Origin of the sequence: Microbacterium sp. NPDC058062, from assembly GCF_042885375.1 — a bacterium.
GTDB lineage: Bacteria > Actinomycetota > Actinomycetes > Actinomycetales > Microbacteriaceae > Microbacterium > Microbacterium trichothecenolyticum_C.
In genome coordinates, this window is the sequence record NZ_JBHVSC010000005.1 from 1 (window position 1) to 57,671 (window position 57,671).

The window sequence follows — 57,671 nt, forward strand, 5'->3', positions numbered from 1 at the left end:
CGAATCCCGTCCAAGACACCACGGTCAGTCAATCGGAGAGTCAGGACGACCGCTGCGGGGCTCCCAGCACCAATCATCACTGTCAACCGGGCTTCCGCAGGGCGCGGTCACCACCTCGGCTCATGCAGAACCCCGGTTGACCTGTCGAAATGCTTCGCAGCGGGGGAGGGGAGCGGACGGATGCTGCTGCCCCAGGCCGTGCGGCGGGCGCCGGGCCGGCAGGCCTCGGCGTCGGGAGCAGAGGATAGGCTGTCCTCAGCCCCTTGAGACACCTGAGGACACCGCGATGACCGATCTGATCGACACCACTGAGATGTACCTGCGCACGATCCTCGAACTCGAGGAGGAGAACATCGTGCCGCTGCGGGCGCGCATCTCGGAGCGCCTCGGGCACTCGGGCCCGACGGTGTCGCAGACGATCGGCCGCATGGAGCGCGATGGACTCGTCGTCGTCTCCGAGGACCGCACCCTCGAGCTCACCGACGCGGGGCGGCAGAAGGCCGTCGACGTCATGCGCAAGCACCGCCTCGCCGAGCGTCTGCTGTCCGATGTCATCGGCCTGGACTGGGCGTACGTGCACGAAGAGGCCTGCCGCTGGGAGCACGTCATGAGCGAGCAGGTCGAGCGTCGCCTCGTCGAGCTGCTGGGCCACCCCACCGAGTCCCCGTACGGCAATCCGATCCCCGGTCTCGACCAGCTCGGCGATGTGCCGACGAACGGGTTCGAGCAGGGCGTCGTGGGTCTCGTGCGCCGCCTCAACGACGCGGGCGAGCCCATCACCGGCACCGTCCGCCGGCTCGCCGAGCCCGCACAGGTCGACCCCGAGCTGCTGCAGCAGCTGAAGGGCGCCGGCGTCGTGCCGGGTGCCGTCGGCGACTACCGCTACAACGAGGGCTACGTGCTCGTGCAGATGCAGGGCAGTGACGAGGGGCTGGAGCTCCCGGTCGAGATCGCGTCGCACATCTTCCTCGTCGACGACGTCCGCTGAGGTCGGCGCGTTCCACTGAATGGGACGATCCTGACCGTGTTCACGCGCCTCGAGGGCTGCTCAGCCACGCCGGATGCCGCATTCCGCGGGCGTCGATGACGCACTGTGCGGAGATTGCCAGGCGTGGAGCGTGACATAAACGTGACCTTCGGGTAGCCTCGAACAGTCCACCAGGCGAGAAGCCCGCCGACAGGACCCCGCGTGGATTGCCTCACCGGCTCGTCGTCCACATGTGGTGAAGCCCGCACGTCGTGCCCCGACATCGAGTGCTGACGAGCCAGGCGCCCCGGCGCAGAGGCGCCGGAGGACCAGTTTGGCTGAAGAGATCGAGTCGCACGCGAACGTGCCCGAGCATGCCGCGGCGGACCAGAACCGTCGTGCGCGCAATCGGAAGACCCCCGTGCGACGCTCACGCTCTGTCGCGCCCGCGAAGCCGACCGCGGCCCGGGCGGATGCCCGTCCCGCCGCGTCGTCGTCCAAGAAGGGTCGCGTGGTCAAGCCGCTGCGAAGCCTCGTGGTCCTGACGATGGTGGGCGGTCTCGTCGCCACGGTCGCGATCCCGGCGTTCGCAGCCGGCGCCACCGCGGTGGCCGAGGATTCCAAGACGATCCAGCAGATGGCCGTCGACAACGCGCAGACGTTCGTCGCCGCCTCCGACGCGAACGCCAGTGAGCTGTCGCGCGAGAGCTACGCGGCCACCACCGCGGAAGAGATCGAGAAGAAGAAGGCCGAAGAGGCCGCCGCCGAGCGTGCGCGCCAGGTCGCCGCCGCTGCCGCCTCTGCGGCGAAGTCGCGCGGCACCACGGTCCCCACGAACATCGCCCTCACGTCGCCGGGCACCGGCGAGGTGCGCTGGCCCCTCCTCAACTTCACCAAGGGCCGCGGCCTCTGGGATTCGGGCTACCACCAGGGCGTCGACCTCCTGACGTCGTGCGGCACGCCCATCTACGCGGCGGCGGCCGGCGTGGTCAAGGTCTCGCAGGAGAGCTACGGCGGCTACGGGGTCGGCATCTCGATCGACCACGTCATCGGCGGCCAGCAGGTCAACACGCTCTACGGCCACATGACGTACGGCAGCCGGCAGGTCTCGGTCGGGCAGAGCGTCTCGGCGGGCCAGCTCATCGGCCTCGTCGGCAGCACCGGCAGCTCGACCGCGTGCCACCTGCACTTCGAGGTCCACATCAACGGCTCGGTCGTCGACCCGTGGGCATGGCTGCAGGCCAACGCGGGCTGATCACAGACCTTCTGCAATCACATCGGAGAACGGATGCCTCGAGCCGAGGCATCCGTTCTCTTCTTCGTTACCCGACACGCCATCAGCCGTTCAGTCCCCGCGCGCCCCGGGCGTGTCGCGGTGGGTTACCCTGGGACTCGACGCTGAGAGAGCGGAGGGAGCCGATGGGCTGCACACCACGCATCCGAACCATGGATGCGCTTGGACGCCTCGTCCTTCGGCATTGCACGAGCGAATGCCGCGGCATTGCCGTGGCGCCAGGGCGCTGTCTGTAGACAGCGCCTTTTTTCATGCCCCTGCGCCCTTGATCGTCGCGCAAGTCGAATAACCGAGAAGCCGTCCCGGCCATTCGAGAGGATGATCAATGCGCACTCTGGTGCTGAATGCGGGCTATGAGCCCCTCGCGGTCGTGTCGTTCAAGCGGGCACTCGTGCTCGTCATGAATGAGAAGGCCACCGTGGTGGAACACACCGAGACCGATCCGGTGTGGGGCACCCGACGATCGTACGAACGCCCTGCCGTGATCATCCTCACCCGTTACGTGCGGGTGCCGGGTGGTCGCCACGTGCCGGTGACCCGTCGGGGCGTGCTCCGTCGCGACAACCACCACTGCGCGTACTGCGGCAAGGCGGCGTCGACGATCGACCACGTTCTGCCGCGCTCGCGCGGCGGCGCGGACTCGTGGGAGAACCTCGTCGCGTGCTGCCTGCGCTGCAACAACATCAAGAGCGATCGCACGCCGCAGGAGATGCACTGGGAGCTGCGGTTCACGCCGCGCCCGCCCCGGGGTGCGCAGTGGACCGTCCGCGGCACCGAGCGCACCGATCCGCGGTGGGAGCCGTACCTCGCCCTCGCCGCGTGATCGCGCACGGAGTCAGGAGAGCGTGAGGCCCGAGACCTCGAGGGCGAGCAGCGTCGCGCTCACGAACGCCAGCCCGGTGTAGACGAGGTCCTCGAACCAGTCGAAGAGCCCTGGTTCGCGTGCCGGCATCATCTTCGGGTTGTAGTAGAAGATCGACACCAGGATCACGAGCACCGAGAAGACGAGCCCGATCCACGCGGCGAAGGGCACGCCCAGGAAGAGCAGCACGACCACGACGGTGGCGAGCACGTACAGCCACAGCCCCTGGAGGAAGGCCCGCATCGAGTCGTACCGCGACACGCCCGCTTTGGCGGTCGCCCGCCAGAACTCGTAGATCAGCGACAGTGCGAACGACACGATCAGCACCCACGCCGACACGGATTCGAGCAGGCTCGGGTGAACGGCACCGTCCATGGGCTGGCTCCTCGCAGGTCTCGTGGAGCGAGCCCACGGTCGGCCTCACGCTAGCGGGTCGGAGGCTGTGACGGGAAGATGCGTTCGTCGACGCTGTGGCGTCAGCTCCGGTCGAGGACGCGCAGCCAGCGGGTGAGGATCGGCTCGAGGGCCGCAGCATCCGTCGTCCCGAGCTCGTCGAGGATGCGGCGCTCGTTCGCGAGGTGCGCGGCGATGGCGCGATCGATGAGGTCCCGCCCTTCCGGGGTGAGTCGCACCAGGCGCTTTCGGGCGTCGGATGCCTCGACCCGCCGCTCGACGAGCCCTCGGGCTTCGAGGCGGTCGACGCGCTTGGTGAGGCCGCCCGTGGTGACGAGGGTGTGGTCGGCCAGCTCGCCTGCGGCGCGCTCGAACGGCGCACCGGCGCGGCGGAGCGTGGCCAGCACGTCGAACTCGCCCTCGCTGAGTCCGAACTCGCCGTAGACCGCGACGAGACGCTCGGTGAGCTCGAGCGCGACGAGGTGCAGGCGCCCGATCACGCCCTGCGGCGACGGGTCGAGGTCAGGGCGCTCGCGGCGCCACTCCTGCTGGATCTCGCCGACGCGGTCGAGTGGTTCGTTGTGCGCAGAGCGGTCGTCGGCGGCCATGCGGCCCATCTTATCTTCCCGGTAAGATAAAGTATCTTCCATGGAAGATAAGCGATGGATGTGGATCCTCGTGACGGCGATCGCCCCGATCGCGTGGGGGAGCGGGTACGTCGTCACGCACAGCCTGCTGCCGGCGGAATCCCCGCTCTGGGGTGGCGTGCTGCGGGCGCTTCCGGCCGGGCTCATCGTGCTGCTCCTCGCGCGCCGGCTTCCGCGCGGGTCATGGTGGTGGCGCTCGCTCGTGCTCGGCACGTTGAACGTCGGCGGCTTCTTCGTGCTCGTGTACGTCGCCGGCCAGCGGCTGCCGTCGAGTCTGGCCGCGACGCTGATGTCGGCATCCGCCGCGTGCATGCTGCTGTTCGCGTGGCTGCTGCTGCGTCGACGGCCGCGGCTCGCCGCCGTCGTGGGCGCGACCGTGGGACTCGTCGGCGTGGGGGTGATGCTGGGCTTCGACGCGGAAGGCGCCGATCCGTGGGGCGTCGCCGCGTCGCTCGGCGCGATGGTCGCCTCCTCGATCGGGTTCGTGCTCACGGCGCGATGGGGCTCCGACGTTCCCGCGCTGCCGATGACGGCGTGGCAGCTCGTCGCCGGCTCGATCGTGCTGCTTCCGGCTGCGGTGCTCGTCGAGGGTGCACCGCCGACGCTCACGGTGCCGTCGGCGCTCGGCTTCGCGTACCTCACGCTCGTCGCGACGGCGCTCGCCTACGTCGCGTGGTTCGCGGGGCTGCGACGCCTGTCTCCGGGGGTGGTCGGCGTGGTCGGACTGCTCAACCCCGTCACCGGGGTCTTTCTCGGAGTGGTGGTCGCGGGCGAGGCGTTCGGGGTGCCGCAGGCGGTGGGGGTCGGCCTCGTGCTCGTCGGGATCGTGCTGGGTGCGGCACCTGCGCGGCGTCGCGCCGATCGTCCGGTGCGTCAGCGGTGGTCGGCGTCGGCGAGTGTGGATGCGACGTCGGGAACGTAGTTCTCGAGGTTGCGCGGCGGGCGCTCGTACCCGCGGGACGGCGGACGCTGTGGGATGACGACGTCCTCGCGGTCGACGACGTCGTACGGGATCCGCGAGAGCAGGTGGGAGATCATGTTGATGCGGCTGCGACGCTTGTCGACCGAGGGCACCTCGTACCACGGGGCCTCGGGGATGTCGGTGTGCACGAACATGCTGTCTTTGGCGCGGGAGTAGTCCTCCCACTTCGTGATCGACAGCACGTCGTTCGGGCTCAGCTTCCAGCGGCGCATCGGGTCGTCGGCGCGCGAGCGGAACCTCGCCTCCTGCTCGTCCGGTGAGACGCTGAACCAGTACTTCAGCAGGAGGATGCCGTCTTCGACGAGCATCCGCTCGAAGATCGGCGCCTGATGGAGGAAGCGGTGGTACTCCGCATTGGTGCAGTAGCCCATCACGTGCTCGACGCCGGCCCGGTTGTACCAGGAGCGATCCATCAGCACGATCTCGCCTGCCGCGGGCAGGTGTGGCACGTAGCGCTGGAAGTACCACTGGCTGCGTTCGCGCTCGGTGGGAGTGGGGAGAGCGACGATCCGCGTGACGCGCGGGTTCAGATACTCCGACACGCGCTTGATCGTGGAGCCCTTGCCCGCGGCATCGCGCCCCTCGAAGATCACGACGATTCGTGCGCCGCTGGCTTGGACCCAGGCCTGCATGTCGACCAGCTGGGCCTGCAGGCGCCGCAGCTCCTGCTCGTAGGCCTTCTTCGGGATCCGCGGCTCGCTCATGGATCCTGAGGGTACAGGCTGACGCCCGGTCGCGGAATGGAGAATCCTCGAACATAACTGTCGGAACCCGGTACTACTCTCGTTCACAGCGATTGAAAGACTAGAACATGCGTTCTATAATGTGGGAATGAGGGCGATCGTGCAGCTCACGGCACAGCACGTGCACGAGACCGCCGGCCAGAGGCCGACGGGCTCCGATCCCGCCGCCCTCGGCGCGTCTTCGCTGGGTACCGTCGCGCAGCTGCGCGCCCAGGTCGAGCGGGTGCAGGGGCGACGACTCGACGCGCCGGTGCTGCCGGTGCATCCCGCGCTCGCCTCGCTGCTTCCCGGGGGCGGTCTGCGCCCCGGGTCTGCATACTCCCTGCCGCGCTCGACGTCGGTGCTGCTGGCGCTGCTGGCACAGCCGTCGCAGGCAGGGTCGTGGTGCGGGGTCATCGGCATGCCGCGGCTCGGCGCCGAAGCGGCCGAGGGGCTCGGCGTCGATCTGTCGCGGCTCGTGCTCATCCCCGACCCGGGCGCGCGCTGGCTCGCGGTGACCTCGACCGTCGCCGAGGTGCTGCCGGTGGTCGCGGTACGTCCGTCGGGCCGGGCGGCTGACGGCGAGATCGCCCGCCTGGCGGCGCGGCTGCGCGATCGCGGTGCGGTGCTTCTCGTGCAGGGGCCGTGGCCGCAGGCCGAGGCGGTGATCGAGGTGGGCGAGCCGACATGGGAGGGGGTCGGTCGCGGGCACGGGTATCTCGCCGGCCGAGAGGTGACGCTCACGTCGTCGAGTCGGCGCTGGCCGCGATCACGGCGGGCGCGCGTGATGCTTCCGGATGCTGCGGGGCACGTCTCCGCCGCGCCCGAACGCATGCGGCGCGTCGAGGTGCTGCCCTCGGCCGAGTCTGCGGAGCCCTTCGCGCAGCAGATCAGAGCGGTGGGGTGACATGACGCCGGGTACGCCCGTCCGGAGCCTCGTGCTCTGGTTCCCCGACTGGCCGGTCACGGCTCTCGAGCGGGAGGCGGGTGCGGCCGAGGCCGCCGAAGACGAGGTCGGGCAGCGGCCGGGTACTCGCACGGATGCGGCGCAGGAGAAGTTCGAGGCGAAGCCCCCGGTCGCCGTCGTGGAGCGCAACCTCGTGGTCGCGTGCTCGGCGTCCGCGCGTGCGGAGGGAGTGCGCCGCGGGCAGCGCCGACGCGATGCCCAGGCGCGGTGTCCCGGGCTGACGCTGGTCCCCGCGGATGCCGCCCGCGATCACCGCGCATTCGCCCCGGTCGTGTCGCTGATCGAAGAGAGGGCGCCCGGGGTACAGCTGGTGCGTCCGGGGCTGTGCGCGCTGCGCGCGCGTGGTCCGGCGCGGTACTACGGCGGCGAGGTCGAGGCCGCCCGCATGCTGATCGGCACCCTCCACGAGTCAGGGCTCGACGGAGTGCGGGTGGGCATCGCCGATGGGCCGTTCACCGCGGAGCAGGCGGCGCGCGGTGGCACGAACGCCGCAGATCCGGTCTTCGTCGTGCCCGCCGGTGGTGCGGCAGGCTTCCTCGCCCCGCTGCCGGTCGCGGTGCTCGACGCCTCCGCGCTGCTCAGCACCGGCGCGGCGGGGGCGAGGGAGGCGACAGACCTCGTGGGTCTCCTCGCTCGGCTGGGCGTGCAGACCCTCGGCGGATTCGCCGAGATGCCCACCGATCGCGTGCGCGAGCGGTTCGGCGAGCGGGGCGTCCGGCTTCACGCGCTCGCCGCGGGGCGCGACTCGCGACCGGTGCAGCCGCGCACGCCGCCGCCCGAGCTCGAGCGCGAGATCGCGTTCGAGCCGCCCCTCGAGATCGCCGATCAGGTGGCGTTCGCCATGCGCGTCACCGCCGACGACTTCGTCGCGGGTCTCGGCGCCGTCGACCTCGTCTGCACCGAGCTGCGGGTCGAACTCGTCGGAGACCGCGGGGAGCGCAGCGAGAGGGTGTGGCTGCACCCCGGATCCTTCGACGCCGCGGCGGTCGTCGACCGTGTGCGGTGGCAGCTCGCGGAGGACGTCGGGACGGGCGACGCGGCCGGCGGCGGGCTGCGCAGCGGGGTGACGCTCGTGCGGATCTCGCCGGAAGCGGTGGATGCGGCATCCCATCACGCTCCGGCGCTGTTCGGCGGCGGACCCGAGGAGCGGGTGCACCACGCGCTGTCGCGTGTGCAGGCGATGCTCGGGCATCGCGGCGTGCTGACCCCCGCGATCGGCGGCGGGAGGTGGCTGGCCGAGCGCCAGGTGCTCGTGCCCTGGGGAGACAAGGACGAACGCGACCGGAAGGCGACCGGCGCCGGGGGCCTCGCGGCGCAGCGCGCACGACCCTGGCCGGGGAGCCTGCCCGACCCGTTGCCGACGACGGTGTTCGCCGACCCGGTGCCGGTCGACGTGCGGGCGCTCGGCGGCGAGCTGGTCGACGTCGACGAACGGGGCAACGTCTCGGCCGTGCCCGCACTCTTCGTCGAGAGCGGCCGCCGTCGTGCGATCGAGGCGTGGGCGGGGCCGTGGCCGGTGGTGGAGCGCGGATGGGATGCCGCGCGCTCGCGCCGTGCGCACCGGTTCCAGGTCGTCGACGCTGACGGGGCCGCGTGGCTGCTGGTGTGCGACGGCGACGTCTGGACGGCGGAGGCCACCTATGACTAGGGGACCGCGAGGGTCAAGGTACCGGTCGTTGAGCGAGCGAGGAACGAGCGAGACGAAACGCCTCGGACCGACGGGCAACGGCGGGTGATGGGCTGATGGGCTTCAACAACCCGGGCGTGCCATGGTCCGAGATGGAGCGCGTGCTGAGCGGCCGCCGCAGGCCCGACGCACCGCCGGTCGGCGCGGACGGCGGCGACAGCCCCGCGTGGTCGCACAAACGAGGACCGTACGTCGCGCCCGAGATCGAGCGCCCGGCCGATGCGATCCCGTACGCCGAGCTGCACGCGCACTCGTCGTACTCGTTCCTCGACGGGGCCTCCTCGCCCGAGGAGCTCGCCGAGGAGGCGGAGCGGCTCGGGCTGCATGCCCTCGCGGTCACCGACCACGACGGGTTCTACGGCATCGTCCGGTTCGCGGAGGCCGCGGAGTCGCTGCAGCTCAAGACCGTGTTCGGCGCCGAGCTGTCGCTCGAGCTGCCGAAGCCGCAGAACGGCGAGGCCGATCCGGTCGGCGCGCACCTGCTGGTGCTCGCCCGTGGCGAGGAGGGGTACCACCGGCTGGCAGGGGCGATCACGCACGCGCAGCTGCAGGGGGCGGAGAAGGGCAGGCCGGTCTACGACCTCGAGGAGCTCGCCGCGCAGGCGGCGGGGGAGTGGGCGGTGCTCACCGGGTGCCGCAAGGGCGCCGTGCGCCGCGCGCTCACCGAGAGCCCCGATGCGGCAGCCGGCGAACTCGATCGCCTCGTGACGCTGTTCGGGAAGGACAACGTGCACGTCGAACTCATCGACCACGGCAACCCGCTCGACACCCGTGACAACGACGTGCTCGTCGGGCTCGCGCGGGAGCGGGGTCTTCCGCTCCTCGCGACCAACAACGTCCACTACGCCGTGCCGAGGCGGCAGCTGCTCGCCGCGGCGGTCGCCGCCGTGCGCGCGAACCGCGGTCTCGACGAGCTCGACGGCTGGCTGCCCGCGCACGCGGGTGCCCATCTGCGGTCGGGCGCCGAGATGGCGGAGCGCTTCGTGCGGTTCCCCGACGCCGTCGCCCGCACCGTGACGCTCGCCGACGAGCTCGCTTTCCCGCTGCGCAAGGCGAAGCCTGCGCTCCCGAAGCAGAAGGTGCCCGAAGGGCACACGCCGATGTCGTGGCTGCGGCACCTGGTGTGGGAGGCGGTGCCGCGCAAGTACCCCGATCTGACGGACGAGAACCGGGCGCGCATCGAGAAGGAGCTCGGGGTCATCGAGATGAAGGACTTCCCGGGCTACTTCCTGATCGTCCACGGCATCGTGCAGTTCGCCCGGAGTCGGGGCATCCTCTGTCAGGGGCGCGGGTCCGCCGCCAACAGTGCCATCTGCTACCTGCTCGACATCACGGCCGTCGACGCGATCGCGTACGACCTGCCGTTCGAGCGGTTCCTCTCGAGTCTGCGTGAGGAGGAGCCCGACATCGACGTCGACTTCGACTCCGACCGTCGTGAAGAGGTCATCCAGTGGGTGTACCGGGAGTACGGGCGGGACCGCGCGGCACAGGTCGCGAACGTCATCCAGTACCGCCCCAAGAACGCCGTGCGCGACATGGCGAAGGCGCTGGGGCATTCACCGGGGCAGCAGGACGCGTGGTCGAAGCAGATCGAGGGATGGGGAGCCCTCCTCGAGACCGGCGCCGGTCTCGACATCCCCGATCAGGTGCTGGAGTTCGCGTCCGAGCTGCTCAAGGCCCCGCGGCATCTCGGCATCCACTCCGGCGGAATGGTGCTCACCGACCGGCCGGTGGGCGAGGTCGTGCCGATCGAGCACGCCCGCATGGAGAACCGCACGGTGATCCAGTGGGACAAGGACGACGCCGCCTGGATGGGGCTGGTCAAGTTCGACCTGTTGGGCCTCGGGATGCTGGCCGCCCTGCAGTACTGCTTCGACATGATCCGCGCCTCGACGGGGGAGGACTGGGAACTGTCGACGATCCCGAAGGAGGAGAAGGCGGTCTACGACATGCTGTGCCGTGCCGACTCGATCGGTGTGTTCCAGGTCGAGTCGCGTGCCCAGATGGGGCTTCTCCCGCGCCTGCAGCCGCGCCGGTTCTACGACCTCGTGATCGAGATCGCTCTCATCCGCCCCGGTCCCATCCAGGGCGGGGCGGTGCATCCCTTCGTCAAGCGCAAGCTCGGTCAGGAGAAGGTGACCTACCCCCACCCCAAGCTCGTGCCGGTGCTCGAGCGCACGCTCGGCATCCCGGTGTTCCAGGAGCAGCTCATGCAGATGGGCATGGCCGTCGGCGGGCTCACCGGCGAGGACGCCGACCTGCTGCGCCGCGCCATGGGCTCCAAGCGCGGGATCGAGCGCATCGACTCGCTGAAGAAGAAGCTGTACGCCGGCATGGCCTCGAACGACCTCGTGGGCGAGGAGGCCGACGCGATCTACGCCAAGATCCAGGCGTTCGCGAACTTCGGCTTCGCCGAGTCGCACTCCCTGTCGTTCGCACTGCTCGTGTACGCCAGCTCGTGGATCAAGCTGCACTATCCGGCCGCGTTCCTCGCGGGCCTGCTGCGGGCGCAGCCGATGGGCTTCTACTCGCCGGCGACGCTCGTGGGCGATGCTCGCCACCACGGTGTCGAGGTGCGCCGTCCCGACCTGCACCTCTCGGGCAGTGAGGCGGTGCTCGAGGGCGTCGCCGACGCTTCGACAGGCTCAGCGACCGGTGGGGACGCAGCGACCGGGGCCGAAGGGCCGACCGGCCTCGACTCGTGCGCCGAGCGGAAGCAGCCGCCGGTCGGGCTCTTCGACCTCGACGCGCCCGACGAATCCGCCGCGCACCGCCGCGACGGGAGGTTCGCGGTGCGGCTGGGACTGGCCGGCGTGAAGGGGATCGGGGCGACGGTCGCGCAGCGCATCGTCGCCGCGCGCGAGACGGGCGGGCTGTTCCGCGACCTCCGCGATCTCGTGCGGCGCACCAGCATCACCGCGGTGCAGGTCGAGGCGCTCGCCACGGCGGGGGCGTTCGAATGCCTCGGTCTCAGCCGGCGCGAGGCGATCTGGCTCGCCGGGTCGGCGGCGCAGGACCGCCCCGAGTTCCTGCCGGACTCGCTCATCGCGGTGCAGCCGCCGCTGTTCGCCGACCCCACCAGCTACGAGCGCCTCGCCGCCGACCTGTGGGCGACGGGCATCTCGACCGACGACCATCCGATCACCCACTACCGCTCCGGGCTCGATGCGCGCGGCGTCCTGACCTCCCGCGAGCTGCGCAGTCACGAGGTCGGCCGCCGCGTCGAGGTCGCGGGACTCGTGACCCACCGGCAACGGCCGGCGACAGCATCCGGGATCACGTTCCTGAATCTCGAGGACGAGCACGGCCTCGTCAACATCGTGTGCTCCCTCGGCGTCTGGAACCGCTACCGCCGCATCGTGCGCGATTCCCCGGCGCTCATCGCGCGCGGCATTCTCGAGCGCTCGACCGAGGGCGTGACGAACCTCATCGCCGACGCGTTCGAGGATCTCCGCGTCGGCGTGCAGCACCGCGCGAGGGACTTCCGCTGAAGGACGCCGCAGGGCCGGGGCTCGCCGTCAGATCTCGTCGTCCCAGTCGTCGTGCGAAGGGGGGAGATCGATCACTGCGACCGGGCGCAGGCGTCGCTGGATCGAGTTCAGGCGGGCGACCGCCACCTCGTCGACGAGTTCGTCGTCGTCGCTGTCGGCATCGCGTGCGACCATCTGGCTCGCCGGACCGATGAGCACCGTCACCTCGCCCACGGATCCGTCCAGTTCCCTGGTCGGAACCGTCACCGCCTCCGCCTCACCGGCTTCGGCCAGCGCCTGGCCGCAGCCGAGGAGCGCGGCCGCGATGTCGTCCCCCGTCACGAATTCGCTTCCCGCGTAGATCACCCTCTTCACGAGGCCTTTCTACCCCGTGCACCCGCGTTCGCCCTCGGGGGTTGCAGCCTGCGGCCGAACGGGGTAGACCCCGGACCCGCCGATCGGGCGGGTGCCGGGGTCTACCGCGGGGGAATCGTGTCGGCGGCCTACTCGACGAGCTTCCCGACGACCGACACCTCGCGCATGAGCGCCCTGATGTCGGCGGGGATGGGCGGGATCTCCTCCCGCACGACACCGGTCGAGGGCGACCACACCAGGTTGACCTGCAGTTCGGGATCGGTGTCGGGGTAGTCGCTCCGGTTGTGGCAGCCGCGCGTCTCGCGGCGCTCGAGCGCGGCTTCGAGCGTCGCGCGGGCGGCGAGGGCCGCCGATTTCAGGTCGAACGCGTGCGCGAGGTCGTGGTAGCCCGCGATATCGGGGTGCACTCCGATATCGGCCATCCGCGCCTCGATCGCGTCGAGTTCGGCGAGGCCGGTGAGCAGCCCCTGCTCGTCGCGCACCACGCCGGCGTGCTCGGTCATGGTGTCGCGGATCGCCCGCTGGAGCGCCCGGACGTTCTCGGTTCCGGATGCGGCGAGCAGATCGTCGATCTCCGCGCGCGCGGTCGCGACCGCCGAGGCCGAGCGCGTCTGGGCGGGCAGCGCCGCGGAGTACGCGGCTGCCGCCTGTCCGACGATGCGGCCGAACACCAGGAGCTCGATCAGCGAGTTGCCGCCGAGGCGGTTGGCGCCATGGAGTCCCGAGGACGCCTCGCCGATCGCGTAGAGGCCGGGGACATCGGTGGAGTGGTCCGACGAGCGCACCCAGACGCCGCCCATCGAATAGTGCGCCGTCGGCGCGATCTCGATCGGCTCCTTGGTGATGTCGAGCATCTGCAGTTCGAGCATCGTCTGGTAGACGCGGGGGAGGCGGGTCATGATCGTCTCACGCGGGAGGTGGGAGACATCCAGCCAGACGCCGCCGTTCGGCGTGCCACGGCCCTCCTTGATCTCGGTGTAGCAGGCGAGGGCGACGCGGTCGCGGGTGGACAGCTCGAGGCGCTCGGGGTCGTACTTGTGCATGAACCGCTCGCCGAGCCCGTTGCGCAGGATGCCGCCCTCGCCGCGCGCCGCCTCCGAGATGAGCGTCCCGGCCGCGTTCTCGGGCTCGATGATGCCGCTGGGGTGGAACTGCACGAGCTCGGGGTCGCGAAGGCGGCCGCCCGCCTCGACCGCGAGCCGGAAGGAATCGCCGGTGTTCTCATCGCGTCGCGACGACGTGCGCCGCCAGATGCGGTTGTGCCCGCCTGCGGCGAGGATCACCGCGTCGGCGTGGATCAGGTAGCGCGTGCCGTCCTCGAGGTCGAACCCGTACGCGCCGAACACCGCGCCCTCGTCGTTCACGAGGATGCGCGTCACGTACACGGTGTCGAGGATCGGCACCTGCAGCTGCGCGGCGCGGTTGATCAGGGTGCGCTGGATCTCGAGGCCGGTGTAGTCGCCGGCGAACGCGGTGCGACGGTAGGTGTGCGCACCGAAGAATCGCTGTGAGATGCGGCCGTCCTCCTCGCGGGCGAACGGCATGCCGTACCGCTCGAGGTCGTCGATGCCACGGGCGGCGCCCGACGTGACGATCTCGACGGTGTGCGGGTTGGCGAGGAGGTAACTCTCCTTCAGCGTGTCGGCGGCGTGCTGCTGCCAGCTGTCGTCGGCATCCATGGTGCCGAGCGCGGCGTTGATGCCGCCGGCGGCGAGAGAGGTGTGGGCGTCCGACTTCGGTCGCTTGCCCAGGGCGACCACGTCGACACCGGCTTCGGCGAGTTCGATGGCCGCGCGAAGACCGGAACCGCCGGTGCCGATCACGAGGACGGTGGTGGAGAGCTGGCGTTCTGCAGGGATCACGTCAGACACGCTAGGCAGTTCTCTTCGATTACTCCAATGCATATTCATGGTCGTATCGATAGCGATACGCTATTCGTATGAATCTCGAGCAGCTCCGCGCCTTCGTCACCGTGGCGCAGCTGGGCAATTTCACCCGTGCCGCCGAGGAGCTCCACCTCGCGCAGCCGTCGCTCAGCCGTCAGATCTCGACGCTCGAGCAGAGTCTCGGCGCCGAGCTGTTCCACCGTGCACGAGCGGGCAGCACGCTGACCGTCGCGGGGGAGTCGCTGCTGCCTCTCGCGCGGCGGATGCTGGCGGACGCGGCATCCGTTCGCCGTGAACTCGACGAGCTCGCCGGCCTGCAGCGCGGTCGGGTGCGCCTGGGTGCGACCCCGACTCTGTGCATCAGCCTGGTCGCCGAGGTGCTGAGCGTGTTCCACGCTGCGCATCCGGGGATCGAACTGCACATCACCGAGGGCGGTTCGCGCGGTCTGCTGGATCATCTCGCCGGCGGCGAGCTCGACCTCGCGTTGATCACGACGTCGGGTGCGGCATCCCCGGAGCGATTCAGCGTCGCGCCGCTCCTCGTCGAGGAGCTGGTCGTCATCTCCTCGGCCGGCGCCCCACCGCTCACCGGGCAAGAGAGCATCGGTCTCGGCGAGGTGGCCGGCCTGCCGCAGGTGGCGTTCAGCTCTACGTACGACCTCCGGGCGACGACTGACGCGGCGTTCGCGGCCGCGGGGCTGTCACCGTACACGGTGATCGAGGGTGCGGAGATGGACGCCGTGCTGCGCTTCGTCGAGCGGGGGATCGGCGTCGCGATCGTGCCCGCGATGGTGCTCATCGAGCGCTCGGGGCTCCGGTCGGTGCGCCTGTCCGATCCGACGCTGACGCGCACCATCAGCATCGCCCGGGTCGCCGACATCTCCCCGACGGCGGCCGTCGAGGTGATGGAGCAGACGATCGTCCGCACGGCCGCCGCGCTCGCCGCGGGACCTCAGGCCACGATGCGACTCGCTTAGCCGCAGAACATGAACGGGACGGATGCCGCGGACCGCGGCATCCGTCATCCGAAAGGCGAGACCGCGGACGTGTCAGGGGGTGGGGGAGTCGTCGGCGTGCACACAGCCGGGCGGCTCGGAGTTGCCGCTGAGCGTGAAGTCCTCGCACGTGAGGAACCGGCTCTGGTTGAGACCCAGGACGAACGATGCGACGGCGATGGCGGCGACGATGGCGAAGATGCCGAGCCGGACGCGCGGCGGATAGTCGGCGATCACGTCGGGCCACACGGTGCGCACGACCACCCACAGCGTGAACGGGATCCCGACGAGTCCGACGACGACCGCGAGCACATCGAACAGGTTGCCCCAGAGATCGTCCGCGGCGGGGGCGCTCGTGAACGACAGTACGAGCCACAGCGACGGGATGACGAGCGCGATGGCGCGGCCCGCCTTCAGCCGTGGCCGCGCCGGCTGGATCAGCACCACGACGAAACCGGCCGTCGCGACCACCCACACGGTCAGGAGCTGGTCGAAGAACGGAGTGTGCCAAGCCCCGAGCGTGAACGCGGGCCACCAGATCGCGCCGCTCATTCCGATGAGGACGATCCCGATGCCGCGGTAGCGGGAAGGCGTCTTCGAGGCGGCGTCGGGCGCGGGTGTCGCAGTCATCCCGGTCCTCTCCGGCGTGGGTCGATGTGACGTGCACAGTAGTGCATCCGGGTGGAACCGCGGGAGATGCGAGCGTGAACGCGCGTTGCGAAATGACATCGCTCGATGCTGTTCCCCGCACCGTGTACGCGCTATGGTGAGGCGACGGACTGCTTGCCGTGATCCTGGGAACTGATCACAGCGCGGGCGTCCGGACTGGGGATCTCTGGGGCTGGGCCGCTGATTTCCCCTGCGCTCCCCCCGCGCAAGGACGGTCCCTCGGACGTTGCAGCTAGAGCCTGTAGCGTCCGAGGGACCTCAGCCTGTCCCGCGCGCGTCACGCGCCCCTGGGGGAGGGCTCGGCACTGGGGATGCCTATGCGACGCGACCGAAAGGTGCAGAACTCGGCCTGCTGCCACCCTAGCGCGTCATCTCAGACGCTCCCCGAGCCACGCGCAGGACTCTGCGCGATCTGGCGAGCGTCAGTGGAACTCTCCGTCGGCGGACTGGATGATCTGCCGCATGACGTCGATCGAGATCTGCTCGCGCTCTCCGTCGACCCACTCGTGGACCATGAACGGGATCCCCAGGCTGTCGAGGTAGTCGGCGGTCTTCTCGAGCCGCGGGACGACCTCGATGTGGTCGTTGCCGAACAGCCTCGCCGTATAGACGGGCTCGCCGTCGCGGATCGCACGTCGCAGCTCGACGGTGGAGCGTCCCGTGAAGCGGTACAGCGACTTGAGCACCTCACTGCCGAAGTCGGGGGTTCCGTCGATGGTGAGCGAGAGGGCGTTCTCGGGCGTGGTCACCCGTCCATCACAGCACGTCGAACCGCGACCGCAGTGCGTCGGCCGTCGCCACCGGCGGTCACGAGCCCGCCAACCATCCGAAGCTCGCCGCCTGGTGATCGTGAAGAGGAGCAGGCGACGACCCGTCCGTCGCGGAGCCGAGCATCGTCCGGGTCAGCTGCGCCCGCGAGTCCATCAGGCGCGTGAGTTCGGCGGCGAGGTCGTCGTCGTGGGGTTCGCGCTCGTCCTGGGCCGCGCGGAGAACGGTGCGCCGCATCAGCTCCTTCGCGAACGATCCGGTGGTGCCCTCGGCTCGCTCGGCAGCGGCGTCCAGCGCTGCGTCGCTGTACGGCAGGTTGTGGGCGTAGCGACGGAACAGCCGGCGCCGCTCAGGGAGGGCGGGAAGCGGCACCTCGACCGCGAGGTCGACGCGTCCGGGGCGCTCGGCGAGCGCCCGCTCGAGGGCTTCGACGCGGTTCGTGGTCATGATGAAGGCCACATCGGCATCGCCGTCGAGACCGTCCAACGCGTCGAGCACCTCGAACAGCAGAGGCTGAGGAGAGGAGTGCCGTTCCATCGCGACGAGATCGATGTCTTCGAGGACCACGATCGCGGGCTGGAACGTGCGGGCGATCTCAGCCGCGGCACTGACGAAACGGATGCTGGACCCGGTCAGCACCACGGCCGTCGTCTCGGGTGTCGCGCTGAGCAGGTGACGGACGGTGAGCGTCTTGCCGGTTCCCGGCGGTCCGTACAGCAGAACGCCGCGCTTCAGATGCTGGCCAGCACCTCGCAGCGCATCGCGGTGCGTGCCGATCGTCACGACGTGCTGGACGATCTCCGGGAGCACCCCGTCAGGAAGCACGATGTCTTCCGCGGCGACGGAGGGACGTGCCACGAACGTGGCGCCGGCCTCACGCCCGTACTCGGTGTGCTGGAACGACAGCACCTGGCCGCGGAGCACGCTGAGCTCCACCATCGTGCGTCGGAGCGCCTCGAGGAATCGGGTGACGAGCGCGGCATCGGCGGCCATCACCTCCACGAGGGCGGTCTGCCGGCCGTACTGGGGCGCCGCCGCGCGCTGAGCCAGCGCGATCGGGGCGCCTTCGAAGTGCAGAAGGCGGAGTCCGAGGGAGACGACGCGCCTGCTCGAGTCCGGTCCGGTCGCACGTTCGGCGTAGTCGACCGGTCCGACGTCGTAGCGGACGTGGCCGTTGCTGACGAACTCGGACAGTCCCTGGTGGTGGCGCTGATCACCGCCGGTGACGCCGATGAGACGGCCGTCGCCTTCGGCGGACAAGGCTTCCAACGCGATGTCGGCGTCGACCAGGCGGTGATCCGAGATCTGCTCCTGCACGACGGAGACGCGTTCGGCATCCGTCGCGAGATGCTCGCTGATGAGGTCGCCGAGCGGGGTGCGAGCGAGGACGGTTTCGCGCGCCGAAAGCTCGTTGACACGGTGCAGGTAGACTGAAACGGCTCGCATCAGATCGCGGTCATCCTCGTGCAGCATGTCACCGAACCTCTCATGAACCGGCGACAGCGCACCACATCGCGGCCGTGCTTTCGCGGGCCGAGCCGGAGGTCGACCACCGCGTTGCCCACGAGCGTGGGGGCACTGATCGGATACCCGACACGTCGGCAGGCGTCAAGACGCCGTTTCGAACTACCGCCGATGCGAGAATTGCCGACGGGGAGCAGGGGTCGGGGGGACCGGCCAGCACCGAAGCGAGAAGCCGTGGCTGTGAGAAGTGAGATATCGAGAGCGCTGACGCATGCGCTCGAGCGCTCGGAGATCACCGCGTGGTTCCAGCCGCAGATCGATCTGGTGAGTAATCGGGTGGTCGCCGTCGAGGCGCTCTGCCGGTGGAATCATGCGGAGTGGGGGCTCGTGGGGCCCAATGAGTTCATCCCGGTCGCCGAAGAAGACGGGATGATCGCGGAGATCGGCCGCTTCATGGCCACGCAGGCGATCGCCGTGATGGCCAAATGGGGCATCGACGTCTCGGTCAACGTGTCGCCCGCGCAGCTGCAGGATTCCGCCTTCGCCACGTGGCTCGGGCAGCTCGTCGAGAGGATCAGCCGTCCCGCACGGCGACTCACGCTCGAGATCACCGAGGGGCGACGGATCGGCAACGTGTCGGCGGTCGTCGCGCGGCTCGATGGGCTGAGGGCGTTGGGGCTGGGCATCGCGATCGATGACTACGGCGCCGGACAGGCCTCCCTCACGCAGCTGAAGCGGCTTCACGCCACCGAGCTGAAGATCGACCGCGCTCTCGTGATCGACGATTCCCCGTCGGCCGAACGCACGATGGGGGCCGCGATCGCCGTCGCCCACGAGGCCGGCATCCGCGTCGTCGCGGAGGGCATCGAGACCCCGCAGCAGCTCGAAAAGGTCAAGACGATGGGATGCGACCGCGGCCAGGGCTACCTGTTCGCACGTCCCATGCCGCGCGCTCAGATGGCGGCGCTCTTGGCGGTATAGCCAGATGAGAGCGTGTCATGGATGCCTCGGGGCACGGGCCCGCGGCATCCATTCGTCCTGATCACCCCACGAGGCTGCTCGCTCGGGCCGCGCGCATGCGACGCCTGTTGAGTTCGGCGAGCCCGATCATCACCACGATGAGCAGGACGACAGCGGCGACCACCGCCGCGGCGGTCACCGCGGCGGAGAGGGGGACCAGCACCCAGGGCAGTGCGACGCCGGGCAGCCCCCAGAGCACGACGTCGCGCCAGCGCACTCCGTAGCGCAGCGACTCCACGACGCTCGCCAGGTAGAACAGCGCGATTCCGCCCGCGATGCAGGCGGCGCCTCCGGCCGGCAGCGTGTGTGCGCCCTCGGCGACGGCGGTTCCGAGGCCGGCGGCGAACAACGCGATACCGGCGATCAGCACGAAAGGCAGATACATCACCGCGTCCCGCAGCGCACCGATGCGACCGGCGGTCTGCAGCCTGTGCAGACCGGCCTCAGCCGAGCCGGAGGCGTAGTGGAAGAACACCCAGGCCAGCAGTGAGATCGCGATGAATGCCAGAATCGCCGTCCCCAACGACGCGAGCGTCCAGTGCTCGTCGAGCTGCGCGATGGTCGCGAGGATCGACTCGCCGAACACGATCACGACCAGCAGACTGACGCGCTCCAGCAGGTGGTCGACGTCCAGGGTGCGCTGCAACCAGGCCGTCTGACTCCCGAGGAACGCCAGCAGCCCGACCTCGACCGCGATCGCCACCGCCCACAGCACGAATCGGGCCGGCGGGGCCACGGCCACGGAGATGAGCCAGAGCGCGGCCGGCAGCGCGCTGAAGGCGATCGGACGCCAGAGCGGAACGCCGATGGTGCGCCGCTTCACGATCCAGGGCAGCATCCACACGAGGCGGATGAGCGCGTTGCCGACCGCGAAGACCCAGGCGCGCTCGCCGAGCGCCTCCGGAACCGCGGCGGCCATGATCCCGATGGCGATCATCGCCACTGTGACGGCCGCCCAGACGACCGGGGTGACGCGGGCGCCGAAGAGGTTGAGCGTCAGGGTCATGTTCACCCATGCCCACCACGCCGGCGCGAACAGGGCGAAGAACACCAGCACCTGCGCCCACCCCGGGTCGCCGTGCAGGAAGTGCGCGACCTGCCCGATGTAGCCGACCATGACGAGGTCGAAGACCAGCTCGAGCCAGTGTGCACGACGCCCGCCGCGGATATCGACCTCGGGTCCCTCTGTCACGCGGTCAGCGTACGACCGCCAGCGGGTGCGTGCGAGGGGAGGGGTGCTCAGCGCCGGAACTTGTCGCTGTCCGATGCGCAGTAGCCGGGCTTAGTGATTGCTTTCCGTGGATGTGTTCGCGAGTATTCGCGAATGAGTGATAAGTCGGATTCGGAACAGATCGATGACATCATCGCGCAGCAGGACGGCTGGAAGCAGGAGACGCTGGTCGCGCTGCGGGCCGCGATCCGGGCTGCCGATCCTGATGGTGTCGAGGTGGTCAAGTACAAGAAGCCGTCGAAGCCGGAGGGGGTGGCGTTCTGGGCCCACGCCGGAGACGTGTGCTTCATCGACGTGCTCAAGAACACGGTGCGGTTGACGTTCAGCAAGGGCGCCCGGATGGCGCCCAACGACCTGTTCAACACGCGACTGGACAGCAAGGTCGTCCGAGCCATCGACTTCACCGAAGCAAGCCTGGTCGATGGCGCCGCGGTCAAGATCCTCGTCACCGAGGCGGTGAAGCTCAACGTCGCTGCCAAGTGAGCGGGTCAGCGCCGGGCCGAGTACCGCTCGTCTATCGCGACAACGCGGTGCTCGCCCGACGGGTCGTCGCCGAGCGGGATGCCGTACCTGTCGACGGACGCGACGCCCGGTGGGACACTTTCGCCATGGCGATGGATGAGATCTGGGCGCGCCTGGCCCCCGAAACCCGCGACTGGCTGATCGCGAACAACGGCGACGCCGTGCCCGCAGACATCGCAGCCGAGATCGACGAGATCGCCGACAGTGCGAATGCAGACAACGTCTGGGCGGCAGACCCCGAACCCGGCGCGGATGATGCTCTCGACCCCGACGACAACGAAGACGGCGATCCCGACAGCGAAGACGAACCGGGCGGCCGATACCTTGCCGACGACGTCGTGGACTGGATCGAAGAGCAGGCGAACGACGAATAGCGGACACGCTCACCGACGAAGTCCCGGTGTTGCCGAGCGCACCTCGATCCGCTGAAATTGTGGGCTCAATCGTCTGCTCGAGACTCTTGCTCACGAAGATAAACCCCCAGGTCAGATTGGCAACAAAAGGAGATGCCCCTGGAGGGACTCGAACACGACTGAGCATAATGCTCAATTCGACCCAAACCCGCATAAACCGCGTAATCACGCGGATCTCGGCGATCGCCGGCGACATCGCGCGACCGCCGAAGACGCGTTGTGGGAAACGGTTTGCGGGCAAAATGCGGGCAGAAAACCCCGAAGAATCAGGGCTGCTCGCCGCCGAGTGGCGCAGGGCATCCCGGCCTTGGGACTCGCTCAGCGACAAGAAAAGTCAAATGAGCACATTGCTAAGCTAAGAACCGCAAACGGTCGCGATACTGAGCAATCTGCTCAAACCACGCCATTAGTCGCTCGCCCTGATCGGGTCTCCCTGCGGTAACACCGACTGGCTGCTCATCGTCCGATCGACGGTCCGCCGGGCTGAGCTGGCCCGCGGTGTGGCGCCGCAGGGTCGAATGCCTGGCCAGGGTTGTATGGGTCGACCGCCGGCGCCCGCCGCGGCTCCTGGATCCGGACCTCCGGCGCCAGGCCCGAGTCGCGCGCGCGACTCATGAGGCGCGTCGCGGTGCTCTGGCTGATCTGCAGGGTGTCGGCGACAAGCTTGAGTGGCGGATAGCTGATTGCCGTGGCGACGCGATAGACAGAGATCGCCGCGTGGAGGGATTCCAAAGGCTCACGCTCCTCATGCGCCCGCACGCGACTGAGAAACTCGCGCACCGGAATGCGGTCGCGTTCGCCGCCATCCTCAGAGCCGACGTCGACGGTGACGACATCGAGGGCGGACCTCGTCATGATCCAGTGCGTTCGCACCTCACGGAGCACCTGGCCGGTGATGTCGACGCCTTCCGCTTCGCGCTCGAGCGCAGCGAAGGAGACGGCCGTGCGTCTCAGCACGTCGTCCCACTCCACGCGGACGGTGATCGTTCCGGGCACGTCCTGCTCACCCGACACGCGTGCGCGCCAGGACCTCGGAAGCGTCACCCCGCTGCCGAGATCTATGCGTTCGTCGCTGAAGTCGTACGTCTCGACGTCTGCCATGAAGCCCACTATTCCAGGTCCGCGAGGATTCGCGAAGAAGACTGTCGATCTTGGCTCACGCATGTGGTACTTTGCGACGAAGGGAGACTGACACTGCTGGCTCACCGAAAGGCAGGACCATGAACCGATCACAAGATTGTCTGGCACTGACGATGAAGGATGCCGCGAAGCTCGTCGGCGTCGACTACCGCACGATCAAGCTCGGAATCGAGAGCGGGACCATCCCCACGGTCCAGCTCGGCCCGCGCCGGATGATCCCCCGCGTACCGCTGCTGCGCGCCTTCGGCGTCGACCCCCGATAGCGCGCGATGGGCGGTGCTGCCATCGTCCAAGCAGCGGGCAGGCACTGCGCGATCGCGGGGAGTGGGCGGCGCTCCGTCGTCGGACTTGCTCAAGGCGCCGACTCCGACCCGGTGGCCGCACTATGCGCTGGGAAAGGCGCTGGCCAGTTGGGCGTGGATGAGGTCGACGTCGGTGAACCGCGGTGGCGCGTCCGTCATGCGCTGTACCAGCAGGCGCGGCCACAGAACATGGACGCCATCGACGCTGAAGGAGCCGCCGATCAGTGGCCAGTCGGCTTCGATAAAGCACAGCACGCCAGTCACCGGAGGGGCCGCCTCTCCGAGGGTCGCGGTCACTCGTTCGACTTGGGACTGCACTCCTTGGACCAGCTTGGTGCCGTCTCGTCCGCCGATACGCAGAGACTCGACCCGCGGCCGGATGATGCCGCTTTCGACCCGCAGCGCGGGACGCTTGCCCAAGTACCTCTTCGCGTCGATCACCCAGATGCCGGTCGGGCCGATCACAATGTGGTCGATGTTCGCGCGGGTGCCTCGGATGCGGCGGTCATGCAGAACCCGGAAGCTGTCGGGCAGGCAGGTGAGACGCCGCGCCAGCAGCTCTTCACCGACGGCGCCGCGTTCCCACGCTTTCGTGCTCTGCGGGTCGTCGGTGAGCGCGAGGATCAGCCCGCCGAGCTTCGGGTGGTCGGTACGGATCCGCTGTTCTCGGTTGTCTCTGCGGTGCTCGTATTCGCGTCGCGCGGACGCCCCAGCCTCCCCGCGGTCCACACCCGTGACCTCGGCCGCGCAGTCGATACAGCGGACGGTCTTAGAGCCGCGCTCGTAGACCGCTTCCTCGCCGGCGGAGATGTGCCGGGTGCAGAGCCGGCACGTTCCGGCGTAACGCAGCCGCATGCGTTTGTCGTCTGGCCCCAGTTCCAGCGTCACGACGCGAACGTACCAGGCCGGTTCGCCGATGTGAGTTATCGCCAGTCGAGGCCGCGCGCTTCTAAGTAGGCCGCCGTCATTGGGTCGTCGATCGCATAACGCTCGGTACCGCCGCGCGCATTCGTGACGACGATGAACCTCCCGCGTGGATCCTCGTGGGCGACGATCTCCTCGTGCTCGTTCTCGAACGCGCCCTTCCAAGAAGCAGTCGCCCTGGATCACGCCCTACCGGAAAATCGCGCCAACGTTGTTACGGCATGTCCACGCGATGGCTACGAAGGGCAGCACGCTACGGTGATTGAAGCGCGGCGGGGCCGCGCACTGTCATGTCGGCGACTCGCCGAGGAACAAGAGGTACTGAACGGCTCGTCAAGCTCCGACTCGCTTGCGAAGACGGAGACCTCGATCCGGTCAGGGAGACCAACGGAACATGCAGTCTCGATGTTCTCGATTTGGACGAAACAACGCGCGTCCGATTTGGAGCTAGTTGCGCCCGACCTAGAACCCATCCCGAGGAGTCCAACCGATGAGCGCGCCATATGTCTCGATCAAGCGATTGGTCGACAACTCACTCGCTGCCATGCTCGCCGCGGTCGAGGTCTATAACAAGCCGCAAATGACGTACCGCGACGAAGTGACGGTGATGCTCATCGTCAATGCTTGGGAGCTCGCGCTCAAGGCAACGCTGCGGCAGAAGAACCGATCGATCTTCTACCCCAAAAGGCGCGGCGAACGCTATCGATCGATCACAATCGACGATGCGCTCGGTCGAGTTAGTGCAAGTAAGTTGTGGCCAGCAGACATTGACGGACCAGCGGTGACGGCGAATGTGAAGGCACTCACCGAGTACAGGGATCGAGCGATTCATCTCTACAACGCGCAGGGGCTCGGTGCTGTCATCTACCCGTTCCTGCAGCAGAACATCCTGAACTACCGGGACTTTATGGTTGCGAAGTTCAAGAAGGATCTCGCCGACTCCATGACGTGGCAGCTGTTGCCATTGGGAGCGACCGCGCCCGCCGACGCTGTTCAGTTCATGAAGGTCGACAAGAACGCGACCATGGTTGCCGAGGTCGAAGACTTCATCACCGAGCTTCGGCACCTCATGGACGACGCCCAGGCCGCGGGTGGAGACATGGGGCGCGTTGCCACGGTCTACGACATCCACATGCAGTCGCAGAAAAAGCTCAGCAGCGCAGATCTCGTCGTGGCTGTGTCGCCGACGGCGGATGGGCAGATCGCAATCCGGAGGACCGACCCCAATCAGACCCATCCGTTCAGCGCGACCAAGCTGATCGACATGGTGAACGAGAAGCGCACGGGGCGCAAACTAACCAGCCGCGATCACCAGGCACTGTGCTGGCAGGAGAAGCTGCGCGAGAACCCGAAGTACGCGTGGAAGCACAGCATCGGAGCATCGCATTCATGGTCCGGAGACGCCGTCGCGTACATGGTCTCCCTTAGCGACGATCAATATGACGGCGCCCGCGCCGCGTATCGCGAGAGCCTCCGCGCAGCCAAGACATGAGACACGGGCGTCCGTCTGAAGATGGATTCGCCTCCCCACCAGTCTGAGCTACTCGCGCGGACGGTGGTATCGGTTGCGCACCGTACGACCATGGGGCGGTGTCCACCTGGGCATAGCCGGGCGTTCGGTCACAGGGTCGACTGGGTTGACGTGAGCGACCTCGACGACTCAGAGATGCACGATCTCGACGTTGCCCCAGGAGGCTGCAAGATACTCGGCGGCAAGTCGCCGATGGCACCGCTCAGGAGTTGCTTCCGAACAGAGCAGGACGGAATTGTCCAGGTCGACAGGCTCGAGGACCTGCTCGACTCGTCGACCGCGGATCAGGTCGAGGTAGGCATCCTCGTATCTCGACCACGGCAAGTTGCCCTTCTTGTAGGCCGTGAGGAAGTCGTCACTCGGTGCAAGCCGCAACTCGTGCCGGTATGTCATGCCGCAGAGTTCCCTTGCGAAAAACTCCAGGTCGTCACGCTTTGTGAAGCCAGCTAACTGCGACACGTTGTTCAGTCGGGTGTCGAGTAGTTTGGCAGCTCCGCTCTCTCGAAGCAGCCCGAAGAACTGCTTGGCAGACTTCTTTGTGAACCCGATGGTGTAGAGCTTCACGAGACTGTGGCCGCTTCCGACCGGACGTAGGCTATCTGCTGTTCTTGCCGCCGAAGCGCCTCGGAAAGTTGATCGTCCTCGTCGTCTAGAAGCGACGGCTGGTCAAGGTGGAACTTCCGCCTGAGCCGCAGCATTGCATCGCCGTGAGACTCAAGTTGCCCATTCGTGTGGATGTGATGGATCTCGGTATCGCGTTCCGCCAGCACACGAGAAACCAGGATCGCCCGGTGGCAGTCCAGCGGATCGTGCTCCGTACACAGCAACGCGATCCGCTCGCGACTCGCCCCGTCGAGCACGCGCTCGATTCCGGCTTCGAATTCGGGTGTTTGGGCCAGCCGCTCGTACTGCACGACGTCGTCGACGTAGCACTCCTCACGGGCGGACCGTGCACCGAGTTCATCACCGAGGAACACGTAGCGCACCCCGGAGGTACGAAGTGAGTCTCGCAGCGGCTTCTTGTTGAACTGAGGCATGAAGCGGCTTGCCGGGATTGAGCGCACGTCGGCGACTGCGGTGATGGAGTGCACGCGTAGCAACTCGAGCAGACGTTCTATCGGCATGGTCGATGCACCGATAGTGAATACGCGATTCATCGTCCGAGCCACCTCCTAGGTACCGAGCGGCATCACTGCTGCCACCAGCTTGTATGTGTATCCATTGTGAGGCTCGCTAAGGCTGACTGTCAGGTACGCGCCGCCGATGGCGTAGATCCCATCTGGCGATGCGAGAAGGGCGTCTTCGACGTTGGGGTCGGTGACCCAAAGTCGGTACTCAGTGCCGACGTGCGTGAAATGGGCCTGAACCCGGCGCTTCGGATTCCCGAAGTCTGCACCTGGGGCGAATACGCGGTACTGAAGGTCGCTAACGTAGATCAGCCGGAGCGAGTCAGTGTGGTGGGCTGCCACCGACAACGGGACTTCATCGTGAAGACCTGCCCGAGTGCTGGTCGTGCCGTCAATCCATAGGTCTCGGCCATCGAGGATTCGTTCGAGCGACCGGTGGCTCACTTGCCCGACCCTCGCCCAGTACACACTCGGATCCAAGAGCCAGTTCTCCGACTGGTAGTTGACCGGCACGGGCCGCACGAGCGGGATTTCAACTACATCAAGCAGCTCGGGCTCATCGCCATTTTCGTAACTCCGCTCGTACTTGGAAACCTCGCCGTGTGGCCTGGCGCTGACCGGCCGAACCCATACCCCAGCGTGGCCATCAATAACCTCGATGCCGGCGACACAACGACCGGGCTCGAACTTGCGAGAGTTCGCGAGGATCAAGACGGTCTTAGTCGTTGGTTCGTCGCGAGTCACGTTTACATTGTCCCCACAACCACCGACACTACCGTTCATGTGACACCGCTGGGTGCTCATCGTCCGTCGTGGAGGGCCAGCTCGCGCATTCAGCAGACCCGACTTGATCAGACGCGAGGACTTCGGCGAGGTCGCCGCCGTGGATCGCTTGGGCTCGTGAAACGGTAGTGCTGGCCGACGCGCCGCATCGTTTGTGGTTCTACGACGTTACGCAGCCCCGGGAAGCGACGGATGGGTCTACTGCGGCGCCGTGGTCGGCGCGTTCTCACGCCGGCTCGTGGGTTGGTCGATCTCGGTCGGATCCCTACGAGAATTGTCGTCGGCGCGCTCGTGACGGCCCGCTGGCGTCCGTGCCTCCGAACCCGCGCACGTCGACACGATTGAGCGACGTGCACCGATTTGTGCCTGAGCAAGTTCCGCCCTTCATCAAGACAGGCGAGAAGGTGGCCGCGAGTTCCCTTCATGGCGCATCCGACCGCGCCCGAATAGCCAGCACGAAAGCTTCGCCGCTGAGCGCCCTGCGCATCGCACGCGGCTACATCACGATCCCGCGCCCCACACTCGGCGCCCCTACCACCGGTCCCGTAGCCATCACCTCGCGGTTCCGCGCCGCCCGTCGCATCTCGGCCTGGGCCGCGCGCACCGCATCCTGCATGGTCAACTCGGGAATGCCGCGCTGCATCGACTCGGCGAGGCACTCGCGGGCTGCGGCGTCCGTCCGCGCGACGACGATTGCGACATTGCTCAGCCGCCCGCGCGTGAGCCCCACATACAGCCCCGCGGCATCCACATCCGGTCCGACCACTGACGCATCGGCGGTGTCGCCCTGCACGCCGTGCACGGTGGACGCGTACGCGAGCTGCAGGTGCTCGCGCGCGTACTCGGTGGACACCCGCGCCACCTCGCCACTGTCGCCCACGGAGACGAGGTCGACGGCTGACTCGCGGATGCCGCGCACGATCCACTGCGCGCGATTCTCGACTCCCGTGAACCGGTCATTGCGACGGGTCTGGACGGCGTCGCCGACGAGGATCCGCTGCTCGCCCATTCCCCACGCGGCGACGCGGACGTCGAGCTCGCCCTGATCGACTCGCCGCTGCTGGATGGCGTCGTTGATCGCATCCGCCTCCGCATTCGTGCCAGATACCAGCGTCACCCGCTTGCCGCGTGCGTGCCAGACGAAGTACGCGTCGATCATCCGCTCACGCGCCGCGTCGTGATGTTCTACCCGATCAACGTGACCGCGCGAAGCGAGCTCGCCCGCGGCGACCAGCGCACGCTCGCGATCACCCGCATCCCGGAGCCGCAGCGTGAGCGCCGCGTAGTCGGGATCGCGGAACCGGTGCACCGTGTCGAGCTCGACCGCCGCGTTCGCGTGCCGTATCGCCGAAATCATCGCACCCGCATGTCCGACCGGCAGCGCCTGGTGCGTGTCACCCACGAAGGCCAGCCCGACACCGTGCTCGATCGCGAGCTCGACGAGGACGTTCGCCGTCTGCAGGTCGATCATGCCGGCTTCGTCGACGACGATCCGATCGCGAGGACGCAGCACGTACTGGGCTGGTCCGCCGTAGACGATGCCCGTGCGGGGATCGAGTTCTCCCACTCGAAGCCTGGTCCACACCTGCGCACCTGCCTCGTCGGTGCCCCATCGGTAGCCGTGGTCCATAAGCAGGGCATGAATACTGGATGCCGCGGCCCCGACCTCGCGGGACGCCACCGATGCCGCCTTTCGAGTAGGCGCAACGACGAGCATCCGCCGCCGTTGCGACGTGAGCGCAGCGAACGCAGCGCGCAGCATCGTCGTCTTGCCCGCGCCGGCGGGGCCGGTCACCGTCACGAGGCCGTCCGAGCCGGCGATGGCGCACGCAGCAACGCCTTGTGAGGCATCCATCATCGACAGATCCGCGTTCGGGGCGAGCCGGTGCAACTCACCCGGAAGGAGGGAGCGACCCGGTCGTGCGAGCGCGTCCAGGAGTCCGGCGAGACGCACCTTGGCGCGCACGGTCTCGGTCGCCATGAACGCCTTCACGTGCGCCGGCGGATCCTCCGCGACCAAGCGGTACACAGACCGCGCGGCCCGCGACGTGATCTCGGCGATCACGCCGTCGAGCCGGTCGCGCTCCGCGACGACGCCCGTGCGCGAGAGGGCGCGTATCGCTCCCGCGCGGATGTCGAAGCTACTGAACCTGCCGCCGCATGAGGTGGACCGTTCATCCGCGTCGACGACCGCCTGAGCAGCGAGCAGATCTAGGCCGACGGCATCGGCGTCCGTCGCAGCGACGGGAATGGGTGCGCGTGGGGTGATCAGATTCGGATCGATTGCTGCGAGCTCGTCGCGAACGCGGGCCTCCCACACAGCCTCATCGAGATCGGTGGGCTTGTCCGGACGCGCCACCGCCCACGCGCGGCGATCGATCTGCTGCAGCACCTCCACGCTCGGCGCAGATCCTCCGTGCGCCGCCGACCACTCCGCGATCAGGCGCGCGCGGTTGCCCTCGATCTGCGCCGACCGACGCGAGACGGGTCGGACGGTGCCGGCGAGCCCGGTGATCTCGCCAGTCTCGTCGAGCGTGTACCCGTGCCGGGCGAGCGCGGTGATCCAGGCGGGGTCGGTGCGGGCGGCGAGCTCGCCCTCGGCGTTGACGACGGTGTGGAGTTTCATCGCGACACGCGAGTCGAGGTTCGACCACTCGCCGTCCGCGCCGAGCACCTTGATGTTCAGCCACAGGTGACGGTGGATGTGCGGGTCGAGCGCGCGCGAGCGCCGATGCTGCAGCTCGACAACCTCGATGCGGGTGATGTCCTCGCGGATGAGCCCTCCGTGCCCACGCCGCGCGTTGAGCTCCGTCTGCCACGTGAGAAGGATGCGTTCACGCAGCCGGTCCTGCAGCGCTTCGAACTCGGCGGCGAGCTCGGGATGCAGCAACGCTGCGATGCTGTACGACTTCGGGTGGTTGATCGTCCCGTCGAGCAGCAGGTCGGCGTCGGGGCTCAGCCGCTGATGGCCGCGCTCTTCCCCAGTCACCGGGTCGTGGCCGCTGAGCCATACACGAAGGCCGCCGGCGGTGAGTTCGTCGGAGGTGATGACGCCGTTCGCCACGATGAACCGGGAGACGGTCGAACCGGATGTCGCACCGTACGCTTCGAGCGCGTCGACGCCGGGGGAGTGCTGCAGGTGAGCGTCGCAGCTGCCCCCGAGGGCGTAGCCGATCGCCTGTCGAACCCCTCTGGATTCGACACCCCGCTTCCAACGCTCGAGGCCGCCGCGCATGCCGCCAGGATAGGGTGAGTTTTGCACGTTATCCAGGCATTTTTGTGGCTTGCAGCTATGTGTCGGAGAGCGCTTCTAAAGGGTCTCGCTCACCCACGGTGCCTGCGTGCATTGCTGGTCTCTCCTTCTTTCCTTCCCTCTCTCTGGTTTGCTTCTTCGGCCTCTTACTTAGCTCGTCCTTCGTTCTCTCTCCTTGGTTCGGCTTGGAGCTTGGGTCTTGGGTCTCGTCTGTGTGATCTCGGTGCGTCGCTGTGGTTCTCTCGGATGCCGGGCGAATGTCCGGCGATCCACTCTTTGAATCGCTCGCCAGGCCGGCTAACCGTTCGTTGGCTTGACCGCTGGCAGGGAGTCCTCCGGCCAGAGGACTCCCCGTCCGCAGGGTGCTACGCGGCGTCCCGCTCTTCGGCGGCGTCCAGCTCGGCGAACTTGGCTGCCATGGTCGGGTTGCCCCTGGTGAGTTTCTTGACGGTGAGCGCCGTCGCCTTGTCGTTCGCGAGGCGGAGGTTGTTCTCGGATCCGAGGAGGTTGTCCTTGACCTTCTGGAGTCGATCGATTGCGTTGTCGATCTCTTTGATCGCGGTATCGAACTTGCCCTTGGCGAGCTGGTAGTTGCGACCGAACGCGGACTTGAATCCCTCGAGCTCGGACTCGAAGTCGGTGATGTCGATGTTCTGCTTCTTGATCTGCTCGAGCTCGGCCTTGACCACGATGGTGTCCTGGGCGGCGTTACGCAGCAGCGCGATGATAGCGAGGAAGAACTGCGGGCGGACGACGAACATCTTCGGGTACAGATGTGAGACGTCCGTGATGCCCGTGTAGAGCTCGGAGTCCTCTTCGAGCATCGAGACGAGCACCGCGTACTCGCAGCCCTTGTCGTTGCGGTCCTTGTCGAGCTTGGCGAAGAAGTCGCTGTTCTTCTTCTTCGTCGCGGTGACGTCGGACTCGTTCTTCATCTCGAACATGATCGAGACGTACTCGACGTCGTCGTCGCTGAAGTCGCGGAAAACGTAGTCGCCCTTCGTGCCGGCGGACGCGTCGTTGTCCTTGCCGAACTGTGCGTTCGGGAAGGCGAGCGAGCGCATGCGGTTGAACTCGATCTCGCAGTGCTGCTCGAGGGTCTCTCCGAGGAGCTTGACCGAGAGCTTCGCCTTCATGTCCCTATAGCGGTCGATGAGCTCATCCTTGAGAGCGAGCTCCTTGGTGTGGGACTCCTTGAGCGCAGCGTCCTTGACCTTCTGCTCCGCCTCCTGAAGCTCCAGCTTGCTCTTCGCCTCGTTGAGGTTCTTCTCCGCAGCAGACACAGCCTTTGCGACGGCCAGCTCCTGGGCGGTCGCCGCCGACTTGAGCTCGGACTTGAGCTGCTGGATCTCGGTGTCCTTGGCAGCGCTCGCCTTCTGCGCCTGCTGGTTTGCGTTGGCCACAGCGAGGGCGATCTCGGTGGCTTTGGACTTCTCGGCTTCCGCGAGACGTGCGTGAAGCTCGTGCTCGAACTCGGTGGTGCGCACCTGCTGCACGATGTCGGCGTACTGCGCCTCGTCGATGGTGAAGAGGGTGCCGCAGTGCGGGCACTTGATCTCGTGCGCTGTCTGGTTGACGTCGTTCTCGTTCATGTCATGCTCCGATCAGTTTGTGGTTGTTGCTGTCAAAGCGGGCGCATCAGTACGCCCACTCCCAGCCCGTCGGCGCGCCGCTCATCGCAAGAACGACGAACCCATTCGTCGCCGCGACATCCAGCACGATCCAGCCCGAGACGCTCTGGCCCGGCCCGATCTGCGCCGGGAGCTGCTGTCCACTGTCGAGGCACGACCACGCGTTGCCGACCGGATCGTTGAGCCGCTTCCCGTCGGCGTCGTAGGCCTGCCAGTCGTACTGCGTGAATGAGATCCACGGGAACTCCTCTTGCGCCAGTTCCGGAGTCGTCTCGACATTGAGGTGAACACCGAGGTAGTGGCCGTTGGTAGGCGTGTCGGCGAAGCCGCTGGTGCACTCCGGATCGAGCACGATGTCCGTGACGGCGAACCGCGAGGTCACGACTTCGCTCGCCAGCGACGACGTGCCCGCGAGCTGGCCGATCTGCTTGACGAGGTTGCCCCGCGTGCTCGTCGCCGACTCGCCGAACTCGGACTCGGCGGCGTCCTCGGTGGGCTCCGGCGTCGGTTCGGCCGATGCCACGGGGGCGGTGTCGGGCGTCTTGCCCGAGTCCTGAGGCGGCGTGGATGAGCAGGCCGTCAGCGCGAAGGCGAGGACGATGGATGCCGCGGCCAGAGGTGCGAACCGGTTCATGATGTGCTCCAAGTCGGTGTGGTGACTTACCGACAGGCGGGGAGGCTCCCCAGCGGATCCCCGCCTGTCGCGGCGACTGGTGCCGCCGCCACCGATCATGTCGATACATCCCAGCCGAGACTCACTGAAAGCTGATAACCCGGGATATCAGAAGCACTGGTCGCGCTTACGAGTCCGCATCGCTACGGTGTCTTCATGCCCACGACCGCACCCTTGCTCATCGACCTGACCGGCGTCGCCCGGCTGGCCCACGTGCAGCGCCCGGTGGTGTCGATGTGGCGCTCGCGCTTCAGCACATCTGACGACCCGTTCCCGCCCTCGATCCACGAGAAGGGCGGACGTCCGTACTTCGACGCACTGTCTGTCGCGCAATGGCTGACACGAACGGATCACGGCAACAACCCGGACGCCATCGCCGATGCGGCAACGACGGCCTCACCGGCGGACTTCGACATCTCCGACGCCTCCGATGTCGCCCGCATCGATGCACTGCTGACCGTCAACGCCGTCGCGGACGAGCCGCTCGCCGACCTCGACCAGACGGCGCTGCACCGAATCGCCCAGGCGTCCGATCCGGACGATTCCTGCCTCGTCGCCGAAACCACCGCCGCCAACCCGTCATGGATGGAGTGGGCACAGGTCCTCGCCGACGCCGCGTACTCGCCGCTGGCGGCCTCGCGGATCCTCGAACGTCGGCACACCGCGACGCGAGCTGCCCAGGGCTCGGCCGGCCCGCTCTCTGCGCAGATCGAAAGACTGCTCGGCGACCTCGCCCGCGGCCTCGCCGCATCGAGCAATCCCGAGGTCGTCGTGAACGCGGGAATCCTCCCCACTCTCGCGTCTGAGCTCGCGGCGTGCATCGGTGACGACACTGAGCTCACTGCGCCCGGCGACGCCGCGGGGCGCGCCGTTCGCAGACGCCGGCTGCTAGAAGGACTGCCCGTGGCGCCGGATCGCTCCGGTGCGGCATCCACTCTCTTCGTCACTCGCCTTCCCGCTGGCGACGCGCGTCTGGCCACTGAGATGCTGCGGGTCATCGACGACCTCGTACTAGAGATGCGCGACGCCGACCGCGCGATCGTGGTCGCACCGGCGTCTGTACTGACGGAACGCCTGTCGTCCGCCGACGTGGGCGCCCGCGCCGACGTGATGCGGTCCGGACGGGTTCGCGCGATCGTCAAGCTGCCCGCGGGCCTGGTCACGTCGGCCCCGCGTGAAGCGCTCGCGCTGTGGGTGCTGGGGCGTGAGACGGGCGACGTCCCGATCGCCGACCGCTTCACCGCGGTCGCGGATCTCACCGCCGAGCGCCTGACCGCCGCCACCCGGGCCGACCTGACAAGTGACGTTCTCGCCGCCATGGGAGGCGCGATCGACGTCAGAGGCCACGCTTTCCGTTTCGCGCGGCTCGTCCGGACGGCCTCGCTGCTCGCCTCGCGTGGCGGCCTCATTCCGCAGTCTCCTCGCGCAGCGGCGACGTCTGTGCGCGACCTGCCCGCACTGCTCGACCAGGCTCGAGTGCGTGCCGGCGTTGACGTGGTGGATGCCGCCCCCGCAACCTCGCCGGCGGCCCGGGTTCACTCATCCCGCGTCGATGCGCTTGTCGCGAGCGGACACCTGCGAGTGCTCCCTGGTATCCGGATGGCACCCGACGAGGACGCCGAGTCCGGCCTCGTCGCGATCACGGCCGAGTCGCTCGACCACCCAACAACGATCGGTGCGCGCCGGATCGACCCGATGGTGTTCGCGTCGCGGCATCCCACCGCTCGTCTCACCGCGCCCGGAGACATTGTCTTCCGCACCGCCCCGACGCCCGCAGCCTGGGTCGACCCGGACGGCTCGAAGGTCGTGGCGTACCCGGCCCGAATCATGCGCATCAACGCCGCCGACCCGAGCGGACTCGTACCTGAGCTCATCGCCGCTGACGTCGCAACAGCGACGGGCGGTCCGGGGTCGTGGCGTCGCTGGACTCTGCGACGAGTCGCACCGAGTGCCGCCGAGCCTCTTCGCCAGGCGCTCGCCGACATCGCCGCGACCCGCCAAGAGTTGCAGACCCGCATCACCGATCTCGACCACTACGCCGATACGCTGACAGCCGCTGTCGTCGCAGGCGCGGTGACTCTCACCACATCTGACATCGCCGCTGGCACGGCATCCGCCCCGCAGTAAGGAACCTCATGGCTCGAACCACAAAAGCCGCCCCGCAGGCACCGTCGACAATGAAGGAGCTGAAAGACACGCTCTGGAAGGCGGCCGACAAACTGCGCGGGTCGATGGATGCCTCGCAGTACAAGGACGTCATCCTGGGGCTCGTCTTTCTCAAGTACGTATCGGACGCATTCGACGAGCGCCGTGCCGGCATCCGCGCTGAGCTGACCGCCGAGGGTTACGACGACGAGCAGATTGCCGAACTCATCGACGACACCGACGAGTACACGGGCCGTGGCGTGTTCTGGGTGCCCGCAAATGCGCGGTGGGGATTCCTCGCTGAGAACGCGAAGGGTCTGGGACCGTCGATGGACGCGGCAGAGAAGTCGATCGGCGCGCTGATCGATGAAGCGATGGATGCCGTCATGCAGGCGAATCCCCAGCTCTCGGGCACGCTCCCGCGCATCTTCAACCGCGACAGCGTCGACCAGCGTCGCCTTGGCGAGCTCGTCGACCTGTTCAACTCGGCACGGTTCGCAGCCCAGGGACAGGGCGGGTCTGACGGACGCCGCGCCCGCGATCTGCTCGGCGAGGTGTACGAGTACTTCCTGGAGAAGTTCGCGGCCGCCGAAGGCAAGCGGGGCGGCGAGTTCTACACGCCGGCCGGCGTCGTGCGGGTTCTCGTCGAGCTGTTGCAGCCGACCCACGGCCGCGTGTACGACCCGGCGTGCGGGTCGGGCGGCATGTTCGTGCAGGCCGAGAAGTTCATCGACCTGCATCACGGTGAGGGGAGCGACATCTCGGTCTACGGGCAGGAGCTCAACGAACGCACGTGGCGCATGGCCAAGATGAACCTCGCGATCCACGGACTCTCGGGCAACCTCGGCCCGCGCTGGGGTGACACATTCGCGCGCGACCTGCACCCCGATCTGCAGGCTGACTACGTGATGGCCAATCCGCCGTTCAACATCAAGGACTGGGCGCGCAATGAAGACGACCCGCGCTGGCGGTTCGGCGTGCCACCCGCCGGCAACGCGAACTACGCCTGGATCCAGCACATCCTCTCGAAGCTGGCCCCCGGCGGTCAGGCCGGCGTCGTCATGGCCAACGGCTCGATGTCATCGAACTCCGGCGGTGAGGGTCAGATACGCGCCGAGATCGTCGAAGCCGACCTCGTCTCGTGCATGGTCGCCCTGCCGACCCAGCTGTTCCGCTCGACGGGCATTCCGGTGTGCGTCTGGTTCTTCGCGAAAGACAAGGGCGCGCGGGCGGGCGAGGTGCTCTTCATCGACGCCCGGGGCTTGGGTCACATGGTGGATCGCGCCGAGCGCGCCCTGTCGGATGAGGACATCGCGCGGATCGCCGGCACGTTCCACGCCTGGCGAGGAATCGAATCGGATGCTGCGCCCGACGAATACGCGGACGTTTCGGGCTTCTGCTACTCGGCGACGCTCGCGGAGATCAAGGCGGCTGACTACGCACTGACGCCGGGGCGCTACGTCGGGGCCGCCGAGGCTGAGGACGACGACGAGCCGATCGAAGAGAAGCTTGGCCGACTGCGGTCGGAACTCGAGGCGCAGTTCGCCGAGTCCGCGCAGCTCGCCGAGGTAGTCCGTGAGCAGTTGGCGAGGCTATCGTGAACTACCCGATCGGATCAATAGCGGATCTCGCGACCATTGAGATGGGTCAGTCACCAAAGGGTGAAACGGTACGCCGCAGCCCGACTGGGCTGCCGCTCCTCAACGGTCCAACCGAGTTCGGACAACAACATCCTCTCCCGGCTCAGTGGACGGATGCGGGTGTCCGATTCGCGCGTGCCGGTGACGTATTGTTCTGCGTTCGCGGGTCGACGACGGGCCGAATGAACCGTGCGGATCAGGACTACGCGATCGGCCGCGGGATCGCGGCATTGCGTGCCCGCGATGGTGTCGATAGTCGGATAGTGAAGTACGCCTTGGATGCGTCTCTGCCTAACCTTCTGGCAGGCGTGTCCGGCTCCGTCTTCCCAAACCTGTCTAGGGACCAAATTCTCCGACACCGCGTGCCGGTTCCCCCGCGGGCCGAGCAGCAGGCGATCGCCGAGGTGCTGGGCGCCCTCGATGACAAGATCGCTGCCAACGCCGCCCTCGCAGCTACCGCAACGCAACTAGCCTCAGCGGAGTTCAGGGCCGCCGCACGCGGTGCAGCGTGGGGTCCAACGTTCGATGAGATCGCCAATGTCAGCGGAGGCGGCACACCCAGCACGAAAAACCCCGCGTTCTGGGATGGGGATGTCTTTTGGGCGACGCCCACAGACATGACCGCGCTCGCCGGTCCCTATCTCGAGTCGACGGCCCGCACGATAACGTCCGCGGGCCTGGATGCATGCAGTTCGAGGCTGTTCGAGCCGGGTGTCATCATGATGACCTCCCGCGCCACGATCGGCGCGCTTGCGGTCAACAACGTGCCAACAGCGGTCAACCAGGGCTTCATCGTCGTCGAGCCTAATGACTCTCAGATGCGGTGGTGGCTATTCCATGAGATGGAGAGCCGCATCGACGAGTTCATTTCGTGGGCAAATGGAGCGACGTTCTTGGAGCTCAGCCGCGGAACCTTCAGGCGACTCAAGGTACGGGTTCCCACCGACGACGCGTTGCAGGCGTTTGCGGCATCCGTTACGCCGCTCCACGACGCAGCCAGAGCGGCCCTCATCGAGAACTGCACCCTCGCCGCAACTCGCGACACTCTCCTCCCACAGCTCATGTCGGGCAAGCTGCGTGTCCGCGATGCCGGGGAGGCGGCATCCCGAGCCGGCGCTTGATCGCGAGCGCGACCCGGACCCGATACATTCACAAGACTGCACCGTTGCATGAATCTTGGGGGATTCACCGCATGACCACCACGGCCGCGCCGCCTTCGGCGACCGCACCTGCACCCAAACCCGTCAAGAAGACGCCACTCTGGGCCAAGGTCCTGCTCGTCCTCTTCGTGCTCGGCCTCATCGCTGCAGCCGCCTTCGCCGGGCTGACGGTCGGGAAGTTCCTCGGCGCGACCGAGGCCCGAGACACCCAGGTCATCCGCTCGATCACGGGCGAAGAGCAGGTCATCCTGCTTACCGCGGGCATGACGGACGTCCAGGAGGAGCGAGGCGATGGCCTCAAGCTCGCCATCGGCGACATCAAGCTCTTCACCCTCGCCGGCACAGAACGGTCGATGCTCGTGCGCTACGAGTACGACGCGAAGTTCGGCATTGAGGGCAAGGATGTCGAAATCGTACGGACGGGCGACGACTCGTATCGCGTCACGATCCCGAAGTTCATCTACCTCGGTTACGCCAACCCTGATCTGAGCGTGGCCAACGAGGAGAACGGCATTTTCAGCTGGACGACGCCCGAAATCGACACGACCGAGGTGTTCGAGGAACTCCTCTCAGAGCAGGCGGTTGACGAGCACATCGACGGCTTCCGCCCCGTGCTCGAAGAGCAGGCCGAGACCTTCTACACGCGGATCGTCCAAGCCATCGACCCAACGATCACCCTCGAGTTCGAGTTCACCGACTGAGCCGGCCCGGCACCAAAGAAGGACGAAGAAATGACCGACGACACCGAGCCTCTCGAGACGTCCGGTGATGACCTCCAAATGATCAGCGACGGAGACGGCCTGGTCGTTATCGGCGCACCGGCCGCGGTCGAGCTGTTCGTGGCTTCCGCGGGTGTGCCGTCGCGTGAGCTCGATCTGCGACCGCTGAACTCGGCTGTGGCCAAGAGCGGGTCCGCCCTGCAGACGGCGTCGGAGGTTTCGGCCAACGCCGGGCGGTGGATGAAGCTGACCGAGGAGTCGGCGCGTGCCGCGCAGAGCGCGAACCTCGTGCAGCGTTCGGGCGGGCAGTTCGTCCAGGCCACGACACGCGGGGCGAACGGTCAGTTCGCGAAGAACCTGCAGTTCGTCGCCAAGCCTGGCGCGATGCTCACCAACCCCGCGATGCTCGCTGGAGTCGGCGGGATCATGGCGCAGTACGCGATGCAGCAGCAGATGGAGGAGATCACCGAGTACCTCGCGAAGATCGATGCCAAGGTCGACGACATCCTCCGTGCCCAGAAAGACGCCGTGCTCGCTGACATGATCGGCGTCGAGCTCATGCTCGATGAAGCGATGGTCGTCCGCGCAGAGGTCGGCCGCGTGTCAGAGGTCACCTGGTCGAAGGTGCAGGGTTCGGCCGCCACGATCGCTCGCACTCAGGCGTACGCACTGCGCCAGCTCGACGGTCTCGCCGAGAAGCTCGAGAACGAGACGAAGATGGGCGACCTCGCCGAGCTGTCGAAGCAGGCGCAGGACACGGTCATCGAGTGGCTTGCAGTCCTTGCGCGCTGCTTCCAGCTGCAGGACGCGATGGCGGTGCTCGAGATCGATCGTGTGCTCGACAGTTCACCTGACGAAATCGATAGCCACCGGCTTGCGTTGCACACGGCGCGTCAGCGGCGACAGGATGCGATCTCGAAGGCCACGTCGCAGCTCGTTTCGAGGATGGACGCGGCAGCCACTCGCGCGAATGCCAAGGTGCTACTGAATCCCGTTTCGGCGAAGGTGGTCGTAAACGCAAGCAACGAGGTCGCGTCGGGTGTCAGAGACCTTCACCTGACCCTCGGGCTCGCTGACGAGCGCGACTTCGTCGAGGCCCGCCGCTGGTCCGCTGCGGCCGCCGATGTGCGCGATGCCATGGTCGGTGCCAGCAAGGACGGGCTCCAGGCCGCGGGCCGTTTCAGCACCGAGACACTCGAGAACGCCCGCCAGTCGACAGGCCGGCTGGCAGAGAAACTCGCGAACCGCCTCCAGCGCACCGGTGATTCCTCGTCAACGGACACCCAAAGCCACCTCGATGAGGAACAGTCATGAGCTTCGCGGTCGTAGATTTCGAGACCACCGGCATCTTGCCGTCGTACCACCACCGGGTCGTAGAGATCGGTGTCACGCACGTCGAGGATGACGGCACGATCACCGCGCGCTGGGAGACGCTGGTCAATCCTGAGCGCGACCTCGGGCCGCAGAGCATCCACGGGATCCGCGCTGCCGACATCCTGGATGCGCCCGTGTTCGCCGACATCGCGGCGGAGTTCGCCGATCTGCTGCGCGGACGGGTGTTCGCGGCACACAACGCGACGTTCGACCTGCGGTTCTTGCACGCCGAGTTCGAACGAGCCGGCTACTGGCTGCATGCCGATATGCCGAGCGTCTGCACGATGGCGCTGGGATCGAGCTTCGGCCTCGGAGCGTCTTGCTCGCTGGCGCATGCGTGCGTCACGTGTTCCATCGAAGCCGGCCTCTCACATAGCGCCGGCTCCGACTCCTACGCGACCGCTCAGTTGCTCTCGCACTATCAGCGGACGAGCTCCACGTGGCCGGGATGGGCAGAGTACTGGCAGCGCACCGCCGAGGCAGGCCGGTCGCACGCCTACCCCGTGGGTCGACGGACCAGTGCCATGGCGAAGCCTCGGGCTACGGCATCCAGCGCTCCCGTCAGCTTTCTGGAGCGGATCTCGACCGAGTCCGTGCGCGACGCCGTCGATGGCGCAGCAGCGCAGTACACAGCCCTACTCGACCGGTGTCTGCTGGACGGCCTCATCTCGGTGAGCGAGGGCGCGCAGCTGGGCACTGTGGCTACGGAGCTTGGGCTCACTCGAACTGCGGTCCACGGCATTCATCGCAACTACTTCGTCGAGCTGGAGAGACGCGCGTGGGCGGATGGAGTGCTGACGAAGGACGAGAAGGCTGATCTGCGTGCAGTCGGCGCTCTGCTGCAGCTCGATGACGTTGACATCGCCGCCGCCATCGATGACGTGCGACCCGACGTCGATGGACTGGCTTCGGAAGTGTTCACCCTCGCGGCGGGAGATCTGATCGTGCTCACCGGTGACATGGTGCGTCCACGCGAGGTCTGGGAGGCGGAGCTGCGCAACCGCGGCTACGTGCCGCATCCGACCGTGACCAAGAAGGTCAAGCTCGTCGTTGCCGCCGATCCTGACTCGCTCTCGGGCAAGGCGAAGAAGGCCCGCGACTACGGGATCCCGATCGTCAGTGAAGACGGACTCGCAAAGCTGCTCGAGAGGTGATGAGCGATGACCGCGCTACCTGAATCTGCGTGGGAGCAGGACGCTCTCGAAACGCTCGCCGAGCCGCTGGGGTGGCGACCGGCAAACGGCGAACAGGTCGCCCCCGGCAGCGGTGAGCGCGACTCCTGGGACGATCTGCTGATCCGTCCGCGTTTGCTCGAAGCACTCCGACGACTCAACGCGGGCGTGCCGGGGGAGTACCTGCAGCAGGCCGTCGCCGAGATCGCGTCGCCGAAGTCACAAGATGCGATCACCGAGAACCATCGCATCCACGACTATCTCGTAGGTGGGTACCCACTGAGCTACATCGACTCCGATGGTGTCGAGCAGAACCCGCGGCTTCGACTGATCGGCACCGATCCCTCCGACAACGACTGGCTCGCGGTCAATCAGGTCACGATCCGACAGGGCGATCTGCACCGCCGGTTCGACATCGTGCTGTACGTCAACGGGATGCCGCTCAGCATCGTCGAACTGAAACGTGCCGGGTCAGCATCCACCGGCGTCGCCCCGGCGCACGCGCAGCTGCAGACCTACCTGCGCGAGTTTCCATTGGCGTTTCGGTTCTGCGTGCTCACCCTCGTGAGCGACGGAATCGAGGCCAAGTACGGCACGCCGTTCACGCCGCTCAATCACTTCGCGCCCTGGAACGTCGATGACGACGGTGCGCCACTCGCGCAGCCGAGAATCGAGGACGGTTCGTCGGTGGAGCCCATCGACGACGCGCTCAGCGGGCTCTTCAACCAGGAGCGTTTTCTGCAACTCGTTCGCAGCTTCACCGCGTTCGACGAGAACGCCGACGGACTCACCAAACGCATCGCCAAGCCCCACCAGTACTTCGCGGTGACGAAGGCCGTGGGCTCGACCGTGCAGGCCGTCGAGACCAACGGCAAGGCCGGCGTCGTGTGGCACACGCAGGGCTCGGGCAAGTCGATGGAGATGGAGCTCTACGCGAACCTCGTGTCGCGGCATCCGAAGCTCAAGAACCCCACCGTGATCGTCGTCACCGACCGCACCGAACTCGACGGGCAGCTCTTTCAGACGTTCGACCAGAGTCTGCTGCTCGCAGAGAAGCCCGTGCAGGTTCGGGAGCGAGCGCAGCTGCGCAGTGAGCTGAGCAACCGTGTGACAGGCGGAATCTACTTCACGACGCTGCAGAAGTTCGGACTCACCGAGGCCGAGAAGCTGTCGGGCACCCAGCATCCGCTCCTCACCAATCGTCGCAACGTGATCGTCGTCGTCGACGAAGCACACCGCAGCCACTACGACGACCTGGACGGGTACGCCCGCCACCTGCGCGATGCGCTGCCGAACGCGACGCTCATCGCGTTCACCGGGACGCCGATCTCTTTCGCAGAGCGCGACACGCGGGCGGTGTTCGGCAACTACATCGACATCTACGACCTCACGCGGGCGGTCGACGACGGCGCCACCGTTCCGGTGTACTTCGAGCCGCGGCTCATCAAGGTCTCGTTCGCCGACGGGGCCAGCGAAGAAGACATCGACCGGGCCGCTGACGAATACACGCTCGGCCTCGACGACACCGAACGGGCTCGGTTGGAAGCATCCGTCGCCGTCGTCAACGCCGTGTACGGCGCACCCGAGCGCATCGAGACCCTGGCCGCCGACCTCGTCGCGCACTGGGAGGAGCGGCGCGAGCGCATGAAGCCGTTCATCGAATCGCCGGGCAAGGCCCTCATCGTCGGCGGAACGCGCGAGATCTGCGCGCGGCTCTATTCGGCGATCATCGCGCTGCGGCCGGGCTGGCACTCTGATGCGCTGGACTCGGGCCGCATCAAGGTCGTCTACTCGGGCTCGGCGTCCGACCAGCCACCGGTGAGCGACCACGTGCGACGGGACTCCGAGAACAAGGCGATCAAGGCGCGGCTGAAGAACGCCGACGACGAGCTGGAGCTGGTGATCGTCAAAGACATGATGCTGACCGGATTCGATGCCCCGCCGCTGCACACGCTCTATCTCGACCGTCCCCTGAAGGGCGCGCTGCTGATGCAGACGCTCGCGCGTGTGAACCGGACGTTCAAGGGCAAGCAGGACGGACTGCTCGTCGCCTACGCGCCCCTCGCTGACAATCTTGCCAAGGCGCTATCGGAGTACACCGTCTCGGACCAAGAGAACAAGCCGATCGGTCGCGACGTCGACGAAGCAGTGGGCATCGCAACCGAATTGGTCGCGCAGATCCGAGAGATGCTCGCGGACTGCGACTGGCGCTCGATTGTCGCGCAAGGTGGGTCGCGGGCGTGGCGCAAAGCGGCCACCACCGCCACCAACTTCTTGCGGGACGCCACGAACCCCCTCAATTCTTCGGAGTTGGGACCGGACCGGCTCGCATCTCGCTTCCGGACAGCGACCGGGCGGCTCTCGCGGGCCTGGGCACTCGCGTCGGGCCGTGACGGGCTCGCGGAGCTACACGATGAGATCGCGTTCTACGAAGAGGTTCGCGTATGGATGGCGAAGTTCGACGCCGCTGAGCGGCAGGCGCGCGATGAGCCGATCCCCGAAGAGATCTCTCGCCTGTTGGGTACTCTGGTCGCGGACTCGATCGCGCCCGGAGACGTGCTCGACATCTATGAGGCGGCCGGCCTGCCCCGCCTAGCGCTCGACGACCTCGGGCCCGAGTTCCTCGCGAAAGCGCAGGCCTCGCCGAACGCGCACCTCGCCATCGAGGCACTGCGCAAATCGTTGACGGATGCCGGCTCCGCGGCGACCCGGGGCAACCTCGTGCGGCAGCGGGCGTTCTCGGAGCGGATCGCCGAGATCATGAACCGGTACACGAACCAGCAGCTCACCTCGGCCGAAGTTATTGCGGAGCTCGTGGAGTTGGCGAAAGAAGTCGCGGCGGAGGCATCCCGTGGATCGCAATTCTCGCCCGCATTGTCGAGCGACGAACTGGCGTTCTACGACGCGGTCGCCTCGAACGAGTCAGCGGTGGATGTGCAGGGCGAGGATGTGCTGGCGCAAATCGCGCGCGAACTCGTCGCTGTGATGCGGCGCGATGTGCGCACGGATTGGACCGTACGCGACGACGTGCGCGCGAAGCTTCGTTCGTCGATCAAGCGGCTGCTGGTGAAGTACAAGTACCCGCCAGACAAGCAGCCCGAGGCGATCAAGCTCGTGATGGACCAGATGGAGTCGATGGCGCCGCGCTACGCGGACGACCGTCGGCCGAGCGGCTCGTGAGCGGAGGCTGACATGGTCCGCATGATCCCCGCCTACCCGCGCGAGGGGGCAAACGCCTCCGAGCGCAAGGTCTTCAGCGCGCTCGAAGGCATCCAAGGACACGACGACTGGGTTGCCATCCACTCGCTCGGCATCGGGCGTCATGCGTCAGCGTTCCAGGGCGAAGCGGACTTCATCGTGCTCGCGCCGGGCCGCGGCATCCTCGTCATCGAAGTGAAGTCGCCGGCCTACGTCGAGTACAAGGGCGGCGACTGGTACCTCGATCGTGTGCCCAGTCCCCACAAGGATCCGCTCAAGCAGCTTGACGGCGCTAGGCGCAGCATCCGTCATCATCTTCGCGAGCACGACCTGCTCACCGGAAGCGAGCCGATCGCCCGCCTCGTCTGGTTCACGTCAATCGGGCGCCACCAGTTCGAGAACAAGACGCCCGGAGACCTGCAGTTCTTCGAGTGGGAGCTGGGGTGGGGTGACGACCTCAGTCGGGCTGCCTGGCTGATCGAGAAGACGCTCGACGAGTACAACCGCTGGTACTCAAGCGTCGACGAGGTCGCAAACGATCCGGGCGCGTTGACCGCCGACCGTGCCGACATCATCGCGGATGCCCTCATCTCGGACTTCGTGGCGAAGCAGACCCCCGAAGAGCGCGCGCACGAGCGTCGAGAGACAGAGCTGAAGCTGCTCTCATCCCAACAGGTCGTGCTCGAACTCATCGACACGAACGACCACGTCTACTTCGAAGGCCCCGCGGGAACCGGCAAGTCGTACCTCATCACGCAATCGGCCCGCCGTCTCAATCGCGAGGGACGAAAGACCCTCGTGGCATGCTGGAACGTTTTGATGGCCGACGAACTGCAGCGGTTCGTCGGCGGCCTGCCGAACGTCGACGTCGCCGATCTGAACTCGCTGATGCTGCGCCTGGTTGGCATGCCCGCCAACCCGCCGGACGCCTCGCACGAGTGGTACACCCGCGTGCTTCCTGAGCGAGCGATCGCAATCCTGCGAGAGAAGCCGCACCTCGGCGGGTACGAGGCGATCTGCATCGACGAGTTCCAAGACATCGCAGGCAACCTGCTCGTGCTGGAGCTCGTCTTCGCCCTCGCGGGCACGGGCCGCCCAGCGGGCACCAAGCTCGTGTTCGCTGGCGACTCCCGCCAGCAGATCATGCGCCGCGTCGACGAGCAGGTGAACCCGTTCGCGATCGCGAAGAGCCTGATTCCCGACCTCGTGCACGTCCGCGTGCGCCGCAACTGCCGGGCGGTGCCCGGCTTGACTTCAGCGGTCGAGGCCACGCTCCGTCAGGAGCTCGGGTACACGCGCCACCGTGTCGCCAAGAGCGTCCCAGGCGGGCTGAGCACAATCGACATCGTCGACGGCAACGAGACTGGCGCGCTCGCATCCGCGCTTCGCGAGTTGCTGCAGCAGCATGCACCCGAAGACATCGTCGTGCTGAGCCCCTTCGCCGAGAAGCGGTCTCTCGTGGGCCGGTTGCTCGCGCGTGCCGAGAAGACGCAGGTCGAACGCTGGTTGCGCAAGCAGCTTCAAGCCGAGGGGATGCCGGGCAAGATCCGGTGGCGCTCGGTCTTCAAGTTCAAGGGCCTGGATGCCGATGCCGTGGTCGTCACTGACCTTGGGGCCGATGCAAGGGAGTTCGTCGGTTCCCAAGGCCTCGAGTGGAACGACCTGCTGTATGTCGCTCTGACACGTGCGAAGTACCGGTGCGTCATGCTGGGGATGGAACCACCGTCAGGCGAGTTTGTCGGTAGGTGAGAGAGTCTCGCGGCGGCGGCGGCGGCGCCGGCGAGAACGCTGAATCGTAGGGAGCATAGGTTTGTCGATACCCAAGTGGCATGAATTCATGGCACCGGTTCTGCGAGTGATGGGTGATGGGGCAATCCGTGATCGCAGTGAGATCACCGAGGCCGCAGCAAGCGAGGTTGGGCTGACTGACGCCGAACGCGAGGTCACCCTGACCACGGGGCAGCCGATGTACGCGAACCGCGTCGGGTGGGCGATCTCACATCTCACCAAGGCTGAGGCGCTCTTGCGGCCCGAGCGCGGCCGCTACATCATCGGTGAGCACGGTCGGGCTCTGCTCGCCAGCTACCCGGGTGTGACGCGGGACGACGTCGAGAAGGTAACCGGCTATCGCCGGTCCCGCAGCGTACCCGGCCCCACAGCAGATGCGACGGACGATGTCGAGTCGCTCAACCCCGCAGAGCTCATCGACCAGGGGATCAAGCAGATCCATGCGGAGGTCGCCTCCGAGCTCCTCGCACGTCTACTGGCGAAGTCGCCGACGTTCTTCGAGCAGACCGTTGTCGATCTGCTTGTGGCGATGGGGTACGGCGGTGCCGAAGGGCAGGCTCGTGTGACGACTGCGTCGAACGACGGCGGCATCGACGGTGTCATCGACCAAGACACCCTGGGGCTCAGCCGCGTCTACGTCCAGGCAAAGCGATATGCCCCCGACAACGCCGTCAACCGGCCAGAAGTGCAGGGCTTCGTCGGCGCACTGAGCGGCAAGGCCGACGGCGGGGTGTTCATCACCACAGGACGATTCAGCCCCGGCGCACGTCAGTATGCAGAGGTCGTACCGACGCGAATCATCTTGATCGACGGAGACAGGCTCACCTCGCTGATGATTCGATACGGCGTCGGAGTGCAGACGAAGCAAACCGTGCAGATCGTCGAGATCGACGAGGACTTCTTCGAATAGCCGTGCCGTCACTCATCGCATGGCTCGACGCGTCGAGCGAAGAACAGCGCCGCATGCGCGACATTATCCGTCTCTTTGCCGAGCGCGAGAGTCGCGACGAGCTCGGCCTCGGCCAGATCCGGGACGCGATCGCCGACTCACTCTTCCCCGGCACCTCGACCCTGCTGACGCGCGCACGATATTTGCTGTTCGTGCCATGGGCGTACCAGAAGGCCGCGCGTCGGCCGAACCCCGCCGCGGAGGCCGACCGTTACGAACGTGACATCATCCACGCGGTGCGGGACTCGGGCGACTACGCCGGACTGCTCGGGATGCAGGCCGGCGAGGCGCTGAAGAACCTTCCGTCAGCGATTTACTGGACGATGCTGCGGCACTACGGCATCCTCACGGACGCCTCGTTGTCGCGCGATGACGCCCTCCGCCTAGACGGCTTGAGCATATCGGGAGACGACTTCGGCGATGCCTCGGGCGCCCGATTCTGCGCGTGGTCGACGACGCTCCCGCAGCCTCCCGACGGCTTTCCGAAGTCGATTGCTGACGGGTTCTCGCTCCAGCAAGACGAAGCTGAGTGGCTGCGTGACCGGATCCTCGACGAGGCCACCGGATCTCTGTTTGCTCATCTGGCCGTTGAGCGCCCGTCTGCAGAGAGTCCGGCACCGTGGGCCGATCCCGCGGCGATCGCCGTCAACGGCGAGGCCCATGAGCTGCTCGTCGACGCCCGCGCGTTCTCAGCGCTGATGCACGGCGCGCAGCTGCTCTACAACCTCCTGCTCGCCGAGGAGTATCAGGATGCCGGGTACGACCGCCTCAGCGATCCGAGCAAGGGATTCCGGGACCGTCTTGCCCGGTGGTCCGACGACCTGCCCGCGATGGTCGACCTGACGAGCTGGAATCTCGATGCCCTGCTCGCCCGCGTCGAACTGACGCGCGGGTCGCCGATCAATCTCAACTCCCGCCGATTCGTCCGCGGCTGGCGCGACCTCCTCGTCGAGCAAGGCGCGGACTCGCTTGTCGACAGCGAGGCTGCCCGCACCTTCATGACCCGCCGCGAGCGGCAGCACAAGGGCGCGCAGGCGCGGCTCGGCAATCGCCCACGCTTGGCATCGTGGGGCGGAAGCTCGGGCGCCGGCGCGCTGGTGTACCGATGGCCGCAGGTACGCGGCATCCTGCTCGACATCCATGACGGTCTCGAACGCACCCCGGAGATGACGGATGCTTGAGCCACAATCTCGTGCGGCCCTCACCGAGCAGCTCAAACCGCCGTCTGGATTCGAGCTCGAGCACGCCGTCGGCACGACGTTCACGCTCGACCTCGCGACTGCGCTGGCCGTGCCACTCTCGTTCGCTTCGCATCGACTGTCAGCCCAAGACGACACGCTCGGCGTTCTCGACGCGATTCGCCGCGCCGCCGACCGCGTAGACGTGTTCGCCCAGGCCGGCGAGATCTCGATGGGCGCCCGCTCGGACCTCGTTGCGTTCCTCGAGCCGATGGTGCACCCGGTCGCGCTCCGCCGTGGCCTGTTCCACCCGAAGGTGTGGTTCCTGGAGTATCGCGCGGGCGAGCGCACCGCCTACCGATTTCTGTGCGCGAGCCGCAATCTCACGGCCGACCGCAGTTGGGATGTCATCGTGCGCCTCGACGGTGAGCCCGCGGCCGACGGACAGAAGCGCGAAGCTGCCGCGGTGAACCGTCCACTTGTCGAGCTGCTGCGCCGATTGCCGTGGCTCGGTGTGCACGAACTCGATCCCAACCGGCGGGCGCGCATCGACGAGCTGGCTGAGCGCTGGCGCAACGTCGTCTGGGAGCAGCCCGATCCGATGCGCAGCATCGCGTTCCACGTCTTCGGCGTACCCGGCGCCAGTGCACCTGACCTACACGGCAAGCGGGCGCTCATCGTGTCGCCGTTCCTGTCAGATGACGGACTGCGGATGCTGCGGTCCGGCGTTCGCACGCAGACGCACGTTCTCTCGCGCGCTGAGAGCCTCGACCGGCTGCTGCCTGGCTCCCTCGATGCCAAGCTCTCGACGTACGTATTGGACGAAGCCGCGACCTACTCCCCGGACGACGCTGACGACCACGGTGGGTTCGTCCCTCCCGGCGACCGACTCGCGGGCCTGCATGCGAAAGCCGTCGTCGTCGATCGTCTGGACGGCGCTCACGTGTTCCTCGGGTCTGCGAACGCAACGGATGCCGGCTGGCAGAGCAACGTCGAGGTGATGGTCGAGTTCGTCGGACCTATCCCGAAGGTCGGGGTGGAGGCGACGCTGGATGCGCTCGGTGAGCTGAAAGAGGAGTACGTCACGACTGGAGGCAGCGAGCCGGATGCCAAGGAAGAGGCGGCGCGCAAGCTCGAAGCCTTTGTGCGCGCTCTCGCGGGCGCGCGCTTCTCAGCCCGCGTGCTCCCTGCGGATCCATACGCGCTGCGGGTATGGGCGGACGATTCCCTCACGTCGAGCTTGGCCAGTCGCGCCGGCGAAGTCTCTGTACGGTGGCACCTGCTCACTCGTCCTGACCTGGGCAGCAGCATCGTGAGCGCGGCCGAGTCAGAGGGAGTCCTGCTTCAGGGGATTCCGCTCGCCGAGATCACCCCCTTCGTCGTCCTGGTAGCTCGCGACAACGCCGGCAACGAGCGTCGCACGATCGTTCTCGCACGGCTGCTCGACGACATCGAGAGCCGGCACGATGCGATCATCGCGCGCCAGCTCACCGACCGCTCGGCGTTCGTGCGCCTCCTGACGCTGCTCTTGGAGTTGTCCGGTGCGTGGACGCTGGCGGCATCCAGCTCCGGCGCGGCCGGCTTCTTCGGAACCGCGGATGCCTCCGGCACCGGCACCGGTCTGTTCGAGGCACTCGTCCGCGCCGTGGGTGAGGGCCATCGCGGGCTCGCCGATGCTCGGCGCATCATCGACTACCTGCGCGAGCACGACGAAGACGCCGTACTGCCTGATGGTTTCGACGAGCTGTGGAGTCAGGTCTGGTCAGCGCACCTCGAACTGTCCGGAGGTCACGGGTGAGCGCTGTCGACGTCGACGCCGTCATGGCGGGGCTCAAGGGCTTTCAGCGGGATGCCGTCGATCACGTCATCGAGCGGTTCTACGGCGCGGCGTCCAGTGAAGCATCCGGTCGGTTTCTCGTCGCTGACGAAACGGGACTCGGCAAGAGCATCGTCGCGCGCGGTGTGATCGCGAGGGCGATCGAGCACCTGCAGGACGTTGACCACGTCGACCGCATCGACATCGTCTATGTCTGCAGCAACGTCGACCTCGCGACGCAGAACTTGCGCCGGCTGAACGTCACGGGCGACAAGCACATCGGCATGGCGACCCGGCTCACGCTGCTCGCCAAGGAGAGTCGGCGACTTTCGGAGAAGACGGCGGACGTCGGCAAGAAGGTCAACCTCGTCTCATTCACGCCGGGCACGTCGTTCAGCGAAGGCGGGTGGCGGCAGGGGTCGGCGCCGGAGCGCGCGATGCTGACCGTGATTCTCGACAAGATCGCGAACCGCACTGACTCGGACCGACGGGTCACGCGTCTGCTGATGCACGGCACGGTGAAGACGGCCAAGAGGTTCGACCAGTGGTACGTCCAGCCGCTGCTGCGCGAACTCGCTGGTGAGCCTGACCCGCGGATCGTGACTGCGTTCACTCGCATGATCGAAGCGGACGGCTCCCTTGACCGCTTTATCGCGCTCCGCGACGAGGTTCGACGCAAGCAGTCTGTCCCGGGTGAGCTCTGGCATCGGAACCACGACCTCATCGCCGAGTTCCGCCAGTCGCTAGCCAAGGCCGGTGTCGACACCCTGGAGCCGGACCTCATCATCCTCGATGAGTTCCAGCGGTTCCGGCACTTGCTCAACCCGGAATCCGGCGACGCCGCCGAACTGGCCCACGCGTTGTTCGAGCATCCTGATGCGAAGGTTCTCCTGCTCTCAGCAACGCCGTACAAGCCGTTCACCAACAGCGACGACGCCGAGGATGACCACTATCAGGACTTCCTCGCGACAGTGCGCTTCCTCGCGGGCGGCGCGCCCGGTGCCGAACGAGAGGTCGCCGCGGCGCTGGCGGCATACCGTCAGTCACTCGTAGTTGGCGGTGACGCGGCAGCCTCGGCTCGCCGTGTCAGCGATGCACTGACGCCGCTGATGACCAGGTCAGAGCGACCACCCATCAGTGAGCGCGAAGACCTCGTCGCCGTGCGGCACCTGGCGACCGGATCCCCAACATCAGCCGATCTCCGTGAGTGGGCATCATTGCGTGCGCTTGGGCGCATCGTCGATTCGCCGATCGACCTCGAGTATTGGAAGTCGATTCCCTACTTCGCTAGCTTCATGGATGGGTACAAGGCGGCAGATCGCGTCAAAGCCGCATTGGAGGGACCCGACGCGGAGAACGTCGGCTCCGTTCTTGCGACGACTCGGTCGCTCGAAACAGACGCGGTCGCCGCATTTGAGCCCGTCGACCTCGGCAACGGACACTTGCGTGCCCTGGCTGACGAGACGCTTGAGCGCGGATGGTGGAAACTGCTGTGGGTCCCGCCGACGATGCCCTATCTGCAACCGGGACCGATTTACACACCGTTGTCGGACGGATCGGTTACAAAGCACGTGGTGTTCTCGGCCTGGACCGGAGTGCCCACCGCGATCGCATCGTTGCTCAGTTACGAGGCCGACCGCCTCGCGGCGGGTGATCGAGCGCTCCTCCGCGAGAACACGCCCGATGCCCGAAAGGCGGTGGGCGCACGCCTGCAGTACCGGCTGGCGGAAGGCCGGCCGGCCGCAATGTCGACACTCGCACTGTTCTGGCCCCACCCGGGTCTGGCCGAGCTCGGTGATCCCCTGCGAGCCGCACGAACCGCCGGCGCGACCGTGGTGGCAGATACTTTGCTCGCTACCGTCGACGCGAAGCTCACCACAGGTTCGGAGACGGACCAGGTTGCGGACGCCGTGTTCGCATATCCCGGGATGCTGCCGGCAGAACTCGAATCGGCGACAGCAGAGCGGCTGGTCGAGTCTCGCGCCGAGGAGGGCCGCATCGGCGGCCTCCTGGAGCACGTCCGGCTGGCGCTGGAACCGTCGTCGAACGGTGTCCTCTCACACCCCGACCTCGCACGCATGGCCGTCCACTCGCCCGGGAACATTGCGTGGCGCGCACTGCGCACCGTTGCCGGGCCCAGCGTCACCCCCGACGGACTCTGGGCTGCCGCTTTCGAACTCGTGCGAGGCATCCGTACGCTCTTCAACCGCACCGAATCGATCGCGCTGCTTGTCACGCTGTACGGCGATGAGCAACCGTTTTGGCGAAGCGTGCTCGACTACTGCGCCGACGGCAACCTGCAGGCCGTCATGGACGAATACATGTACCAGTTACTCAGCGAAACCGGCGGCGGCGACCTCGACGATGCCGGGCTCGCGGCTCTCGCTCGCCGCACGGTCGAGTCGATGGAGCTTCGCCCCGCCCGGTACGTCGCTCGCGACAACACGACGGCACGTGACGAGATTCCCATGATGGCGCGCTTCGCACTGCGGTACGGCGGCAAGTACGCCACCGAGTCGGATGACACGTCGGGGGTGCGCCAGGCCGAGGTGCGCGCTGCGTTCAACAGCCCGTTCGCACCCTTCGTGCTTGCGTCGACCAGCGTTGGTCAGGAAGGCATCGACTTTCACTGGTGGAGCCATTCCGTCGTGCACTGGAACCTTCCCTCGAACCCGGTGGACTTCGAGCAGCGCGAAGGTCGCGTCAACCGCTTCGCGGGGCACGCCGTCCGCAAGAACGTTGCCGAGTCGCACTGGCCCGACGTGCTGGCATCTGGCGACGTTTGCGCTTGGCGGGCGGCATTCGAAGCTGCGTCGGCCATCGAGAATGAGCTCGGCGAGTTTTCCCCCTGGTGGCTCTACCCGGGTTCGGCACGCATTCACCGCGTGATCGCGCAGTACCCCCTGAGTCGCGATATCGCGAGGTACGAGCGGCTGCGCAGCGCGCTGACGCTCTACCGGTTGACGTTGGGCCAGCCTCGCCAGGAGGACATGGTCGACATGCTCGCAAAGCGAGGCGTCGATGGTGAGTCGGTGCCGACGATCGACCTCCGCCCTCCCCGTCGGCAGCCCAGTGCGTCCTCCGGACCGAGGTCAGTGGGCGCGTCGTCGTCCGGCGTAGAGCGGTACTCGTGATGCCGCATGGGGGCTCTTCATGAGAGCATTCCCTGGCTGGCTTGATTGGGGAACGGGGCCATGAGCGATAATCCACCGCTACCTCCAGGGTGGCATCTGAAGCCCGACGGCTCGCATGGCTACTGGGACGGTCGCCGCTGGCTCGAGCTGGCTATCGCGCCTATCCCTCCACCGACTCCTTCACCATTCGGTGGCGGCCCCAGTCTTCCGCTTACGCCGGATGCAGTACACCACACCCCGGAGCGCATCACATCGACGACACAACGCTCACGTCGAGAATCCAGATCAGTAGCCCTTGGGATCGCCGCTTTGATACTCGGTGCTTCCGCCGTTGCTGTAGGGATTGTCCCCCTTCTGGGCGTGATCCTCGGACTCATCGCGGTCGCCCTTGGCACTGTCGCGGTGGTCCTGCGGCAACCCAAGGGGCTATCAATCACGGGCCTCGCGCTCGCATGCACCGGATTGTTGGTCGGCGTAGTGTCGACGTCCATCATCCTGTCGGCGACATTGAGCTCGCAGGTGCAGATGCCCACGGCGGACACTAACTCGGGCGACGCTTCATATGAGAGCGCGCAGGTTGGTGCTCCCGTTGGCGATGAGGAGGTCGACGCGGAGATCAACGATGCCGTCGAGGTTGTGGGAGCTTTCTGGCGTGACCACTTCGCTGAGTTCTACCCAGGCGCCACGTATAAGCCGCCGCGGGTCGTAGGCGCGTATAGCGCTTCCAATCCGCCTTCGTGTGGCGGCGAAGCACTCGTTCCTTACAACGCCTACTACTGCCCTGTCGATAACACCCTGGGGTGGGATGGCGACCTCATGGAAGCAGCCCATGGCGCGGGGGACGCGGTTGTCTATCTCATCGTCGCGCACGAGTGGGGTCACGCGATCCAAGCGCACAACAACGATGTCTGGACCGCGGAGGAGTTGCAGGCGGACTGCTTCGCTGCGGCGGCACTATACGGCGCTGAAGCTGATGGTGTGTTCACTTGGGAGTCAGGCGACACAGCAGAGATCACGCATGCCCTCACGGAACTCGCCGACGAGACCCCCTGGACCGACACGACTGATCATGGGGATCCGCTCGATCGAATCGACGCCTTCAACGAAGGACGTCTGTCCGGCGTACCGGGGTGCTTCACCGCTAGCGGTTAGCCGGGACACTCGCCGAGGAACCCGAGATAGCACGTGGCTTCGTGGGTGATCGCCGGTCGATAGTCGTTGTTCGACACTTGGCGGGTGCTCGACTCCTGTGTGGAGCGCAGGTATCCGTAGCTGCCGAGCGTTTCAACGACCCAGCCGTAGTCTCCAACTTCCTCCATGCGGTCGAGTTCCGCACCGTAGTCGTCACATAGAAGGCGGGAGCTTTCCGTTAGCGATCGCGCAGCGCACTCTCGGTTGTACTCATCGACCATTTTGTTCCGGCACTCATACCAGTCCTGACCCACGTAGCAAGGGTTGCCGCCCAGGTTTTCCACGATGTAGGCGCCCGTCAAGTACTCTTCCGTGCGAAAAGTCTCCTTGTGCTCGGGCACATCCACCACGGTCCAATGCTCCGCGGTCAACAACCCGACAACGACCGTGGTCGCCGCCCCGGCGACGATGATCCCGGGCAGGCCGAGAAGCAACACCTTCGCGAGGATAGAGAGGCGTTTCTTAGCCTCTTGGGGTTGTGCCGAGGTGCGGCCAGCGCGATCAGGAGCAGCGGGTCCCGCTGACTCGGTAGGCGCGAATTCGTTTGATGAGCGTCCGTCATCCCAAGGCGTCTTGTCGACCCATTCTGTCCATGCGGTGCCGTCCCACCACCTTCGAAAGCCGACGCCGTCGTCATACCAACCCGGAGGAAACCCCATGTCCAATCCCCGCTCGAGACACCCAGCTGAGCTTGAAACATCCTAGACGGGCGTCAACTGTTCAAGGATGCCGCCGCCGCGGCGCTCCAGCTCGCCTGCGCATCCGTCGCGGCATCCGTTTTCGCCTTCGCTTTCTCGAGATCACCTCGATCCAGCCCGAACGAGACGGATCGTCGCCCCCGAAAGCCCGCGTGATTCCGCGATTCTTGCAGCAAAAGGGATTCAGGCGAACGTCCAAAGCGTGTTCGACTCCCGCGGTCACGGTAACGCGGCAACGCCGATGCGGACCCGAGGAAGGCTTGCGACCAAGATCGGCTTTCCTCCGACAATCAGGTCTTTACAGCGATCGGGGGCGGCGCAGTGCTCGTCGTCGAACGGCTGCTAAGCGACGCGCGCCAGCGCGGAGTCTGCAAGGAGTGAGCGGCGAGAACGGAGGCGCGACCGAGCGCTACACTCCGGCGTCGGAGGGAGGCGCCCCTCGACCCAACGCCAATTGACGACGTCTTCCGGCATCTATCCACATCTGTCATCGGCCGCGTTGACGAGGCCCGTCCAGTGTCCGACACTGGCCCGATACTGACCACCAACGCGGGTACGAGGGAGGTCGAGATGGGCAGCATCACACCGTACGAATCGGCGAAGGGGCGCCGCTACCGCGTGCGCTATCGCAAGCCGGATCGCACCGAGGCCGAGAAGCGCGGCTTCACGACGATGCGCGAGGCGAAGCTGTACCTCTCGATGGTCACGGTGTCGAAGTCGAAGGGGGAGTACATCGACCCGTCCACGTCGCGGGTACCGGTCCGGATGTTCGCGGACAGCTGGCTGCGATCCAAGCAGCCGCCGATGTCGAAGCCGTCGTACTACATGACGCTCGAGCGGGCGTGGAAGAACCACGTCGCGCCGGTGTGGGCCGACCGGGAGATATCGTCGATCCGTCGCTCTGAAGTCCAGGACTGGGTCTCCGACCTCGCGACGCAGAAGTCGCGGACCGTCGTGATTCGCGCCCTGGGAGTCCTCGCTGGAATCCTCGACGTCGCGATCGACGATCGGCGCCTCGCGAGCAACCCGGCCCGTCACGTGCGCAGCCTTCCTCGACGCGGGCCGGGCAAGCGGCGCGTCTACCTCACGCATGACCAGGTCGCGACGCTGGCGGCGTGCTCCGCGTACCCGACGCTCGTCCTGACGCTGGCGTACACCGGCCTTCGCTGGGGCGAGGCGACGGGGCTGCGGGTGCGCAGCGTGAACAACCTGCGCCGACGCTTCGTCATCGAAGAGAACGCGGTGATGATCGCGTACGAGATCCATGTCGGCACGCCGAAGACTCACGAGAAGCGCTCGGTGCCGTACCCCGAGCGGCTCGCGCCGATGATCCAGCAGGCGTGCGCCGGCAAGGGGCCGGAGGGGCTGCTGTTCGGCGACGGGGTCAATCACATGCGCAACTCGGGCAGCAAGGGATGGTTCGCGAATGCGGTCCGGCGTGCGCAGGAGTTCGATCCGTCGATCCCGCGTCTCACTCCGCACGACCTTCGGCACACCGCCGCGTCGCTGGCGATCAGCTCGGGCGCGAACGTGAAGGCCGTGCAGCGCATGCTCGGTCACGCGTCGGCCGCGATGACGCTCGACACCTACGCCGATCTCTTCGACGACGATCTGGATGCCGTGGCCACACGCCTGAACGACCAGATGCCGTTGGTGGCGCTGCCCTCGGGCCCGCAGACCCGGTACGCCCGACCCCAGTGACCCAGAGAGCAGATTGCTCAGTTTTCGACGAGGCAGATTTCGCTCGAATCGCTCGATTTTGGCGCTCTCAGACGTCGCACGCAGGCCGTTGCACACGGCCATTTTCGGCCTGCCGAAATTTCAGAATGCGGGCAAAAAGCGGGCAAAAACGCATTCTGAGTGGTCTGACCACAGAAGAAATACCTGGTCAGACGCAAAAAGATACTGTGCCCCTGGAGGGACTCGAACCCCCAACCGTTTCCTTAGGACGGAACTGCTCTTCCATTGAGCTACAGAGGCTGGCCCGACGAGTCTACCCAGCCGCGAGGGCTGTGCCGTGTACCGGCTTCGACTCCGACGGCGCGCGAGATACGGGGGCCCTTGGGCCCTGTCAAGCCCTTGAGGCCCGTCTTCGCCCGGGAAAACAATGGGCTGATGGTCACTACGGAGCGCTCCGCGTTCGAATTCCTGGGCGATTGGAGCGGACAGTTCATCGCCACGGCGATTCACAACGGGCACGACGTCCGGTCGGAGGTCGCGGCCGAACTGGTCCTGCCCGACGAGGATCGGCTGCGGGAGGAAGACCCCCACACCGACGAGATCGGCGCACTCGTCCCGGCCCGCGTCGTGGTACATCGGTCGCGCTTCGAGGTCGACCTGAACCGCTCGCGGGAGAAGGCCGTCTACCGCTCGGCGGAGGAGGCGTGGGGGCTGGAGGTTGTCCGGGATCCGCCCCTCGATCGGGCCGTCGTCGCGGGATCGCTCGAGGTGTACGACGCCTTCTACGCGGAGCTCGGTCGTCGACTCGATGTCGTCGCCGAACGCGGCCCGTTCGTGGTGTTCGACATCCACTCCTACAACCACCGCCGCGACGGGGCGGAGGCGCCCGCGGCTCCCTGGGCTGAGAATCCCGAGGTGAACGTCGGCACGGGTTCGCTCGATCGGGATCGCTTCGGATCCGTGGCGGACGCCTTCATCGAGTCGCTCACGCAGGCGGGAACGTCCGCGGGGCCGCTCGACGTGCGTGAGAACGTCCGCTTCCGCGGGCAGCAGCTCGCCGCCTGGACGCACGCCCGCTATCCGGGCAGGGCCGCCGTGCTCGCGCTGGAGTTCAAGAAGACGTTCATGGAC

General features: G+C 67.0%; 46 protein-coding genes and 1 tRNA gene (1 of these 47 running past the window's edge). 28 read left to right on the forward strand and 19 right to left on the reverse strand.

The genetic code is table 11. The features are described from left to right. Window positions 1-286 precede the first annotated feature (286 nt). From ACFVSU_RS16520 to ACFVSU_RS16530, 3 genes are all read left to right on the forward strand, one after another. Window positions 287-988, forward strand: a complete 702-nt coding sequence (locus ACFVSU_RS16520) for a metal-dependent transcriptional regulator (protein WP_056369572.1) — start codon at window positions 287-289, stop codon at window positions 986-988. A 313-nt stretch (window positions 989-1,301) separates the two neighbouring features. Continuing rightward, a complete protein-coding gene (locus tag ACFVSU_RS16525) occupies window positions 1,302-2,222 on the forward strand; it encodes a M23 family metallopeptidase (RefSeq protein ID WP_387145300.1) in 921 nt (306 codons plus the stop codon). Between the two features lie 364 nt (window positions 2,223-2,586). Next, complete coding sequence (locus ACFVSU_RS16530; protein WP_045298202.1) at window positions 2,587-3,084, forward strand: HNH endonuclease; 498 nt, start codon at window positions 2,587-2,589, stop codon at window positions 3,082-3,084. Window positions 3,085-3,096: 12 nt separating this feature from the next. Here ACFVSU_RS16530 and ACFVSU_RS16535 read toward each other — a convergent pair whose 3' ends face one another. Both ACFVSU_RS16535 and ACFVSU_RS16540 read right to left on the reverse strand, forming a co-directional pair. Further along, window positions 3,097-3,498 carry a hypothetical protein gene (locus ACFVSU_RS16535; RefSeq protein WP_387145303.1) on the reverse strand — a complete coding sequence of 134 codons (402 nt, stop codon included), beginning with the start codon at window positions 3,496-3,498 and terminating at the stop codon, window positions 3,097-3,099. A gap of 101 nt (window positions 3,499-3,599) precedes the next feature. Beyond that, window positions 3,600-4,124, reverse strand: coding sequence for a MarR family winged helix-turn-helix transcriptional regulator (locus tag ACFVSU_RS16540; RefSeq protein WP_387145306.1), 525 nt, complete (start codon window positions 4,122-4,124; stop codon window positions 3,600-3,602). A gap of 40 nt (window positions 4,125-4,164) precedes the next feature. On the opposite strand from ACFVSU_RS16540, the gene ACFVSU_RS16545 reads away from it, so the two are divergent. After that, window positions 4,165-5,085 (forward strand): EamA family transporter, encoded by a 921-nt coding sequence (locus ACFVSU_RS16545; protein WP_387145309.1) that lies wholly within the window; start codon window positions 4,165-4,167, stop codon window positions 5,083-5,085. Here ACFVSU_RS16545 and ppk2 read toward each other — a convergent pair. After that, the gene (gene ppk2, locus ACFVSU_RS16550) at window positions 5,037-5,849 is read right to left on the reverse strand and encodes a polyphosphate kinase 2 (protein ID WP_387145312.1); all 813 of its coding nucleotides are present in this window, start codon (window positions 5,847-5,849) and stop codon (window positions 5,037-5,039) included. The two genes, ACFVSU_RS16545 and ppk2, sit on opposite strands and share 49 nt — an antisense overlap. A gap of 127 nt (window positions 5,850-5,976) precedes the next feature. Here ppk2 and ACFVSU_RS16555 point away from each other — a divergent pair, with 127 nt between their 5' ends. The 3 genes from ACFVSU_RS16555 to ACFVSU_RS16565 all read left to right on the forward strand — a co-directional run bounded on the left by ACFVSU_RS16555 (window position 5,977) and on the right by ACFVSU_RS16565 (window position 12,012). Beyond that, window positions 5,977-6,774 carry a hypothetical protein gene (locus ACFVSU_RS16555; protein WP_387145315.1) on the forward strand — a complete coding sequence of 266 codons (798 nt, stop codon included), beginning with the start codon at window positions 5,977-5,979 and terminating at the stop codon, window positions 6,772-6,774. Window position 6,775: 1 nt separating this feature from the next. Then, window positions 6,776-8,482, forward strand: a complete 1,707-nt coding sequence (locus ACFVSU_RS16560) for a DNA polymerase Y family protein (protein ID WP_387145318.1) — start codon at window positions 6,776-6,778, stop codon at window positions 8,480-8,482. A 95-nt stretch (window positions 8,483-8,577) separates the two neighbouring features. After that, window positions 8,578-12,012 (forward strand): error-prone DNA polymerase, encoded by a 3,435-nt coding sequence (locus ACFVSU_RS16565; RefSeq protein WP_387145321.1) that lies wholly within the window; start codon window positions 8,578-8,580, stop codon window positions 12,010-12,012. A 27-nt stretch (window positions 12,013-12,039) separates the two neighbouring features. Here ACFVSU_RS16565 and ACFVSU_RS16570 read toward each other — a convergent pair whose 3' ends face one another. Both ACFVSU_RS16570 and ACFVSU_RS16575 read right to left on the reverse strand, forming a co-directional pair. Next, entirely contained in the window at window positions 12,040-12,366 is a 327-nt protein-coding gene (locus ACFVSU_RS16570) for a hypothetical protein (protein WP_387145324.1), read from the reverse strand. Window positions 12,367-12,494: 128 nt separating this feature from the next. After that, window positions 12,495-14,228 (reverse strand): L-aspartate oxidase, encoded by a 1,734-nt coding sequence (locus ACFVSU_RS16575; protein ID WP_387145327.1) that lies wholly within the window; start codon window positions 14,226-14,228, stop codon window positions 12,495-12,497. A gap of 77 nt (window positions 14,229-14,305) precedes the next feature. On the opposite strand from ACFVSU_RS16575, the gene ACFVSU_RS16580 reads away from it, so the two are divergent. Further along, window positions 14,306-15,229 (forward strand): LysR family transcriptional regulator, encoded by a 924-nt coding sequence (locus ACFVSU_RS16580; RefSeq protein WP_387145330.1) that lies wholly within the window; start codon window positions 14,306-14,308, stop codon window positions 15,227-15,229. A gap of 72 nt (window positions 15,230-15,301) precedes the next feature. Here the strand turns inward: ACFVSU_RS16580 and ACFVSU_RS16585 are convergent, their stop codons facing one another. From ACFVSU_RS16585 to ACFVSU_RS16595, 3 genes are all read right to left on the reverse strand, one after another. Then, complete coding sequence (locus ACFVSU_RS16585; protein WP_387145333.1) at window positions 15,302-15,877, reverse strand: hypothetical protein; 576 nt, start codon at window positions 15,875-15,877, stop codon at window positions 15,302-15,304. 461 nt (window positions 15,878-16,338) lie between these two features. After that, on the reverse strand, window positions 16,339-16,665 hold the full coding sequence (locus tag ACFVSU_RS16590) for a hypothetical protein (protein WP_387145336.1): 327 nt from the start codon (window positions 16,663-16,665) through the stop codon (window positions 16,339-16,341). 58 nt (window positions 16,666-16,723) lie between these two features. Further along, complete coding sequence (locus ACFVSU_RS16595; protein WP_387145339.1) at window positions 16,724-18,130, reverse strand: AAA family ATPase; 1,407 nt, start codon at window positions 18,128-18,130, stop codon at window positions 16,724-16,726. Between the two features lie 258 nt (window positions 18,131-18,388). Here ACFVSU_RS16595 and ACFVSU_RS16600 point away from each other — a divergent pair, with 258 nt between their 5' ends. Beyond that, window positions 18,389-19,129 (forward strand): EAL domain-containing protein, encoded by a 741-nt coding sequence (locus ACFVSU_RS16600; RefSeq protein WP_387145342.1) that lies wholly within the window; start codon window positions 18,389-18,391, stop codon window positions 19,127-19,129. Between the two features lie 61 nt (window positions 19,130-19,190). Here the strand turns inward: ACFVSU_RS16600 and ACFVSU_RS16605 are convergent, their stop codons facing one another. Continuing rightward, complete coding sequence (locus ACFVSU_RS16605; protein ID WP_387145345.1) at window positions 19,191-20,360, reverse strand: low temperature requirement protein A; 1,170 nt, start codon at window positions 20,358-20,360, stop codon at window positions 19,191-19,193. Between the two features lie 132 nt (window positions 20,361-20,492). On the opposite strand from ACFVSU_RS16605, the gene ACFVSU_RS16610 reads away from it, so the two are divergent. Both ACFVSU_RS16610 and ACFVSU_RS16615 read left to right on the forward strand, forming a co-directional pair. After that, window positions 20,493-20,882, forward strand: coding sequence for a DUF1801 domain-containing protein (locus ACFVSU_RS16610; protein WP_387145348.1), 390 nt, complete (start codon window positions 20,493-20,495; stop codon window positions 20,880-20,882). Then, window positions 20,879-21,295, forward strand: a complete 417-nt coding sequence (locus ACFVSU_RS16615) for a hypothetical protein (protein WP_387145350.1) — start codon at window positions 20,879-20,881, stop codon at window positions 21,293-21,295. The genes ACFVSU_RS16610 and ACFVSU_RS16615 overlap by 4 nt, the downstream gene beginning before the upstream one ends. A 495-nt stretch (window positions 21,296-21,790) precedes the next feature. Here the strand turns inward: ACFVSU_RS16615 and ACFVSU_RS16620 are convergent, their stop codons facing one another. Continuing rightward, a complete protein-coding gene (locus ACFVSU_RS16620; RefSeq protein ID WP_387145353.1) occupies window positions 21,791-22,330 on the reverse strand; it encodes a hypothetical protein in 540 nt (179 codons plus the stop codon). A 224-nt stretch (window positions 22,331-22,554) separates the two neighbouring features. Here ACFVSU_RS16620 and ACFVSU_RS16625 point away from each other — a divergent pair, with 224 nt between their 5' ends. Further along, the gene (locus tag ACFVSU_RS16625; protein ID WP_387145355.1) at window positions 22,555-22,737 is read left to right on the forward strand and encodes a DNA-binding protein; all 183 of its coding nucleotides are present in this window, start codon (window positions 22,555-22,557) and stop codon (window positions 22,735-22,737) included. Between the two features lie 120 nt (window positions 22,738-22,857). On the opposite strand, the gene ACFVSU_RS16630 is transcribed toward ACFVSU_RS16625, so the two are convergent. Beyond that, window positions 22,858-23,664 carry a nuclease-related domain-containing protein gene (locus tag ACFVSU_RS16630; RefSeq protein ID WP_387145358.1) on the reverse strand — a complete coding sequence of 269 codons (807 nt, stop codon included), beginning with the start codon at window positions 23,662-23,664 and terminating at the stop codon, window positions 22,858-22,860. A gap of 526 nt (window positions 23,665-24,190) precedes the next feature. Between ACFVSU_RS16630 and ACFVSU_RS16635 the strand changes: the two genes are divergently transcribed. Continuing rightward, window positions 24,191-25,192 (forward strand): DUF3644 domain-containing protein, encoded by a 1,002-nt coding sequence (locus ACFVSU_RS16635; RefSeq protein ID WP_387145361.1) that lies wholly within the window; start codon window positions 24,191-24,193, stop codon window positions 25,190-25,192. Between the two features lie 168 nt (window positions 25,193-25,360). Here the strand turns inward: ACFVSU_RS16635 and ACFVSU_RS16640 are convergent, their stop codons facing one another. The 6 genes from ACFVSU_RS16640 to ACFVSU_RS16665 all read right to left on the reverse strand — a co-directional run bounded on the left by ACFVSU_RS16640 (window position 25,361) and on the right by ACFVSU_RS16665 (window position 32,659). After that, the gene (locus tag ACFVSU_RS16640) at window positions 25,361-25,795 is read right to left on the reverse strand and encodes a DUF488 family protein (protein WP_387145364.1); all 435 of its coding nucleotides are present in this window, start codon (window positions 25,793-25,795) and stop codon (window positions 25,361-25,363) included. Next, window positions 25,792-26,388 (reverse strand): DUF488 family protein, encoded by a 597-nt coding sequence (locus ACFVSU_RS16645; RefSeq protein ID WP_387145367.1) that lies wholly within the window; start codon window positions 26,386-26,388, stop codon window positions 25,792-25,794. Before ACFVSU_RS16645 ends, ACFVSU_RS16640 begins: the two co-directional genes overlap by 4 nt. A 15-nt stretch (window positions 26,389-26,403) precedes the next feature. Then, window positions 26,404-27,102 (reverse strand): hypothetical protein, encoded by a 699-nt coding sequence (locus ACFVSU_RS16650; RefSeq protein WP_387145370.1) that lies wholly within the window; start codon window positions 27,100-27,102, stop codon window positions 26,404-26,406. Between the two features lie 535 nt (window positions 27,103-27,637). Then, window positions 27,638-30,376, reverse strand: a complete 2,739-nt coding sequence (locus ACFVSU_RS16655; protein WP_387145372.1) for an AAA family ATPase — start codon at window positions 30,374-30,376, stop codon at window positions 27,638-27,640. Window positions 30,377-30,759: 383 nt separating this feature from the next. Continuing rightward, window positions 30,760-31,986 (reverse strand): DUF2130 domain-containing protein, encoded by a 1,227-nt coding sequence (locus ACFVSU_RS16660; protein ID WP_387145375.1) that lies wholly within the window; start codon window positions 31,984-31,986, stop codon window positions 30,760-30,762. A 46-nt stretch (window positions 31,987-32,032) separates the two neighbouring features. After that, complete coding sequence (locus ACFVSU_RS16665; protein WP_387145378.1) at window positions 32,033-32,659, reverse strand: hypothetical protein; 627 nt, start codon at window positions 32,657-32,659, stop codon at window positions 32,033-32,035. Between the two features lie 195 nt (window positions 32,660-32,854). Here ACFVSU_RS16665 and ACFVSU_RS16670 point away from each other — a divergent pair, with 195 nt between their 5' ends. The 13 genes from ACFVSU_RS16670 to ACFVSU_RS16730 all read left to right on the forward strand — a co-directional run bounded on the left by ACFVSU_RS16670 (window position 32,855) and on the right by ACFVSU_RS16730 (window position 54,123). Next, on the forward strand, window positions 32,855-34,825 hold the full coding sequence (locus ACFVSU_RS16670) for a hypothetical protein (RefSeq protein ID WP_387145380.1): 1,971 nt from the start codon (window positions 32,855-32,857) through the stop codon (window positions 34,823-34,825). Window positions 34,826-34,833: 8 nt separating this feature from the next. Continuing rightward, window positions 34,834-36,444, forward strand: a complete 1,611-nt coding sequence (locus ACFVSU_RS16675; RefSeq protein ID WP_387145383.1) for a type I restriction-modification system subunit M — start codon at window positions 34,834-34,836, stop codon at window positions 36,442-36,444. After that, on the forward strand, window positions 36,441-37,604 hold the full coding sequence (locus ACFVSU_RS16680) for a restriction endonuclease subunit S (protein ID WP_387145386.1): 1,164 nt from the start codon (window positions 36,441-36,443) through the stop codon (window positions 37,602-37,604). Before ACFVSU_RS16675 ends, ACFVSU_RS16680 begins: the two co-directional genes overlap by 4 nt. After that, entirely contained in the window at window positions 37,601-38,344 is a 744-nt protein-coding gene (locus ACFVSU_RS16685; protein WP_387145388.1) for a hypothetical protein, read from the forward strand. Before ACFVSU_RS16680 ends, ACFVSU_RS16685 begins: the two co-directional genes overlap by 4 nt. Before the next feature lie 30 nt (window positions 38,345-38,374). Beyond that, window positions 38,375-39,676, forward strand: a complete 1,302-nt coding sequence (locus tag ACFVSU_RS16690) for a hypothetical protein (RefSeq protein ID WP_387145391.1) — start codon at window positions 38,375-38,377, stop codon at window positions 39,674-39,676. Continuing rightward, entirely contained in the window at window positions 39,673-40,890 is a 1,218-nt protein-coding gene (locus ACFVSU_RS16695; protein ID WP_387145394.1) for an exonuclease domain-containing protein, read from the forward strand. Before ACFVSU_RS16690 ends, ACFVSU_RS16695 begins: the two co-directional genes overlap by 4 nt. Before the next feature lie 6 nt (window positions 40,891-40,896). Next, the gene (locus ACFVSU_RS16700; protein ID WP_387145397.1) at window positions 40,897-44,088 is read left to right on the forward strand and encodes a type I restriction endonuclease subunit R; all 3,192 of its coding nucleotides are present in this window, start codon (window positions 40,897-40,899) and stop codon (window positions 44,086-44,088) included. 12 nt (window positions 44,089-44,100) lie between these two features. Next, window positions 44,101-45,855: an NERD domain-containing protein gene (locus ACFVSU_RS16705; protein ID WP_387145400.1), complete on the forward strand. Its 1,755-nt coding sequence runs from the start codon at window positions 44,101-44,103 to the stop codon at window positions 45,853-45,855. A gap of 88 nt (window positions 45,856-45,943) precedes the next feature. Beyond that, on the forward strand, window positions 45,944-46,804 hold the full coding sequence (locus ACFVSU_RS16710; protein WP_387145403.1) for a restriction endonuclease: 861 nt from the start codon (window positions 45,944-45,946) through the stop codon (window positions 46,802-46,804). 2 nt (window positions 46,805-46,806) lie between these two features. After that, window positions 46,807-48,024: a DUF6361 family protein gene (locus ACFVSU_RS16715; RefSeq protein ID WP_387145406.1), complete on the forward strand. Its 1,218-nt coding sequence runs from the start codon at window positions 46,807-46,809 to the stop codon at window positions 48,022-48,024. Continuing rightward, window positions 48,017-49,819, forward strand: a complete 1,803-nt coding sequence (locus ACFVSU_RS16720; protein ID WP_387145409.1) for a phospholipase D family protein — start codon at window positions 48,017-48,019, stop codon at window positions 49,817-49,819. The genes ACFVSU_RS16715 and ACFVSU_RS16720 overlap by 8 nt, the downstream gene beginning before the upstream one ends. Further along, window positions 49,816-52,971 (forward strand): helicase-related protein, encoded by a 3,156-nt coding sequence (locus ACFVSU_RS16725; protein ID WP_387145412.1) that lies wholly within the window; start codon window positions 49,816-49,818, stop codon window positions 52,969-52,971. The genes ACFVSU_RS16720 and ACFVSU_RS16725 overlap by 4 nt, the downstream gene beginning before the upstream one ends. 360 nt (window positions 52,972-53,331) lie before the next feature. Further along, window positions 53,332-54,123 (forward strand): neutral zinc metallopeptidase, encoded by a 792-nt coding sequence (locus ACFVSU_RS16730; protein WP_387145415.1) that lies wholly within the window; start codon window positions 53,332-53,334, stop codon window positions 54,121-54,123. Here ACFVSU_RS16730 and ACFVSU_RS16735 read toward each other — a convergent pair. After that, window positions 54,120-54,599 carry a hypothetical protein gene (locus ACFVSU_RS16735; RefSeq protein WP_387145417.1) on the reverse strand — a complete coding sequence of 160 codons (480 nt, stop codon included), beginning with the start codon at window positions 54,597-54,599 and terminating at the stop codon, window positions 54,120-54,122. The two genes, ACFVSU_RS16730 and ACFVSU_RS16735, sit on opposite strands and share 4 nt — an antisense overlap. Before the next feature lie 831 nt (window positions 54,600-55,430). Here ACFVSU_RS16735 and ACFVSU_RS16740 point away from each other — a divergent pair. Further along, window positions 55,431-56,561 carry a tyrosine-type recombinase/integrase gene (locus tag ACFVSU_RS16740; RefSeq protein ID WP_387145420.1) on the forward strand — a complete coding sequence of 377 codons (1,131 nt, stop codon included), beginning with the start codon at window positions 55,431-55,433 and terminating at the stop codon, window positions 56,559-56,561. Between the two features lie 207 nt (window positions 56,562-56,768). Here ACFVSU_RS16740 and ACFVSU_RS16745 read toward each other — a convergent pair. Further along, window positions 56,769-56,840: transfer RNA gene (locus ACFVSU_RS16745), tRNA-Arg, on the reverse strand. A 135-nt stretch (window positions 56,841-56,975) separates the two neighbouring features. Here ACFVSU_RS16745 and ACFVSU_RS16750 point away from each other — a divergent pair. After that, window positions 56,976-57,671: the 5' portion of an N-formylglutamate amidohydrolase gene (locus tag ACFVSU_RS16750; RefSeq protein ID WP_387145423.1), read on the forward strand. Its footprint extends 108 nt past the window's final position; only the first 696 of its 804 coding nucleotides appear in the window; the start codon lies at window positions 56,976-56,978; its stop codon lies off the right edge, out of view.

What these genes read in the sequence shown, in the direction of transcription:
- ACFVSU_RS16520 (WP_056369572.1), top strand. Translation starts at nt 287, where the DNA reads ATGACCGATCTGATCGACACCACTGAGATGTACCTGCGCACGATCCTC.
- ACFVSU_RS16530 (WP_045298202.1), top strand. Translation starts at nt 2,587, where the DNA reads ATGCGCACTCTGGTGCTGAATGCGGGCTATGAGCCCCTCGCGGTCGTG.
- ACFVSU_RS16535 (WP_387145303.1), bottom strand. Translation starts at nt 3,498, where the DNA reads ATGGACGGTGCCGTTCACCCGAGCCTGCTCGAATCCGTGTCGGCGTGG.
- ACFVSU_RS16540 (WP_387145306.1), bottom strand. Translation starts at nt 4,124, where the DNA reads ATGGCCGCCGACGACCGCTCTGCGCACAACGAACCACTCGACCGCGTC.
- ACFVSU_RS16545 (WP_387145309.1), top strand. Translation starts at nt 4,165, where the DNA reads ATGGAAGATAAGCGATGGATGTGGATCCTCGTGACGGCGATCGCCCCG.
- ppk2 (WP_387145312.1), bottom strand. Translation starts at nt 5,849, where the DNA reads ATGAGCGAGCCGCGGATCCCGAAGAAGGCCTACGAGCAGGAGCTGCGG.
- ACFVSU_RS16555 (WP_387145315.1), top strand. Translation starts at nt 5,977, where the DNA reads ATGAGGGCGATCGTGCAGCTCACGGCACAGCACGTGCACGAGACCGCC.
- ACFVSU_RS16560 (WP_387145318.1), top strand. Translation starts at nt 6,776, where the DNA reads ATGACGCCGGGTACGCCCGTCCGGAGCCTCGTGCTCTGGTTCCCCGAC.
- ACFVSU_RS16565 (WP_387145321.1), top strand. Translation starts at nt 8,578, where the DNA reads ATGGGCTTCAACAACCCGGGCGTGCCATGGTCCGAGATGGAGCGCGTG.
- ACFVSU_RS16580 (WP_387145330.1), top strand. Translation starts at nt 14,306, where the DNA reads ATGAATCTCGAGCAGCTCCGCGCCTTCGTCACCGTGGCGCAGCTGGGC.
- ACFVSU_RS16585 (WP_387145333.1), bottom strand. Translation starts at nt 15,877, where the DNA reads ATGACTGCGACACCCGCGCCCGACGCCGCCTCGAAGACGCCTTCCCGC.
- ACFVSU_RS16595 (WP_387145339.1), bottom strand. Translation starts at nt 18,130, where the DNA reads ATGCGAGCCGTTTCAGTCTACCTGCACCGTGTCAACGAGCTTTCGGCG.
- ACFVSU_RS16610 (WP_387145348.1), top strand. Translation starts at nt 20,493, where the DNA reads ATGAGTGATAAGTCGGATTCGGAACAGATCGATGACATCATCGCGCAG.
- ACFVSU_RS16625 (WP_387145355.1), top strand. Translation starts at nt 22,555, where the DNA reads ATGAACCGATCACAAGATTGTCTGGCACTGACGATGAAGGATGCCGCG.
- ACFVSU_RS16635 (WP_387145361.1), top strand. Translation starts at nt 24,191, where the DNA reads ATGAGCGCGCCATATGTCTCGATCAAGCGATTGGTCGACAACTCACTC.
- ACFVSU_RS16645 (WP_387145367.1), bottom strand. Translation starts at nt 26,388, where the DNA reads ATGAATCGCGTATTCACTATCGGTGCATCGACCATGCCGATAGAACGT.
- ACFVSU_RS16655 (WP_387145372.1), bottom strand. Translation starts at nt 30,376, where the DNA reads ATGCGCGGCGGCCTCGAGCGTTGGAAGCGGGGTGTCGAATCCAGAGGG.
- ACFVSU_RS16660 (WP_387145375.1), bottom strand. Translation starts at nt 31,986, where the DNA reads ATGAACGAGAACGACGTCAACCAGACAGCGCACGAGATCAAGTGCCCG.
- ACFVSU_RS16665 (WP_387145378.1), bottom strand. Translation starts at nt 32,659, where the DNA reads ATGAACCGGTTCGCACCTCTGGCCGCGGCATCCATCGTCCTCGCCTTC.
- ACFVSU_RS16670 (WP_387145380.1), top strand. Translation starts at nt 32,855, where the DNA reads ATGCCCACGACCGCACCCTTGCTCATCGACCTGACCGGCGTCGCCCGG.
- ACFVSU_RS16675 (WP_387145383.1), top strand. Translation starts at nt 34,834, where the DNA reads ATGGCTCGAACCACAAAAGCCGCCCCGCAGGCACCGTCGACAATGAAG.
- ACFVSU_RS16690 (WP_387145391.1), top strand. Translation starts at nt 38,375, where the DNA reads ATGACCGACGACACCGAGCCTCTCGAGACGTCCGGTGATGACCTCCAA.
- ACFVSU_RS16695 (WP_387145394.1), top strand. Translation starts at nt 39,673, where the DNA reads ATGAGCTTCGCGGTCGTAGATTTCGAGACCACCGGCATCTTGCCGTCG.
- ACFVSU_RS16700 (WP_387145397.1), top strand. Translation starts at nt 40,897, where the DNA reads ATGACCGCGCTACCTGAATCTGCGTGGGAGCAGGACGCTCTCGAAACG.
- ACFVSU_RS16705 (WP_387145400.1), top strand. Translation starts at nt 44,101, where the DNA reads ATGGTCCGCATGATCCCCGCCTACCCGCGCGAGGGGGCAAACGCCTCC.
- ACFVSU_RS16710 (WP_387145403.1), top strand. Translation starts at nt 45,944, where the DNA reads ATGGCACCGGTTCTGCGAGTGATGGGTGATGGGGCAATCCGTGATCGC.
- ACFVSU_RS16720 (WP_387145409.1), top strand. Translation starts at nt 48,017, where the DNA reads ATGCTTGAGCCACAATCTCGTGCGGCCCTCACCGAGCAGCTCAAACCG.
- ACFVSU_RS16740 (WP_387145420.1), top strand. Translation starts at nt 55,431, where the DNA reads ATGGGCAGCATCACACCGTACGAATCGGCGAAGGGGCGCCGCTACCGC.